53 protein-coding genes, 5 tRNA genes and 1 pseudogene (1 of these 59 cut by a window edge) are annotated in these 54,517 nt (G+C 73.4%); 26 read left to right on the top strand and 33 right to left on the bottom strand.

Going from position 1 to position 54,517, the window contains the following annotated elements:
* Positions 1-299: the 5' end (the start) of a sigma-70 family RNA polymerase sigma factor gene (locus ACFWP2_RS30710; protein ID WP_380457531.1), read on the bottom strand. Its footprint begins 577 nt before the window's first position; only the first 299 of its 876 coding nucleotides appear in the window; it begins with the start codon at positions 297-299; the stop codon falls past the left edge of the window.
* Between the two features lie 147 nt (positions 300-446).
* Between ACFWP2_RS30710 and ACFWP2_RS30705 the strand changes: the two genes are divergently transcribed.
* Both ACFWP2_RS30705 and ACFWP2_RS30700 read left to right on the top strand, forming a co-directional pair.
* Positions 447-929 carry a carboxymuconolactone decarboxylase family protein gene (locus tag ACFWP2_RS30705; protein ID WP_380457447.1) on the top strand — a complete coding sequence of 161 codons (483 nt, stop codon included), beginning with the start codon at positions 447-449 and terminating at the stop codon, positions 927-929.
* 137 nt (positions 930-1,066) lie between these two features.
* Entirely contained in the window at positions 1,067-2,464 is a 1,398-nt protein-coding gene (locus tag ACFWP2_RS30700) for a PLP-dependent aminotransferase family protein (protein ID WP_380457528.1), read from the top strand.
* Between the two features lie 139 nt (positions 2,465-2,603).
* On the opposite strand, the gene ACFWP2_RS30695 is transcribed toward ACFWP2_RS30700, so the two are convergent.
* From ACFWP2_RS30695 to ACFWP2_RS30650, 10 genes are all read right to left on the bottom strand, one after another.
* The gene (locus ACFWP2_RS30695; RefSeq protein WP_380457445.1) at positions 2,604-2,789 is read right to left on the bottom strand and encodes a DUF6126 family protein; all 186 of its coding nucleotides are present in this window, start codon (positions 2,787-2,789) and stop codon (positions 2,604-2,606) included.
* 32 nt (positions 2,790-2,821) lie between these two features.
* The gene (locus tag ACFWP2_RS30690; RefSeq protein ID WP_380457443.1) at positions 2,822-3,457 is read right to left on the bottom strand and encodes a helix-turn-helix domain-containing protein; all 636 of its coding nucleotides are present in this window, start codon (positions 3,455-3,457) and stop codon (positions 2,822-2,824) included.
* Positions 3,458-3,546: 89 nt separating this feature from the next.
* On the bottom strand, positions 3,547-5,280 hold the full coding sequence (locus ACFWP2_RS30685; RefSeq protein WP_380457441.1) for a pyruvate dehydrogenase: 1,734 nt from the start codon (positions 5,278-5,280) through the stop codon (positions 3,547-3,549).
* Positions 5,281-5,464: 184 nt separating this feature from the next.
* Positions 5,465-7,870, bottom strand: coding sequence for a glycoside hydrolase family 65 protein (locus tag ACFWP2_RS30680; RefSeq protein WP_380457439.1), 2,406 nt, complete (start codon positions 7,868-7,870; stop codon positions 5,465-5,467).
* Positions 7,867-8,613: an HAD family hydrolase gene (locus ACFWP2_RS30675; RefSeq protein WP_380457437.1), complete on the bottom strand. Its 747-nt coding sequence runs from the start codon at positions 8,611-8,613 to the stop codon at positions 7,867-7,869. Before ACFWP2_RS30675 ends, ACFWP2_RS30680 begins: the two co-directional genes overlap by 4 nt.
* A 175-nt stretch (positions 8,614-8,788) precedes the next feature.
* A complete protein-coding gene (locus ACFWP2_RS30670) occupies positions 8,789-9,589 on the bottom strand; it encodes a VOC family protein (protein ID WP_380457435.1) in 801 nt (266 codons plus the stop codon).
* Between the two features lie 217 nt (positions 9,590-9,806).
* Complete coding sequence (locus tag ACFWP2_RS30665) at positions 9,807-10,328, bottom strand: SRPBCC domain-containing protein (protein WP_380457432.1); 522 nt, start codon at positions 10,326-10,328, stop codon at positions 9,807-9,809.
* 132 nt (positions 10,329-10,460) lie between these two features.
* A complete protein-coding gene (locus tag ACFWP2_RS30660) occupies positions 10,461-12,239 on the bottom strand; it encodes an LCP family protein (RefSeq protein ID WP_380457430.1) in 1,779 nt (592 codons plus the stop codon).
* A 535-nt stretch (positions 12,240-12,774) separates the two neighbouring features.
* A tRNA-Lys gene (locus ACFWP2_RS30655) sits at positions 12,775-12,847 on the bottom strand.
* A 47-nt stretch (positions 12,848-12,894) separates the two neighbouring features.
* Complete coding sequence (locus tag ACFWP2_RS30650) at positions 12,895-13,656, bottom strand: DNA polymerase beta superfamily protein (protein WP_380457428.1); 762 nt, start codon at positions 13,654-13,656, stop codon at positions 12,895-12,897.
* A 135-nt stretch (positions 13,657-13,791) separates the two neighbouring features.
* Here ACFWP2_RS30650 and ACFWP2_RS30645 point away from each other — a divergent pair, with 135 nt between their 5' ends.
* Both ACFWP2_RS30645 and ACFWP2_RS30640 read left to right on the top strand, forming a co-directional pair.
* The gene (locus tag ACFWP2_RS30645) at positions 13,792-14,553 is read left to right on the top strand and encodes an SDR family oxidoreductase (protein WP_380457426.1); all 762 of its coding nucleotides are present in this window, start codon (positions 13,792-13,794) and stop codon (positions 14,551-14,553) included.
* Between the two features lie 111 nt (positions 14,554-14,664).
* Positions 14,665-15,360: a tyrosine-protein phosphatase gene (locus ACFWP2_RS30640; protein ID WP_380457424.1), complete on the top strand. Its 696-nt coding sequence runs from the start codon at positions 14,665-14,667 to the stop codon at positions 15,358-15,360.
* 7 nt (positions 15,361-15,367) lie between these two features.
* Here the strand turns inward: ACFWP2_RS30640 and ACFWP2_RS30635 are convergent, their stop codons facing one another.
* Positions 15,368-15,952: an RICIN domain-containing protein gene (locus tag ACFWP2_RS30635; RefSeq protein WP_380457525.1), complete on the bottom strand. Its 585-nt coding sequence runs from the start codon at positions 15,950-15,952 to the stop codon at positions 15,368-15,370.
* Here ACFWP2_RS30635 and ACFWP2_RS30630 point away from each other — a divergent pair.
* A complete protein-coding gene (locus ACFWP2_RS30630) occupies positions 15,926-17,020 on the top strand; it encodes a hypothetical protein (RefSeq protein ID WP_380457422.1) in 1,095 nt (364 codons plus the stop codon). The genes ACFWP2_RS30635 and ACFWP2_RS30630 overlap by 27 nt on opposite strands.
* A gap of 174 nt (positions 17,021-17,194) precedes the next feature.
* Positions 17,195-17,530 (top strand): hypothetical protein, encoded by a 336-nt coding sequence (locus ACFWP2_RS30625; RefSeq protein WP_380457420.1) that lies wholly within the window; start codon positions 17,195-17,197, stop codon positions 17,528-17,530.
* 15 nt (positions 17,531-17,545) lie between these two features.
* Here ACFWP2_RS30625 and ACFWP2_RS30620 read toward each other — a convergent pair whose 3' ends face one another.
* The 5 genes from ACFWP2_RS30620 to crcB (ACFWP2_RS30600) all read right to left on the bottom strand — a co-directional run bounded on the left by ACFWP2_RS30620 (position 17,546) and on the right by crcB (ACFWP2_RS30600) (position 23,288).
* Entirely contained in the window at positions 17,546-18,373 is an 828-nt protein-coding gene (locus ACFWP2_RS30620; protein ID WP_380457418.1) for a TIGR02452 family protein, read from the bottom strand.
* Between the two features lie 222 nt (positions 18,374-18,595).
* Entirely contained in the window at positions 18,596-20,845 is a 2,250-nt protein-coding gene (locus ACFWP2_RS30615; RefSeq protein ID WP_380457415.1) for a DEAD/DEAH box helicase, read from the bottom strand.
* A 1,137-nt stretch (positions 20,846-21,982) separates the two neighbouring features.
* A complete protein-coding gene (gene crcB / locus ACFWP2_RS30610) occupies positions 21,983-22,357 on the bottom strand; it encodes a fluoride efflux transporter CrcB (RefSeq protein WP_380457412.1) in 375 nt (124 codons plus the stop codon).
* Entirely contained in the window at positions 22,354-22,728 is a 375-nt protein-coding gene (locus ACFWP2_RS30605; protein ID WP_380457410.1) for a DUF190 domain-containing protein, read from the bottom strand. Before ACFWP2_RS30605 ends, crcB (ACFWP2_RS30610) begins: the two co-directional genes overlap by 4 nt.
* On the bottom strand, positions 22,725-23,288 hold the full coding sequence (gene crcB, locus ACFWP2_RS30600) for a fluoride efflux transporter CrcB (protein WP_380457408.1): 564 nt from the start codon (positions 23,286-23,288) through the stop codon (positions 22,725-22,727). Before crcB (ACFWP2_RS30600) ends, ACFWP2_RS30605 begins: the two co-directional genes overlap by 4 nt.
* Before the next feature lie 70 nt (positions 23,289-23,358).
* Here crcB (ACFWP2_RS30600) and ACFWP2_RS30595 point away from each other — a divergent pair, with 70 nt between their 5' ends.
* The 6 genes from ACFWP2_RS30595 (at position 23,359) to ACFWP2_RS30570 (ending at position 25,485) form a co-directional block, all read left to right on the top strand.
* A complete protein-coding gene (locus ACFWP2_RS30595) occupies positions 23,359-23,700 on the top strand; it encodes a metallopeptidase family protein (protein ID WP_316523923.1) in 342 nt (113 codons plus the stop codon).
* Between the two features lie 125 nt (positions 23,701-23,825).
* A tRNA-Glu gene (locus tag ACFWP2_RS30590) sits at positions 23,826-23,898 on the top strand.
* A 63-nt stretch (positions 23,899-23,961) separates the two neighbouring features.
* Positions 23,962-24,035 (top strand) — tRNA-Asp (locus ACFWP2_RS30585).
* Positions 24,036-24,062: 27 nt separating this feature from the next.
* A tRNA-Phe gene (locus tag ACFWP2_RS30580) sits at positions 24,063-24,136 on the top strand.
* Positions 24,137-24,262: 126 nt separating this feature from the next.
* Positions 24,263-24,808 carry a Uma2 family endonuclease gene (locus tag ACFWP2_RS30575; protein WP_380457405.1) on the top strand — a complete coding sequence of 182 codons (546 nt, stop codon included), beginning with the start codon at positions 24,263-24,265 and terminating at the stop codon, positions 24,806-24,808.
* Positions 24,809-24,999: 191 nt separating this feature from the next.
* Positions 25,000-25,485 carry a DUF3995 domain-containing protein gene (locus tag ACFWP2_RS30570; protein WP_380457403.1) on the top strand — a complete coding sequence of 162 codons (486 nt, stop codon included), beginning with the start codon at positions 25,000-25,002 and terminating at the stop codon, positions 25,483-25,485.
* A gap of 120 nt (positions 25,486-25,605) precedes the next feature.
* Here the strand turns inward: ACFWP2_RS30570 and ACFWP2_RS30565 are convergent, their stop codons facing one another.
* Positions 25,606-26,514 carry a hypothetical protein gene (locus ACFWP2_RS30565; protein WP_380457401.1) on the bottom strand — a complete coding sequence of 303 codons (909 nt, stop codon included), beginning with the start codon at positions 26,512-26,514 and terminating at the stop codon, positions 25,606-25,608.
* Positions 26,511-27,029: a SigE family RNA polymerase sigma factor gene (locus ACFWP2_RS30560; protein ID WP_380457399.1), complete on the bottom strand. Its 519-nt coding sequence runs from the start codon at positions 27,027-27,029 to the stop codon at positions 26,511-26,513. Before ACFWP2_RS30560 ends, ACFWP2_RS30565 begins: the two co-directional genes overlap by 4 nt.
* Positions 27,030-27,170: 141 nt before the next feature.
* Here ACFWP2_RS30560 and hrpA point away from each other — a divergent pair, with 141 nt between their 5' ends.
* Together hrpA and ACFWP2_RS30550 are read left to right on the top strand one after the other, a co-directional pair.
* Positions 27,171-31,151: an ATP-dependent RNA helicase HrpA gene (gene hrpA, locus ACFWP2_RS30555; protein WP_380457397.1), complete on the top strand. Its 3,981-nt coding sequence runs from the start codon at positions 27,171-27,173 to the stop codon at positions 31,149-31,151.
* A gap of 115 nt (positions 31,152-31,266) precedes the next feature.
* A tRNA-Asp gene (locus ACFWP2_RS30550) sits at positions 31,267-31,340 on the top strand.
* A gap of 357 nt (positions 31,341-31,697) precedes the next feature.
* On the opposite strand, the gene bldC is transcribed toward ACFWP2_RS30550, so the two are convergent.
* Both bldC and ACFWP2_RS30540 read right to left on the bottom strand, forming a co-directional pair.
* The gene (bldC, locus tag ACFWP2_RS30545) at positions 31,698-31,904 is read right to left on the bottom strand and encodes a developmental transcriptional regulator BldC (RefSeq protein WP_014137253.1); all 207 of its coding nucleotides are present in this window, start codon (positions 31,902-31,904) and stop codon (positions 31,698-31,700) included.
* 487 nt (positions 31,905-32,391) lie between these two features.
* Positions 32,392-33,339: a hypothetical protein gene (locus tag ACFWP2_RS30540; RefSeq protein ID WP_380457394.1), complete on the bottom strand. Its 948-nt coding sequence runs from the start codon at positions 33,337-33,339 to the stop codon at positions 32,392-32,394.
* A 198-nt stretch (positions 33,340-33,537) separates the two neighbouring features.
* On the opposite strand from ACFWP2_RS30540, the gene ACFWP2_RS30535 reads away from it, so the two are divergent.
* Together ACFWP2_RS30535 and ACFWP2_RS30530 are read left to right on the top strand one after the other, a co-directional pair.
* Positions 33,538-34,695 (top strand): Glu/Leu/Phe/Val dehydrogenase dimerization domain-containing protein, encoded by a 1,158-nt coding sequence (locus ACFWP2_RS30535; protein WP_380457392.1) that lies wholly within the window; start codon positions 33,538-33,540, stop codon positions 34,693-34,695.
* Positions 34,696-35,077: 382 nt separating this feature from the next.
* Complete coding sequence (locus tag ACFWP2_RS30530) at positions 35,078-35,335, top strand: DUF3073 domain-containing protein (protein WP_359897971.1); 258 nt, start codon at positions 35,078-35,080, stop codon at positions 35,333-35,335.
* Positions 35,336-35,532: 197 nt separating this feature from the next.
* On the opposite strand, the gene purM is transcribed toward ACFWP2_RS30530, so the two are convergent.
* The 3 genes from purM to ACFWP2_RS30515 all read right to left on the bottom strand — a co-directional run bounded on the left by purM (position 35,533) and on the right by ACFWP2_RS30515 (position 39,492).
* Positions 35,533-36,618, bottom strand: a complete 1,086-nt coding sequence (purM, locus tag ACFWP2_RS30525; protein ID WP_380457389.1) for a phosphoribosylformylglycinamidine cyclo-ligase — start codon at positions 36,616-36,618, stop codon at positions 35,533-35,535.
* Positions 36,619-36,725: 107 nt separating this feature from the next.
* Positions 36,726-38,309 (bottom strand): amidophosphoribosyltransferase, encoded by a 1,584-nt coding sequence (gene purF, locus ACFWP2_RS30520; protein WP_380457386.1) that lies wholly within the window; start codon positions 38,307-38,309, stop codon positions 36,726-36,728.
* A 337-nt stretch (positions 38,310-38,646) separates the two neighbouring features.
* Positions 38,647-39,492 carry a diacylglycerol kinase gene (locus tag ACFWP2_RS30515; protein ID WP_380457383.1) on the bottom strand — a complete coding sequence of 282 codons (846 nt, stop codon included), beginning with the start codon at positions 39,490-39,492 and terminating at the stop codon, positions 38,647-38,649.
* A gap of 126 nt (positions 39,493-39,618) precedes the next feature.
* Between ACFWP2_RS30515 and ACFWP2_RS30510 the strand changes: the two genes are divergently transcribed.
* Together ACFWP2_RS30510 and ACFWP2_RS30505 are read left to right on the top strand one after the other, a co-directional pair.
* Entirely contained in the window at positions 39,619-40,902 is a 1,284-nt protein-coding gene (locus ACFWP2_RS30510; RefSeq protein WP_380457380.1) for an adenylosuccinate synthase, read from the top strand.
* A 168-nt stretch (positions 40,903-41,070) separates the two neighbouring features.
* Positions 41,071-41,673 carry a GNAT family N-acetyltransferase gene (locus ACFWP2_RS30505; protein WP_380457378.1) on the top strand — a complete coding sequence of 201 codons (603 nt, stop codon included), beginning with the start codon at positions 41,071-41,073 and terminating at the stop codon, positions 41,671-41,673.
* Between the two features lie 73 nt (positions 41,674-41,746).
* On the opposite strand, the gene ACFWP2_RS30500 is transcribed toward ACFWP2_RS30505, so the two are convergent.
* Positions 41,747-41,902, bottom strand: coding sequence for a hypothetical protein (locus ACFWP2_RS30500; protein ID WP_380457375.1), 156 nt, complete (start codon positions 41,900-41,902; stop codon positions 41,747-41,749).
* Positions 41,903-42,238: 336 nt separating this feature from the next.
* Between ACFWP2_RS30500 and ACFWP2_RS30495 the strand changes: the two genes are divergently transcribed.
* The 3 genes from ACFWP2_RS30495 (at position 42,239) to metG (ending at position 45,216) form a co-directional block, all read left to right on the top strand.
* Complete coding sequence (locus ACFWP2_RS30495; protein ID WP_380457373.1) at positions 42,239-43,087, top strand: helix-turn-helix domain-containing protein; 849 nt, start codon at positions 42,239-42,241, stop codon at positions 43,085-43,087.
* A complete protein-coding gene (locus tag ACFWP2_RS30490; protein WP_380457371.1) occupies positions 43,084-43,284 on the top strand; it encodes a DUF397 domain-containing protein in 201 nt (66 codons plus the stop codon). The genes ACFWP2_RS30495 and ACFWP2_RS30490 overlap by 4 nt, the downstream gene beginning before the upstream one ends.
* A gap of 198 nt (positions 43,285-43,482) precedes the next feature.
* Positions 43,483-45,216, top strand: coding sequence for a methionine--tRNA ligase (gene metG, locus ACFWP2_RS30485; protein WP_380457369.1), 1,734 nt, complete (start codon positions 43,483-43,485; stop codon positions 45,214-45,216).
* A 136-nt stretch (positions 45,217-45,352) separates the two neighbouring features.
* On the opposite strand, the gene cutA is transcribed toward metG, so the two are convergent.
* The 5 genes and pseudogenes from cutA to ACFWP2_RS30460 form a co-directional block, all read right to left on the bottom strand.
* Positions 45,353-45,712, bottom strand: coding sequence for a divalent-cation tolerance protein CutA (gene cutA / locus ACFWP2_RS30480; RefSeq protein WP_380457367.1), 360 nt, complete (start codon positions 45,710-45,712; stop codon positions 45,353-45,355).
* Positions 45,713-45,780: 68 nt separating this feature from the next.
* Positions 45,781-46,689 (bottom strand): class I SAM-dependent methyltransferase, encoded by a 909-nt coding sequence (locus tag ACFWP2_RS30475; RefSeq protein WP_380457365.1) that lies wholly within the window; start codon positions 46,687-46,689, stop codon positions 45,781-45,783.
* 42 nt (positions 46,690-46,731) lie between these two features.
* Positions 46,732-46,854 (bottom strand): hypothetical protein, encoded by a 123-nt coding sequence (locus tag ACFWP2_RS30470; protein ID WP_380457536.1) that lies wholly within the window; start codon positions 46,852-46,854, stop codon positions 46,732-46,734.
* Positions 46,855-46,946: 92 nt separating this feature from the next.
* A pseudogene (locus ACFWP2_RS30465) lies at positions 46,947-47,213 on the bottom strand (FAD-dependent oxidoreductase); the annotation flags it as partial.
* A gap of 113 nt (positions 47,214-47,326) precedes the next feature.
* Positions 47,327-48,289 (bottom strand): hypothetical protein, encoded by a 963-nt coding sequence (locus ACFWP2_RS30460; protein WP_380457363.1) that lies wholly within the window; start codon positions 48,287-48,289, stop codon positions 47,327-47,329.
* A 329-nt stretch (positions 48,290-48,618) separates the two neighbouring features.
* Between ACFWP2_RS30460 and ACFWP2_RS30455 the strand changes: the two genes are divergently transcribed.
* Entirely contained in the window at positions 48,619-48,897 is a 279-nt protein-coding gene (locus tag ACFWP2_RS30455; RefSeq protein ID WP_380457361.1) for a type II toxin-antitoxin system Phd/YefM family antitoxin, read from the top strand.
* A complete protein-coding gene (locus ACFWP2_RS30450; protein ID WP_380457358.1) occupies positions 48,894-49,298 on the top strand; it encodes a PIN domain-containing protein in 405 nt (134 codons plus the stop codon). The genes ACFWP2_RS30455 and ACFWP2_RS30450 overlap by 4 nt, the downstream gene beginning before the upstream one ends.
* A 69-nt stretch (positions 49,299-49,367) precedes the next feature.
* Here ACFWP2_RS30450 and ACFWP2_RS30445 read toward each other — a convergent pair whose 3' ends face one another.
* Positions 49,368-49,937: a GNAT family N-acetyltransferase gene (locus ACFWP2_RS30445; protein WP_380457356.1), complete on the bottom strand. Its 570-nt coding sequence runs from the start codon at positions 49,935-49,937 to the stop codon at positions 49,368-49,370.
* A gap of 23 nt (positions 49,938-49,960) precedes the next feature.
* Positions 49,961-50,860 (bottom strand): NAD(P)-binding domain-containing protein, encoded by a 900-nt coding sequence (locus ACFWP2_RS30440; protein WP_380457354.1) that lies wholly within the window; start codon positions 50,858-50,860, stop codon positions 49,961-49,963.
* A 106-nt stretch (positions 50,861-50,966) separates the two neighbouring features.
* On the opposite strand from ACFWP2_RS30440, the gene ACFWP2_RS30435 reads away from it, so the two are divergent.
* Positions 50,967-51,314, top strand: a complete 348-nt coding sequence (locus ACFWP2_RS30435) for a winged helix-turn-helix transcriptional regulator (RefSeq protein WP_380457352.1) — start codon at positions 50,967-50,969, stop codon at positions 51,312-51,314.
* Between the two features lie 66 nt (positions 51,315-51,380).
* Here ACFWP2_RS30435 and ACFWP2_RS30430 read toward each other — a convergent pair whose 3' ends face one another.
* Complete coding sequence (locus ACFWP2_RS30430) at positions 51,381-51,803, bottom strand: DUF350 domain-containing protein (RefSeq protein ID WP_380457522.1); 423 nt, start codon at positions 51,801-51,803, stop codon at positions 51,381-51,383.
* A gap of 244 nt (positions 51,804-52,047) precedes the next feature.
* Here ACFWP2_RS30430 and ACFWP2_RS30425 point away from each other — a divergent pair, with 244 nt between their 5' ends.
* Both ACFWP2_RS30425 and ACFWP2_RS30420 read left to right on the top strand, forming a co-directional pair.
* Positions 52,048-52,584, top strand: a complete 537-nt coding sequence (locus ACFWP2_RS30425; RefSeq protein WP_380457350.1) for a GNAT family N-acetyltransferase — start codon at positions 52,048-52,050, stop codon at positions 52,582-52,584.
* A gap of 50 nt (positions 52,585-52,634) precedes the next feature.
* Positions 52,635-54,470 (top strand): NHL domain-containing thioredoxin family protein, encoded by a 1,836-nt coding sequence (locus tag ACFWP2_RS30420; RefSeq protein ID WP_380457348.1) that lies wholly within the window; start codon positions 52,635-52,637, stop codon positions 54,468-54,470.
* Positions 54,471-54,517 lie beyond the last annotated feature (47 nt).

Genomic DNA, 54,517 nt, shown 5'->3' with positions numbered 1-54,517 from the left:
GGATCCAGCGCCGACAGCCCGCTGACCACCGGGTCCGGCAGCCGCACCAGGCCCTCCTGCTCGGGCAGCGGATCCTCCCGGCGGGAGGTGCGGGAGCGCAGCTGGTCCAGGCAGACCCGGCCGACGACGGTGGTGAGCCAGGCCCCGAGGTTGCGCACCTCGCCCACGTCGCTGCGGCCCAGCTTCAGCCAGGCCTCCTGGACGGCGTCCTCGGCCTCGGCGATCGACCCGAGCATCCGGTAGGCCACCGCGCGCAGCTGGGGGCGCTCCGCCTCGAAACGCCGGGCCAGTTCGGTCAGTTCGGCGGGTCGGGCAGGTCGGGCAGGTCGGGCTGAAGCCGCCGAACTGGCCGAACCCGCCGGGGAGATTTCCTCGCTCACCCTGTCACATCCTCGCGTCGGGATCCGTCGGTCCAGTGACGGACGCTAACCGACCAGGAGGACACCATGACCACCGCCACCCGCACCGCCCCCGCCGCCCGCATGAAGAACCCCGCCGTGGTCCTGCCCGACGCCACGAAGGGCATCCGGAGCATCTACCAGGCCGTGTACCAGGGCGGCGTCGACCCGAAGATCCTGGAGCTGGTGCACCTGCGGGCCAGCCAGATCAACGGGTGCAGCGCCTGCGTGTTCGCGGGCGTCCAGGGCGCGCGGAAGCACGGCGAGACCGACGAGCGGCTGCACGCGGTGGCCGCCTGGCGCGAGGCGCCGTTCTTCACCGACGAGGAGCGCACCGCCCTCGCCCTCACCGAGGCCGCCACCCGGATCGCCGACCGCTCGGGCAAGGCCGTCCCGGACGACCTCTGGGACGCCGCCGCCGACCACTTCGACGAGGAGCAGCTCTCCGCGATCATCCTGATGATCGGCCTGACCAACCTCTTCAACCGCATCAACACCACCATCGAGGAGCCCGCCGGCACCACCTGGTGACCCCCGGCGCCCACGCAGGCCCGCCACGCGAGAATGGGACCGTGAGCACCTCCCGGCCCCCCTCCCGGACCTCCCGCACCACCTCCCGCGCCACCTCCGGGACCGCCTCCTGGACCACCTTCGGCGGCGACCTACACCTGGACCTCACCGGGCGCCGGGCCGCCGGCGCCGGGCTGCGGGCCGCCCTGGAGGACGCGCTGCGCGAGGCCGTCCAGGACGGGCGGCTCGCCCCCGGCACCCGGCTGCCGTCCTCGCGGGCGCTCGGCGAGGACCTCGGGATCGCCCGCAACACCGTGGTCGAGGCGTACGGCCAGCTCACCGCGGAGGGCTGGCTCGACTCCCGGCAGGGCTCGGGCACCACCGTCGCCCGGCGGGCCGTGCCGGAACCGCCCCAGGGCCGACGCCCGGCCGCCCCGGCCGCGCTGAAGCGCCCGACCGCCCGGTACGACCTGATGTCCGGCCGGCCCGACCTCTCGCTCTTCCCCCGCACCGCCTGGCTCGCCGCCGCCCGCCGCGCCCTCGCCACCGCACCGCACGAGGCCCTCGACTACGGCAGCCCGCTCGGCCGGATCGAACTGCGGCAGGCGCTCACCCACTACCTGGCCCGGGTCCGCGGCGTCCGCACCGACCCCGACCACCTGCTGATCTGCACCGGCGTCACCCAGGGCCTCGGCCTGCTCTGCGCCGCCCTGCGGGAACGCGGCGCCCGCACCCTGGCCGTCGAGGAGTACGGGCTGCCGCCGCAGCACGCGATCGCCCGGGCCGCCGGGCTCGGCACCACCCCGGTACCGCTGGACGCGGACGGCGCCCTCGTCGACCGGCTCGACAGCCGGGCCGGCGCCGTCCTGCTCACCCCGGCCCACCAGTACCCCACCGGTGCGGCGCTCTCCGCCGACCGGCGGGCGCAGGCGGTGCGGTGGGCGCGGGAGCAGGACCGGTACGTCATCGAGGACGACTACGACGGCGAGTTCCGCTACGACCGGCAGCCGCTCGGCGCGATGCAGGCGCTGGACCCGGAGCGGGTGGTGTACGCCGGGACCACCGCCAAGAGCCTCGCGCCGGGCCTGCGGCTGGCCTGGCTGGCGCTGCCGGACGCGCTGGTCGAGCCGGTCGCCCGGCTGAAGGCGCTGGCCGACACGATGTCCCCGGTGCTCGACCAGCTGACGCTGGCGGAACTGATCACCTCCGGCACGTACGACCGCCACGTGCGGCGCTGCCGGCTGCACTACCGGCGCCGGCGCGACCACCTGGTCGCGGCGCTCGCCGAACACGCCCCGCGGGTCCGGGTCACCGGCATCGCGGCTGGCCTGCACGCCGTCCTCCAGCTGCCGCCCGGCTCCACGCCCGAGCCCGAACTCCTCGCCCGCGCCCAGCAGGCCGGCCTCTCCCTCGGCGGCCTCGGCCGGCACCGCGCCACCGACGGCCCGGCCGCCGACGAAGCCCCGCCCGCCCTGGTCATCGGCTACGCCACCCCGCCGGAGCACGCCTTCCCGGGGGCGGTCCGGGCCCTGTGCGAGCTGCTGCGCAGGGCGTGAGCCGAGCCCCGTACGAACCGCTGCCACGGTGTGGGCGGGGAGGGGGCTGCGGCCGGGGGCGGTCGGCGGGGCCGGTCCGGGAGAGCGGTCCGCCCGCCTCCCTCGGGGGTGGGGGCGGGCGGACGGTCCGGGGGGCGAACTACTTACGGCTGCCCAGTTCGAACAGGAGGATGATGAAACCGGCGAAGAGGTGGATGCCGGCGGTGTAGATCACCAGGCGGTGGTAGACCCGCTTGTTGGCCCACTTGCCGGCGTCCATGGTCTTCGGGCCGGCGGCGGTGTCGGCGGCACCGGCCGGGGTGACGGTGGTGGTGGGATCGGCCATGGTGATCTCCTCCGGGGTGTTCTGACGGCTGGTCAGTGAACGGCGGCGGGGCCGCCGCCGAGGCAGAGCTCGCCGCCGGGGCTCTGCAGCAGGGTGTGGACGAAGAGCAGTTCGACGCCGCTGTCCGACTCCGCGGCGATGCAGTGCGGGGTGAGCGAGTCGTAGTGGGCGGAGTCGCCCACGCCGAGATGGTGGACGCGGTCGCCGAGGGTGACCCGGAGCGCGCCCTTCAGGACGTACAGCCATTCCTCGCCCGGGTGGACCCGGACCACCGAGTCCTGCACGCCCGGCGGGACGTGCACCCGCAGGGCCTGCATGGCGCGGCCGGGGGCGCCGGCCCGCCGGTAGCCCCAGCCGCCGGCCCGGCCGGGCTCGATGGCGCCGCCGCGGACGATCGGGTCCGGCTCGGCCAGGGTCTCGCCGAGCAGGCCGGAGACCGAGGTCCCGTACGCGCGGGCGAGGCCGAGCAGGACGGGCAGCGAGGGCTGCCGGCGGCCGGTCTCCAGTCGGGACAGATACGCTGGGGAGAGTCCGACCCGCCCCGCGGCCACTTCCAGCGTGAGGCGGCTGCTGAGCCGGTGCTCACGGAGACGGGCGGCGAGGCCGGCGACCTCCTGGTCGTCGAGCTGTTCGCCGGTGGCGGCGGCGCCGGTGGGGCTGCTGGTCATGTGTCCAGTGGACACCCGGCGTGCCGGGTGGGCAAGAATTTTGCCTCAGAGGCAAGGGCCCGGGTCGGAAGGGGCCTCCGGCCCCCGCCTCACGGCCGGGGGATGTTCCGCAGGTTGCTCCGGGCCAGGTCGATCATGCGTCCGACGCCGCCGGAGAGCACCGTCCGGCCCGCCGCCAGCGCGAAGCCCTTCAGCTGGGCGGCGGTGATGTGCGGCGGGATGGACAGCGCGTTGGGGTCGGTGACCACGTCCACCAGGGCCGGGCCCGGCCGCTCCAGCGCCTCCGCCAGCACCTCCCGGACCCGGGCCGGCTCGGTGACCCGTTTGGCCTGGATGCCCATCGCCCGGGCGATCCCGGCGTAGTCGACGTCCCCGTTGTCGATCTCGGACTCCGGGTAGCCGGAGACCAGCATCTCCAGCTTGATCATGCCCAGCGCCCCGTTGTTGAAGACCACCGTCTTCACCGGCAGCCGGTGCTTGGCCACCGTGAGCAGCTCGCCGAGCAGCATGCCGATCCCGCCGTCGCCCGCCATCGCGACCACCTGCCGTCCCGGGCAGGCGAGCTGGGCGCCGATCGCGTGCGGGAGGGCGTTGGCCATCGAGCCGTGCAGGAAGGAGCCGATCACCCGGCGGCGGCCGTTGGGCTGGAGGTAGCGGGCCGCCCAGACGTTGTTCATGCCGGTGTCCACGGTGAACACCGCGTCCTCGGCGGCGACCTCGTCCAGCACCGAGGCGACGTACTCGGGGTGGATCGGCAGGTGCTTCTCGATGTCCCGGGTGTACGCGCCGATCACGTCCTCCAGCGCCCGGCAGTGCTTGCGCAGCATCCCGTCCAGGAAGGCGCGGTCCGTCTTCCCGTCCAGCAGCGGCAGCACCGCCCGCAGGGTGGCGGCCACGTCGCCGTGGACGGCGAGTTCGAGCGGGGTGCGGCGGCCGAGCCGGGTGGCGTCGTGGTCGACCTGGACGGTGTGCGCCCCCGGCAGGAAGGAGTCGTACGGGAAGTCGGTGCCGAGCAGCAGCACCAGGTCGGCGGAGTGCAGCGCCTCGTGGCAGGACCCGTAGCCGAGCAGGCCGCTCATGCCGACGTCGTACGGGTTGTCGAACTGGATCCACTCCTTGCCGCGCAGGGAGTGGCCGATCGGCGCGTTCAGGGCCCGCGCGGCCGCCAGCACCTCGGCGTGCGCCGTGCGCACCCCGGCGCCGCAGAACAGGACCACCTTGCGGGCCGCGTTGAGCAGCCGGGCCAGCTCCTGCACCTGGGACCAGGGCGGCGCGGCGACGGCCTCCTCGGTGAGGAAGTGGCTGGTGCCGGCGGGTGCGGCGGCGGGGAGCGCGGCGACGTCCCCGGGGAAGGCCAGCACCGAGACGCCGTGCGAGCCGAGCGCGTGCTGGATGGCGACCCGCAGCAGGCGGGGCATCTGGGCGGGGGTGGAGAGCATCTCGCACCAGTTGCTGCAGTCGGTGAACACCCGCTCGGGGTGGGTCTCCTGGAAGAAGCCGGTGCCGATCTGCCCGGACGGGATGTGGGAGGCGAGCGCGAGCACGGGCAGGCCGCTGCGCTGGGCGTCGTAGAGGCCCTGGACGAGGTGGGTGTTGCCGGGGCCGCAGGAGCCGGCGCAGACCGCGAGCCGCCCGGAGAGCTCGGCCTCGGCGGCGGCCGCGAAGGCGCCGGCCTCCTCGTTGCGCACGTGCACCCAGCCGATGCCGTCGGCGCGGCGGATCGCGTCCACGACGGGGTTGAGGCTGTCGCCGACGACGCCGTAGACCCGCTCCACCCCGGCCTGCCGGAGCACCTCCACCATCTGTTCGGCCACGCTCGCCACGGCTGCGACTCCTTCGCTGGGGCGGCCCCACAGGACACCTGCACTCTCCGGGGCGGCCGGGGGCGGCGCAGCCGGGGTGCGGCGAACGGGTGAGTCGGGCGGTTTCCAGCGGGGCGGTTTCCAGCGGGGCGGTTTCCGGCGGGGCGACACAGAGCGGGGCGTCTGCCGGTGGGGCGGGGCGCGGCTACTCGGCGGCCAGGTGGTCCTGCTGGCCGAGCTTGCCCGCCGCGAGGCCGGCCTGGGGCTGACGGCGGGCGGGTTCGCGGCCCGGGGGCTGGGCGACCCGCTCCTGCGCCGGCGGCACGGTGGTCGGCAGGGAGACCGGGGCACCGGACTTGACCTGCACCCCCTCGCCGTCGTGCCGCAGGTGGAGGACCTCGCCGCGGCGCAGCGTGTACGTCGTCCGCTCGTGGGTGATCTCGACGCCGAGCAGGTGCCCGCGCACCAGCAGCGAGAAGCTCAGCCGCATCAGCCCGGACGGCAGCCGCGGCCGGAACGAGAGCGCCTCGCTGTGGTCGCGCAGCCCGCCGAAGCCGGCCACCAGGGCGATGCAGGCCCCGGCGAGCGAGGCCATGTGCAGGCCGTCGCGGGTGTTGCCGCCGAGGTCGTGCAGGTCCATCAACGCCGCCTCGGCCGTGTAGTCGTAGGCGAGGTCGAGCTGGCCGACCTCGGCGGCGATGACCGCCTGGGTGCAGGCGGAGAGCGAGGAGTCCCGGACGGTCAGCCGCTCGTAGTAGGCGAAGTTGCGGGCCTTCTGCTCGTCGGTGAAGGCGTCGCCGCGGACCTGCATGGCGAGCACCAGGTCCGCCTGCTTGACCACCTGCTTGCGGTACAGGTCGAAGTACGGGAAGTGCAGCAGCAGCGGGTACTTCTCCGGCGGGGTGTGCTCGAAGTCCCAGACCTGGTGGTGGGTGAAGCCGTCGGCCTGCGGGTGGACGCCGAGGTCCTCGTCGTACGGGATGAACATCGCGGCGGCCGCGTCGCGCCAGGCGGCGGTCTCCTCGGTGTCCACGCCGAGCAGCGAGGCCTCGTGCGGGTGGCGGACGGCGGCCTCGGCGGCGGCGCGCAGGTTGGTCTGCGCCATCAGGTTGGTGAAGACGTTGTTGTCCGCGACGGCGCTGTACTCGTCGGGCCCGGTGACGCCTTCGATGCGGAACCTCCCGGCCACGTCGTGGTGGCCGAGCGAACGCCACATCCTGGCCGTCTCGACGAGCAGTTCGAGCCCGTACTCGCGCTCGAAATCGGCGTCGCCGGTGGCCCGGACGTAGCGGGCGACGGCGGCGGCGATGTCGGCGCCGATGTGGAAGGCGGCGGTACCGGCCGGCCAGTAGCCGGAACACTCCTCGCCGCGGATCGTCCGCCACGGGAACACCGCGCCGGCCAGGCCGAGTTGGACGGCGCGCTCACGGGCCAGCGGCAGGGTGGTGTGCCGCCAGCGCAGGGCCTGGTTGACGGCGGCGGGCAGGCAGTAGGTGAGCACCGGCAGGACGAAGGTCTCGGTGTCCCAGAAGCTGTGCCCGTCGTAGCCGGGCCCGGTCAGGCCCTTGGCGGGGATGGCCCGCTCCTCGCTGCGGGCGCCGGCCTGCAGGACGTGGAAGACGGCGAACCGGACGGCCTGCTGGAGTTCGACGTCGCCCTCGATCTCGATGTCGCTGGTCTGCCAGAACTCCTGGAGGAATTCGGCCTGTTCGGCGACCAGACCGTCCCAGCCGGTGTAGCGGGCGGCGGTCAGCGCGGCCTCCACCTGGTCCCGGACGGCGGGCAGCGAGCGGGTGCCGGACCAGCCGTAGGCCATGAACTTGGTCAGCCGCAGCCGCTGTCCGGCCTTGAGCACGGTGGTGACGCTGATCCGGCAGTGGTCGGCCTCGGACTCGGCGACGGTGTCGGACTTCTCCGGCCCCTCGATGAGGTGGTCCATCCCGGCCGCGACCCGGATGCCGCTGTAGCGGGTGCGGTGCACCAGGACGGCCTTGGTGGCGCTGGCGTGGTGCGCCTCCGGGTGCAGCGGCGCCTCCATCACGGCGGCGGCCCGCGGGTCGCCCTCGGGGCCGCCGGGCAGCTGCTCGTTGGCGACCAGCTCGGACTGGAGCACGATCCGCACCGGGCCGTCCACCGCCTCGACGCTGTACTCGACGGCGGCGATGGCGCGCTGGGTGAGCGAGACCAGCCGGGAGGAACGCACCCGGATCGTCCGACCGGCCGGGGAGGTCCACTCGGCCTCGCGGTGCAGCAGGCCCTCGCGGAAGTCCAACCAGCGCTTGTGGCTGATGAGTTCGCCGTAGCGCAGATCGAAGGGCTCGTCGTCCACCAGCAGCCGGATGATCTTGCCGTTGGTCACGTTGATGACGCTCTGGCTGGACTCCGGGTAGCCGTAGCCGCCCTCGCCGTACGGCAGCGGGCGCAGCTCGAAGACGCCGTTGAGGTAGGTGCCGGGCAGGCCGTGCGGCTCGCCCTCGTCCAGGTTGGCACGCAGGCCGATGTGCCCGTTGGACAGCGCGAAGACGGACTCGGCGCGGGCCATCGAGGCCAGGTCGAGGCCCTGTTCGGTGATCTGCCAGGGATCGATCGCGAAGCTGTCCGCCGGACTCATGCCGTGTCCCCCAGGAGCTCGGAGAGGTCCTGGACGACCACGGTCGCGCCGTCCCGGCGCAGTTCGGCGGCCTGTCCGGTGCGGTCCACCCCGACCACGGCGCCGAAGCCGCCGGCCCGGCCGGAGGCGACCCCGGCGAGCGCGTCCTCGAAGACCGCGGCGCGGGCGGGTTCGACGCCGAGGGCGCGGGCGGCGTACAGGTAGGTGTCGGGGGCGGGCTTGCCGGGCAGGCCCTCGGCCTTGGCCACGTTGCCGTCCACGATCACCTCGAACAGCTCCTCGATCCCGGCCGCCCGCAGCACGTCGCGGCAGTTGGCGCTGGAGGAGACCACGGCGCTCGGCAGCCCGGCCGCGCGCAGCCGGCGCACGTACTCCACCGAGCCCTCGTACGGCTGGACGCCCCGCTCCCGGATCAGCCGCAGCACGGTGTCGTTCTTGGCCCGGCTGATCCCTTGCACGGTACGGGAGTTGGGCGGGTCCTCCGGGGTGCCCTCGGGCAGTTCGATGCCCCGGCCGAGCAGGAACGCGCGGGTGCCGTCCAGGCGCGGGCGGCCGTCCACGTAGGTGTCGTAGTCGGTGACGGCGTCGAAGGGGACGAACTGCCCGCCGGTACGGGCGGCTTCGGCGCGCAGGAAGGCGTCGAAGGTGTCCTTCCAGGCCGCGGCGTGCACCTTCGCGGTCTGGGTGAGCACCCCGTCGAGGTCGAAGAGGAAAGCACGGATGTCGTCCGGTAGCCCCAGCATGGGTGCAGTCTTACCCGGGAACGAGGGGGAAGCCGCCCATTTCCCGGCGGCGCGTCGCGGGAAGGGCGGCTTCCGGCCGCCCGGCCGCCCGGCCGCCCGGCCGTCCGACCATCCGGGGACGGCGCTGCGGGGGCACGGCCTTGCGGAGGCCACGGCGCTACGGCGGTCGCGGGGGCTACGGCGAGTCGGGCATCTGCGCCTCGGGCGACTCGATGACCGCGAAGAGCGCGCCCTGCGGGTCCTGGACCACCGCCATCCGGCCGGACTGCATGTCGAAGGCCGGCTGGATCACCGAGCCGCCGGCCTTGACCAGGGCGTCCACCGTGGAGTCGGTGCTGTCCACCGAGAAGTAGGTCATCCAGTGCGAGGGCGTGCCGGGCGCCAGGTAGCCGGGGAGCGCCTGCATGCCGCCCACCGTGCGGTCGCCGACGTTGAGCGAGAAGTAGCCGTCCATGCCCTGGATGGTGGCCGGCCGCAGCCCGAGGGCCGGCTGGTAAAAGCCGCCGGCCGCGTCGGTGTCGGCGGTGTTCAGCTCGTTCCAGACCAGCGCGCCGGGCTCGTTGACGACGCCCGCGCCGATGAAGTCCATCGCCTGCCAGACCCCGAACACCGCGCCGGTCGGGTCGGCGGCGACCAGCATCCGGCCGATCGTGCCGACGTCCATCGGGTCGTACAGGACGGTGCCGCCGGCCGCGGCGATGGCCGCCCGGGCCGCGTCGGCGTCGTCCGAGGCGAGGTAGGTGGTCCAGGCGACGGGCGGCTCCGGCTGCCCCTCGGGCGCCATCCGCGCCATGATCCCGGCGACCGGCCGGCCGTTGAGCATGCACACGGCGTAGCCGCCGAACTCGGCCGGGCCGACCTCGCCCTGCCAGCCGAACAGGTCGCGGTAGAAGTCGAGCGCGGCCTGCTGGTCGCTCGCCATCAGGTCGACCCAGCACGGGGTGCCGGGCTTGTACGGATCGGTGACTACGGGCATTGCTGGGCCTCCCGGAGGCGGTGGTGGCCGGCTGTGGTGATCGGGACGGTCAGGACGGTCTTGTCGTCGTCACGGGCGGGCGTGGGTGGGGGGCCGGCCCGTCCGGTGACGACGGCGGTACACCGCCACCATCGGCCCGCCGCCGCGATCCCGCCACCGGACGGCGCCCTGGCGGGCGACCGGTCGGCCGGACCGCCACCGGGCGCCCACGGGGTGGTCACGGGGCGTCGTGGCGGTGCGCGGTGACGAAGTAGGGCTGGACCTTGCCGCTCTGCGCGTAGTCCTTGAGCCGGACCAGCAGTTCGGCCCAGGTGCCGGCCACCGCCGGGACGCCCTCCTCGCTGCCCGGCTGCCAGCCGCCGTGCCGGAACAGCAGCCGGGTGCGCTCGGGCGCGGCGGGCCGGTCGGGCCCCGCGGGCTGCTCGGGCGACGCGGGCTGCTCGGGCCCGGCCTGCCGGTCGGGCGACGCGGGCAGGTCGGCAAGCTCCCAGCTGATCCAGGTGCCCGCCCAGTGCGGCGGGAAGGCGCCGGCGTTGGTCCACACCACCCGGTCCGGGTCGGCCCGCTCCACCCGCAGCCGGAACGGCTCGGGGACGTCCGGGAAGTCGAACAGCAGGACGTCGCCGTCCCGGTCCACGCCGGTGGTCCACCAGGAGGTCAGCCCGTCGTGGGTGGTGAGCGCGGCGAGCACCACGGCCCGGGGCGCGGCGATGTCGAGCTGGAGGGCGATCTCGGGCATGGGTCCGCCTTTCGGTGACCGCGCGGGCCCCGCCGAGGGGGCTACGGGCCCACCATGGCACGACCCCCGGGCCCGCGCGCCCCGGAGGGCGCCGGCCCGGGGGTCGCCCCGCGGGTGTTCCGGTCGGTCCGGTCAGCCGCCGCTGCCGTACGACGTGTTCGCGCAGATGTCGTCGTCCGCCGAGCGGGCTTCGTTGGTGATGGTGGTCGGGAGCGGCGGCGGGGGCGTCGGGACGCCCGGGGCGGCCGACGGCGCGCCGCCCGCGGGGGCACCGGAGGCCATCCCCATCGCGGCCGCGAAGTCCTGGCCGACGATCACCGAGATGCCCCGGGCGCTGCTGGACTCCAGGCCGGCGCCCGGGAACAGCGCGGCGACCTTCTCGGCGTTCGCCTTCTGCCCGGAGCCGTACTCGATCGTGGTGGCCTTGTACTTGGTGCTCGCCGCCTGGCCCGCCGTGCTGGCGGCGAACTTGGCGCCCTTCAGCTGCTCGGTCGCCTTGCCGGCCAGGCCGTTGACGGTCGTTCCGTTGTAGACGGCCACCCGGATCGCCGAGTTGCCGGTGTCCGCGGCCGGGGCGGCCGGGGTGGTGGGCGCGGCGGGCGGCTGCGGGGCCGGGCTGGTGCCCTCGGCCGGGGCGTCCGGCTGCTGGCCGGTGGCGTTCTGGCCGTCGATGGTCTGGTCGGCCTTGAGGGTCGCCCAGAGCTTGCCGGCGTCCGCCTGGACGATGTCGAGGTCCTGGTCCTGGGTGCGGTAACGCCAGGGCACCGTCACGAACTTCAGGTCGTGCATGTCGATGTTCTTCAGCGACAGGCCGAAGGAGAGCAGCTTGTCGGCGGAGTCCAGGCCCGGGTCGACGACCAGGGACTTGGTGGCGGCGTCGGCCAGCGGGAGGAGGGTGGTGGGATTCATCCCCTCCTTCTTGATCTTGGTGGCGAGCGAGCCGAGGAACGCCTGCTGGCGCTTCATCCGGCCGATGTCCGAGCCGTCGCCGATGCCGTGGCGCAGCCGGACGTAGTCGAGCGCCTTCTGGCCCTCCACGGTCTGCTTGCCCTGCGGCAGGACGACCGAGCCCTTCTTGGGCAGCTTGGGGTTGATGTCGCCCTCGTAGATCGGCTTCGGCAGGCAGATGTCCACGCCGTTGACGGCCGAGGTCATCGAGGCGAAACCGTTGAAGTCGACCACGAGGGTGTGGTCGACGCGGATGCCGGTGAGCTTCTCCACCGTGTTCTGGGTGCAGGCGGGGTTGCCGTCGTCGCTGCCGCCCATCGAGAACGCGGCGTTGAACAGGTCGGTGTTGCCGCCCTTGGTCCACTTGCCGTTGGGCAGCTTGCAGGAGGGGAGCTCGACCTTGGCGTTGCGGGGTATCGAGATCCCCACGGCGTGCTTGTGGTCGGCGTAGACGTGCAGCAGGATCGTGGTGTCCGAGCGGGCGCCGCCGTCCTCGCCGCCGCCGAGGTCGGCGTTGTTCTTGCCGCGGCTGTCCGAACCGATCAGCAGGATGTTGACCGGCTTGTTGCCGTCCGCGTCGGCCTGGGCCTCCGGGGGGCGGTTGCGGGCTATCGCGTCGGCGTCGAAGGACTTGATGTTGCCGTTCAGCTTGAGGTAGATCGCGCCGCCGACACCGGCGATGACCACCAGCACGCCCGCCGTCGACCAGGCGACGATCTTCTTCACGTTCTTCTTGGGCTTGGCGCTCTTGCGCGCCGCGGCCCGGCCGCCGCCGGCCGACCCCGCCGCTTCCGGTGCGCCGCCGCCGCTGCCGCTGCCGCCACCTCGGCCGCCCTTGGCCTGGGCGGCGCGACGGGCCTCCGCCCGGCCGCCGGCACGCGGGGAGGGAACGGCGCCCGCGCCGTCTTCCGTCGCGGGCGCGCCTTCGCCCCGAGCCGGGCTCTCGCCCCTCCGACCTGACATGCGCGTACCTTTCACCGACGGAAGCGACGCCCCTGACGATCCGGCGCACCGCACACAGAGAGACGGTCCGGACCGTTCCCAGGTTGCACATACGACCGTCACCACTAACCGACGATCGTGGCTTCCGATCATATTTAGGCCCGACACGATCACCGACCCTCGGCCCTGGGGCAACCCCGCCGACCGGCGGGCGACACCCCCGCAGAACAGTCGAAAACGCCCGATTCCGACGTGACCCATGCCACTTCGCCGGTCCCGCACCCCCGTCGAATTCCGGCCACCGGCACGGCTCCTGGAGGTCTCGCGCGGCCGGCGCAGGCCGCCGGCCCGGCGCCGTCCGCCGCGGCGGCGGATCGGCCCCCACTCGCACGCGGCTCCGCAAAGCCACTGTGGCGCACCGGAGTTGGGCAACCGAGCGGGTTCCGCGACCACGGGTCGGGCGGACCGCGGCGATCCGCGGCTCCGGACGGCGGGCCGCCGCGCCGGGAAAGGGAGGAGGCCGGATCGGAGATCGCCTGATCCGGCCTCGGAGCGGTGGGCCACCAGGGGCTCGAACCCTGAACCTACGGATTAAAAGTCCGCAGCTCTGCCAATTGAGCTAGTGGCCCGCGGCCCTTGCGCGCCCGGGGTGCCGGGCGGGGGGACCACGGCGATCCTACCCGGTGGGACCCAGGGCTCCGCCAGTGGATTGCACGGGCGTGCCGGGGTCGTGGAGCGGTTCCCGGGGCGGGGCGTAGTGGGCGGCGCGGACCCGGCGGAGCCAGGCCTCGACGGGGCGCAGGTCGGGGGCGGCGGGCAGGACCCCGGGGCCGGCGAGGCGCTCGGCGGCGTCGGCCAGCAGACCCTCCGCGAGGGCGGGGCGGTCGGCGATGCGTTCGCCGAGTTCGCGGATGCGTTCGGGATCGGGCAGCCGGATCAGGTTGCGGCCGGTCTCGTGCAGGCGGACGGCCTGCTCGACCAGCCGGACCAGGTGCCGGGCGTGCTTGGCGGCCCGGCGGCGGGCGGCCGGGTCGGCGGTGTCCCGGGTCAGCAGCTTGCGGAACTGCTGGTCGGCGTAGCCGAGGTAGGCCTTCCGCACGGCCGGCGCGCTGAGGAAGGCCGCGCGCAGGCCCACCAGTTCGTCGCCGAGCGGGGTGCGGACCTCGTACAGCCCGTCCGGCAGCCAGACCAGTTCGGAGGCGGTCGGGTTGCAGCTCAGCGCCAGCCGGCACCACTTGGCGGCCTCGTGCAGGGTGACGTCGGGCCCGGTGGTGACATGGGACTCGGCCGGGCGGCGCAGACCGTGCAACTCCTCGGTGGGGGTGGCGAACAGGCCCAGCCGGTCGATGTCCGAGCCGGCGTGGGCGAAGCCGTACGCGGTGGAGCCGACGATGCCCGAGAGCAGCACCGTGCCGGGTACGGCGGTCGTGGTGGACATCGGCGGACTCCTCCCGGACGGACGGGCGGGCACCGCATCCTCGTCCGGGCATCCTCTCCGGAGCGGGCCGCGGCGGGCGAGCGAATTCCGCTCGCGGCCCCGCGGCCGGCCGGGCCGCCGGGTAGCGTACGGGCCATGTCGACCACTCCCACCGACGAGGTCCTGATCGTCACCGGCGCGAGCCGCGGCATCGGAGCCGCCACCGCCCTGCTGGCCGCCCGCCACGGCTACCGGGTCTGCGTCAACTACCGTACGGACGAGGCCTCGGCGGCCGCCGTGGTGGACGCGATCCGGGCCGGGGGCGGCACCGCCCTCGCCGTGCGGGCCGACGTCACCCGCACCGCCGAGGTGGAGCGGCTGTTCACCACCGTGGACGACGAAATCGGCCCGCTCACCGGCCTGGTGAACAACGCCGGCACGCTGGAGAAGCAGTGCCGGCTGGAGGAGATCGACGAGGACCGGCTGACCCGGATCTGGGCCGCCAACATCACCGGCCCGTTCCTGTGCGCGGCCCAGGCCGTCCGCCGGATGTCCACCCGGCACGGCGGACGGGGCGGCGCCATCGTCAACGTCGGCTCGGCCGCCTCCCGGATCGGCTCGCCGAACGAGTACGTCGACTACGCGGCCGCCAAGGGCGCGGTGGACTCGATGACCCGCGGCCTCGCCCTGGAGGTCGCCGCCGAGGGCATCCGGGTCAACGCGGTGCGGCCGGGGCTGATCCACACCGACATCCACGCGCTCGGCGGCGAACCCGGGCGGGTCGACCGGGTCGCGCCCGGCCTGCCGATGCGGCGCGGCGGACGGCCGGAGGAGGTCGCCGAGGCGATCCTCTTCCTGCTCTCCCCGGCGGCCTCGTACACCACCGGGTCCTTCCTGGAGGTCTCGGGCGGGCGCTGAGCCGCCGGTCGCGCACCGGCGGGGGCCGGTTTCGGCCAGCGTCGTCCCGCCACCGGGCCACCCGCTCCGGCTTCCTTCCGCCCACCCGCCCCCGCCCGTACGGTGGTGACCATGACCGACGCCTTCATCGACATCCCCGGCGTGCGCAACTTCCGTGACGCGGGCGGGATCGGCGCCCTCCGCCGGGGCGTGCTGTACCGCTCCGGGTCCTTCCACACCCTCACCGAGGAAGGCGCCCGGCGGCTCAAGTCCCTCGGCCTGCGGACGGTGATCGACCTGCGCAGCGCGTTCGAGCTGGAGGTCTGGCCGGACCAGCGGTACGACCTCGACCACGAGACCCTCGGTCTGCCCACCCTGCCCCCGCACCCCCGGGACGACGACCGGCCGTGGCCGGAGGACCAGACCGCCCTCTACCCCTTCATGGCCTCGACGGCCGGCCCCTCGATCGCCGCCGTCGTCCGCCGCCTCGCCGCCCCGAACGCGCTGGCCGCCGTCGTCCACTGCGCCGTCGGCAAGGACCGCACCGGGCTCACCGTCGCCGTCCTCCAGTCCCTGCTGGGCGCCTCCGAGGCCGAGATCACCGCCGACTTCCTGCTCTCCAACATCGGCCTCGGTCTCGACAAGGGCCCCGCCCCGTACCTCGACGAGACCGGCACCGAGCGCCTCTCCCGCCCGGTCGGCGCCGAGCTGCTCGCCTCCTCCCTGGCCTGGATCCACGACCACCACGGCACCATCCCCGGCTACCTGCGCCACCACGGCACGACGGACGCCGAACTCGACTCCGCCCGCGCCAACCTCGCGGGCTGACCGGACCTCAGCCCTCCCGGCGCTCGAAGCGCCACCACTGGGTCGGGGCGTCGACGTCCTCGTGCTGGTGGACGTCGGCCTCCGGGGTGGCGCCCGCCGTCAGGGGCTTGCCGCTGACGAAGCTGGTGACCGTGTAGGTGCCCGGGGCGTCGACGTGGGCCTCCAGCAGCCACTCCTGGGCACCGAAGGCGTTGGCCGACCACTGCTGGACCCGGACGCCGTCCTCCGTCGAGGCGCCGGTGACGTCCAGCCGCTTGCCGCTGCCGGCGTTCTCGATGTGGAACAGCGCGCCGCCCGGGTGGACGGCGGTGAGGCGCCAGAGCTGGGCGTCGCTCCCGTCGTCCGCGCCGAGGACGATCCGGGCACCGAGGCGCCGGGACCCGTCGGCGACCTGGAGCAGCAGGCCGCTCCCGACGTTGCGGAGGAGGTAGCTGCCGTCGGTGATCGCGGAGTCCGTCATGATCGAAGTCTGCCACCGGGCACTGACGGGGCCCGGGAACGGCCGGTGCGGGCCAGGGCGCCGAGGAGTTCCGCGGGACCGGCTCCGCCCCCTATGCTGCGGCGAATGTCCACCGAGCAGATACCGTCGCACCGTCAACAACCCACCTTCTCCGAAGCCGTGGCCGCCCTGGAGGCCGTGGTCTCGGCCGGGGACGACGAGCAGTTCGGGCCCGCCCTCGGGCTGGTCGGCGGACTGTTCGGCGCGGCCGACCCGGCGGAGCGGGCGGCGGCGGGCCCCCGGCTGGCCGCGCTGCTGCCGGACGCCCCGCCGTTCCCCCGGGCGCACCTGGCCATGGTGGTGGGCGCCTGCGTGGAGCACGGCGCCGACCCGGTCGCCTGCTCCGGCCCGGTGCTGGCCGGTCTGCGCGGAGCGCTGACCGGCGCGCAACTGCTGGTGCGGCGCTGGGTCTCCACCGGCGGCGGCCCGCTGCCCAGCGCGGAGGAGGACGATCCGGCCGAGGCGCACGAGCGGATCGCCGACCCGGCGCACCTGGACGAGTGGCCCGCCCACCTGGCCGTGGTCGCCTGGTGGACGCTGCACCTGTGGCAGCAGGCGGCCTGGGCGGTGTACACGCACGCGGAGGTCCGCGCGGAGGCCCGCGCCTCGGGCGTGACCGAGGTGGTCCTGGAGCTCTTCGACCGCTACCAGGGCGAGCAGCACGACTTCAAGGGCCTGGTCCACCTGGCGCTGATGCTGGACGACGAACCGCTGCTGGTGCTCGACCGCCCCACCGGCACCGGCTACCTGCTGCGGATGAGCGGCCTGAGCGACACCTTCCAGCTGCACACCCTGCTCGCCGACGTGCTGGTCGGCGGCGGCCACCTGCCCGGCACCCCGCAGGACCGGGAGGTGGTGGCGCTCGCCCGGACGGCGTACCTGGACGGCCGGCGGGTGATCGCCACCGGTGCCTTCAACCTGGTCGCGCCGGACGGCTCCTGGATCTGGAACGAGGGGACGCCGAGCGACATCCCGGTGGTGGACGGCGTGCGCACCCTGGTGCTGGAGCCGCTGCCGTACGAGCGGAGCTGGTCGGCCGGACGGTTCATCCAGGAGGTCCCGGGCGACCTCCGGCTGGAGCGGGTGCTCGACCCGGCGGAGGCGGCCCGGCTGCTGGCCGCCACGGTGCCGGGGCAGACGCCCGCGGAGGCGTTCCGGTAGGAGGCCCTGCCGATGTCCCGGCGGGAGGCCCCCGTGCCACGCCGGTGGGAGGCCCCGTCGGCGCTCCGGTGGGAGGCCCCGTCGGCGCTCCGGCGGGAGGCCCCGGCGGCCTCGTCCGTTCACCGGGTTATGGTCGGAAAACGAACGACACAGCCCCCACGAGTGGAGTCGACGATGGCGAAGGTCCCGAACGTGCTCACGGCCGCCGCGCCCGCCGCGCTGACCGCGGCGAGCGGTCTGCTCGGCGGTTACGGCGTCGCCCGGTGGAGCGGCCGGCGCGAACTGGGCGGCGCGGTGCTGGCGGTGGCCGGTGCCGGGGCTGCCGCGCAGTGGCACCGCAGCGCGGGTGCGGGCACCGCGGCGGCGCTGACCGGCCTGTACGTGGCGGCCTTCGGCGGCTCGCACCCGCTGGCGAAGCGGATCGGCGCCTGGCCGTCCGTGTTCGCCGTGACCGGTGTGGTCGCGGTGGCCTCCACGGCCGCCACGGCGCTCGCCGCCCGCCGGAAGTAGCCGGCTACCGGACGGTCACCTCGCGCCGAACCGGGCCTCGAAGGCGGCCCGGTTCGCCGAGACCGGCGAACGGTCCCAGACCGCGAACACCACCCGCTCGAAGGCCGCCCCGTACCGGGCCAGCGCCCCCTCGAAGGCCTCGGCGACCTGCGCCGGGTCGTTGCGGAACACCCCGCAGCCCCAGGCCCCGAGCACCAGGGTGCGCACCTCGTGCCGGGCGGCCGCCGCGAGCACCCGCACGGCCCGCTCGGCGAGCACGCCCCGGACGTCCGCACCGGCCGAACGCCGTTCCAGCTGCCCGGCGTTGGGCGCGGGCGAGGTCAGGAAGGTGACGGGGTAGGGCCGCGCCAGCAGCTCGCCGCGCCCGTCCCGGATCACCGGCACCGCCGGCGAGACGATCACCCGGTGGCTGTACCGGAGGTCGGTGGAGGCCCGGTGCGCCTCGTAGTAGTCCGGCGCCTCCACCAGGCAGCTGTACAGCAGCGCGCTGCGGCACAGGTCCTCCTCCTGGGCGCGGGCGCCGCGCAGGTAGCCGCCGCCGGGGTTGCGCGCGGAGGCGAAGTTCAGCACCCCGACCGGCCCCGCCCCGGCCTCGACCAGCCGACGGGCGGCCTGGATGCTGCCCTCCGCCGTCACCTCGATCCGCCCCGCCGCCGGCCCCGGCCCGGGCTCGACCGCCGCCAGCAGCGCGTCCGTCCCGTCCGGCGCGTAGGACACCGTGCCGGCCCGCGCCGCCGCCAACTCCTCGCCCACCCGCACGAGTTCGCCCCCGGCCGTCCGGTAGCTCCCCCGCGCGGCGATCTCCTCGTTCACCCGTGCCACGTCGTGCAGTCTGCTGCTCATGGCGGCGACGCTACGGGACTGTCGCGCCCGCGCGCCACAGGTTATTCTCACTCCCAGAACAACACCCCGTGGGGGCACGGCGCCGTGGGGGCGTGGGGGTGCGGGGGGGGTGTCGGGGGAACGCGAAGGGCCCGCTCCGGGGGACGGAGCGGGCCCTTCGTACGTTCAGCCGGGTCGGCGGTCGACTACCGCCGGTGTGGCGTCAGTGCCGTAGGTGCGGCGTCAGTTCTTCCAGCGCGGCTTGCGGTCGTCGCGGTCGAAGCCGCCCGAACGGCGGTCGTCGCGGTCACGGCCGGCGCCGAAGCCGCCACGGTCACGGTTGAAGCCACCGCGGTCGGACTGCGGACGGCCGCCGGAGCGGTGGTCGTCGCGGCGCGAGAACGGACGGCTGTTGCTGCTGCTGCCGCCACGCTCGTCGCGGTCACGGCCGAAGGCCGGACGGTCGCCGAAGGAACGGGCCGGACGGTCGCCGAACGAGCGGCCGCCGCGGTCGTCGCGGTCACGGCCGGCACCGAAGCCACCGCGGTCGCGGTCGAAGCCACCCGAACGGCGGTCGTCGCGGTCACGGCCGGCGCCGAAGCCGCCACGGTCACGGTTGAAGCCACCGCGGTCGCGGTCGAAGCCGCCCGAGCGACGGTCGTCGCGGTCACGGCCGGCGCCGAAGCCGCCACGGTCACGGTTGAAGCCACCGCGGTCGCGGTCGAAGCCACCCGAGCGACGGTCGTCACGGTCACGGTCGCGGCCGCCACCGAAGCCACCCGAACGGCGGTCGTCACGGTCACGGTCGCGGCCGCCACCGAAGCCACCCGAACGGCGGTCGTCACGGTCGCGGTCGCGGTCACGGTCACGGCCGAAGGCCGGACGCTCGCCGCGCGCCTCGCGGTACGACGGAGCGCGCTCCTCGGTCTGCGGCGCGGCGGCCTCGGCGGCGGCCGGAGCGGCCTCGGTCGAGGCCGACTCGCCGGACTCGGCCTCGGCGGCCGGAGCCTCGTCCTCGATGCCCAGCTCGGCCCGCTCGCGCGCCGCACGGGAGGCCAGGCGGTCGGCCTCCTCGCGCAGCTCGGTGGCGCGGCGCTGCGCGCGCTCCAGCTGGCGGGTCATGTCGGCGAGCTCGCGCTCGGCGGCACCGGCGATGTTGGCGGCGCTCTCGGCCTGGACCTCGGTCAGCGAACGGGCGCCGGTGATCTTGGCGACCTCCGCGTCGAAGGCGTGGTCGAGGATGTGGCGCGAGGCGTCCACGCCCGCGTCCTCCATCAGGCGGAAGACACCGCGGCGCTGGTGCGGCAGCACCAGGGTGACGACGGCGCCGGAGCGGCCGGCCCGCGCGGTGCGGCCGGAGCGGTGCAGGTAGTCCTTGTGGTCGCCGGCCGGGTCCACGTTCAGGACCAGGTCGATGCCGTCGACGTGGATGCCGCGGGCGGCGACGTCGGTGGCGACGACGACGTTGGTGTAGCCGTCCTTGAAGTCGCCGAGGACGCGGGTGCGGGCGCCCTGGGTCATGCCGCCGTGCAGCGCGTCGGCCTTCACGCCGGCCTCGATGAGCTGCTCGGCGACGCGGTCGGCGCCCATCTGGGTGCGGACGAAGATGATCGTGCGGCCCTTGCGGGCGGCGATCGCGTTGGTGATCGGCGCCTTGTCCTTGGGCTTCACCACGAGGATGTGGTGGGTCATGGTGGTGACCGCGCCGGCCGACGGGTCGACCTCGTGGGTGACCGGGTTCTTCAGGTAGCGCTTGACCAGGGTGTCGATCTCGTTCTCCAGGGTGGCGGAGAACAGCAGGCGCTGGCCGCCGCTCGGCACCTGGTCGAGGATCTCGGTGACCTCGGGCAGGAAGCCCATGTCGGCCATCTGGTCGGCCTCGTCGAGCACGACGGTACGGACGTCGTCGAGCTTGGCGGAGCCACGGTTCAGCAGGTCGCGCAGACGGCCGGGGGTGGCGACCAGGACGTCGACACCGCGCTCCAGCGCGTAGATCTGGTTCGACATCGAGGTGCCGCCGCAGACGACCTTGAGGCGCAGGCCGAGCACCGAGCCGAACGGCTCCAGGGCGTCGGCGACCTGCATGGCCAGCTCGCGGGTCGGGACCAGGATCAGGCCGCGCGGGTGCTTGGGCTTGGTGCGCTCGCCGTCGGCGAGGCGGGTCAGCAGCGGCAGGCCGAAGCTCAGGGTCTTGCCGGAGCCGGTACGGCCACGGCCCAGCACGTCCTTGCCGGCCAGGGCGTCCGGGATGGTCGCGGCCTGGATCGGGAACGGGGTGGTGACGCCGCGCTTGGCGAGGGCACGCACGACGTCGTCGTGCAGGCCCAGGTCGCCGAAGGTGATGGTGGGCTCGGCGGCCGCCTCCTCGGTGGCCTCCACGGCCTCGGCGATCACCTCGTCCGCGGCGGTGTCGATGGTGTCGTTGGTGTCGGTGACATCGGCGGCGGCCTCGTTCGCGGGCATGGCGAAGCGGGCGTCGTCAACGAGAGACATGCAAAACCTTCCGGAAGTGGCACGCGCCAAAGTCCGGGGTTCTGTTTCACAACCGCCTCTATGCGGTCAGCCACGGATCGCCGGAACGCGCCAAGGGCGCCAGATGGGAATAGGGCGCCAGTCAAATGGATCAAACGAACGATCTACCACCATAGACGAGCCTGGGGATCGGAGGCAAATGCCCTGCTCAATCCCCTAGTGCGCTCCCGCGCGCGGGCTCGGGGCCGAGGAACCGGAACTGCCGGTGGACGGGTCCGGGGCCGGCGGGACGGTCGCGGCGGGCGAGCTGTGCTCGGGCGCCGGAGTGCTCGACGGGCGGCTGCTCGGGGTGCCCGAAGGCGTCCCGGCCGAACCGCCTCCGGAGCGCCCCTCGCCGGTGCCGCCCGACCCGCCGGTACCGCCGGAGCCCCCCGAACCACCGGCCCCGCCCGCGCCACCACCCGGATGCGGCACGGGACTTGTGTTCGCACCACCCGCCGAACCGCCGCCCGGACCGCCGTCGGGAGCCCCCGACCCCGGCACCGGGACCACCCCGGCCACCACGCCGTTCGCCCCCGGGACCGCCTCGCCGGGCACGGCGGCCGAAGCCCCGCCCGGCCCGCCCTCGCCCTGCAGGCCCCCCGACCGCTCGGGGCGCCCCGCGGCCCCACTCGGGTGCCCCGCGCCCGGCGAGGCCGAGGGCCCGCCCGACGCACCCGGCCGGACCGCCGGACCGGCCTGCCCGACCGGCGTCACGCCGTGCTTCTCCTCCGCCGCCGGGCCCACCGACATGCACCCGGTCAGCCCGAGCCCGGCCACCGTCAGCAGCGCCGCCGCCCGCACCGCGCGCGAGCGCAGGACCGCCGCCTCCCGCCCCGGAGCCGTACGCACCGCGGCCAGCCGCACCCGCACCGCCCGTACCGCCCGCACTGTCCGCGCCGTCCGTGCCGTCCGCGCCGCCGCCCGTACCGAAGCCACTGAGGTCCCTCTCTACCGCCCCACCCGGGCCGCCCACTCGCGCGCGGCCGCTTTTCGGTGCCCAACGCGCGCCCGGCCCGGCGGGACACGGGCAGGGCGCAAGCTCGCCCGGCGGGGCCGGCGCTCCGGCGGGCGCCCTGCGGCCGCCCAGTGCCCGCAGGGCACCCCTCCGGCGCCCGCTCAGCCCCAGAGCGCCGAGGCCAGCTCCGCACCCGCGTACACCGCGGCCAGCCCGGCCGCCACGCTGCCGGCCGCGTTGGCCAGCGCGTACCGCCCGGCGCCGGTCTCGGCCAGCCGCAGGGTCTCGTACGAGAAGGTCGAGTAGGTGGTCAGCGCCCCGCAGAGCCCCGTCCCCAGCAGCAGCTGGACCTTCGAGGAGGCCGCGCCCGCCGCCACCGCGCCGGTCACCAGCCCGAGGATCAGGCAGCCGGCCACGTTCACCGTGAACGTCCCCCACGGGAACACCGAGTCGTGCCGGGACTGCACCGCCCGGTCGGTCAGGTACCGCAGCGGCGCGCCGACCACCGCGCCCGCCACCACCAGCAGCCAGTTCACTCCGCCGCCTCCCCCGGGCCCGACCCGCCGCTGGGCTCGCGCCCCGCGTAGGTCACGACCTCGCAGCGGTCCAGCAGCACCAGACCCTCCGCCACCATCCCGTCCAGCCGCGGCAGGAACGCCCGCACCCGCTCCTCCTCGTCCACGATCACCACCGCCACCGGCAGGTCCTCGCTCAGCGACAGCAGCCGCGTGGTGTGCACCAGCGACGAGGCCCCGAACCCCTCGATCCCCCGGAACACGCTCGCCCCGGCCAGCCCGGCCTCCCGGGCCCGGTGCACGATCTCGCTGTACAGCGGCCGGTGGTGCCAGCGGTCGCTCTCCCCGATCAGCACGGTCAGCCGCAGCGCCGGCCCGCTCAGCCGGCTCACCGCACGCCCCCGGCCCCGCGGCGGACGGCCCCGCGGCGGACCGCCCGGTGGATCAGACGCCGGGTCAGCCCGGCCGCCGCCCACACCGCCAGCAGCGCGCCCACCAGGGTGAGCCCCAGGTACGCCAGGGCCGGCCCGGTCCGGCCGCCCTCCAGCAGGCGGCGGACGTCCACCGCGTACGTCGAGAAGGTGGTGAACCCGCCCAGCACCCCGGTGCCGAAGAACGGCCGCACCAGCGGATGCGCCTGCCGGCCCTCGGTGATCACCACCAGGAACACCCCGATCACCGCGCAGCCGACCACGTTGACCAGCAAGGTCGTCCACGGGAAGGCCGCCGGCCCGGTCTGCCAGCCGAGCCCGGCCGCGTACCGCGCGGTCGCCCCGATCGCCCCGCCCGCCGCGACCACCGCCACCGCCCGCCCCTGCCCGCGCAGCACCGGCGGCCGGCCGGGCCCGCGGTCGCGGCGGGCCCGCACCACGGCGCCGTTCACCGCGCCGCCCGCGGCACCACCCGCAGTGCCGCCCGCGGCGTCGTCCACGGCGCCCTCCGAGGTCGTCATAGCCCCATCAAACACCGGGCTCCGCCACCTGGCACACCGTCATCCGACACCGGACAATGATCCGGTGGAGATGACCCGGGAAGAGTTCGAGACGCTGGTCAGCGACGCCCTCGACCAGATCCCCCCGCAGCTCGCGGCCATGATGGACAACGTCGCGATCTTCGTCGAGGACGAACCCGACCCGAGCGACCCCGAACTCCTCGGCCTCTACGAGGGCACCCCGCTCACCGAGCGCGGCGAGTGGTACGCGGGCGTCCTGCCCGACCGCATCCTGATCTACCGCGGCCCCACCCTGCGCCACTGCGAGACCCGCGAGCAGGTGGTCGAGGAGGTCCGCACCACCGTCATCCACGAGGTCGCCCACCACTTCGGCTTCGACGACCACGAGCTCGACGAACTCGGCTGGTCCTGACCCCCGGCCACCGGCCCCGGTCACCCCGCACACCCACCCGGACGAAACCCGTTTTGGCGATCCGCCCTGCATCCCATATGCTTCTCGACGTCCCCGAACGCTGGAAACAGCGGGACAGGCCGCAAGCCCTCATCGTCTAGTGGCCCAGGACGCCGCCCTTTCAAGGCGGTAGCACGGGTTCGAATCCCGTTGGGGGCACGCAGTACCGTAGTAAAGTGCAGTGCGCAAGACCGCAAGACCCTGAGTGGTTCGCCACTTCTAGGTCCCGTGGAGCAGTTGGTTAGCTCGCCACCCTGTCAAGGTGGAGGTCGCGGGTTCAAGTCCCGTCGGGATCGCTCGTCTCGCAAGAGACGGTGCAGTACGGCCAGGTAGCTCAGTTGGTACGAGCGTCCGCCTGAAAAGCGGAAGGTCGCCGGTTCGACCCCGGCCCTGGCCACAACCGGGAAGCCCCCGTAGCGAATTCGCTACGGGGGCTTCGTCGTTCCACCGGCCCGCCGGCCGACTACGCTGGGTGTCCGGTACCGACGGATACGGTTCATTCGGTTCGGGAGGCTTCGCGCTCATGACCCCGGAACACTTCGAGCTCCTCGAGGAAGCCCGCAGGCGCCTGCCCGACGGCTTCAAGGTCGAGATCTCCGGCGACACCATCACGATGATGGTGAGCCCCTCCGGGATCCACCAGCGCAACCTGCTGGTGGTGCGTCGCCAGTTCGACGCCCACACGCCGGCCGGGCTGCTGCCGAGCGAGAACACCGACCTGGTCTCTCCGAACGTCGGCAAGAGCCGCAACCCCGACCTGACGTACGTTCCGGACGAGGCACTGTCCACGACCGACGACCAGGTGCCCGCCGAGCTGGCCGCGATCGCGGTCGAGCTGGTCTCGCCCTCCAACCCCGAGAACGACTGGGTCGGGAAGCTGCGCGACTATCCGCTGATGGCCATCCCGCTGTACCTCCTGATCGACGCCCGGGAGAAGACGGTCACCCTCTTCAGCAGGCCGGACGCCACCCGGTACCACCGGCGGGAGGACGTCGCCTTCGGCGAGACCCTGCACGTCCCGGAACCCTTCGGCTTCGACCTCGTCACCGACGGGCTGCTGCCGTACTGACCCGTTCCGGTCCCGCACTACCCGAAGACCTCGATCGCGCACCTGGCCGCGCCGCTGCGCCGGATCCGGGCGTCACTGGTGACCAGGGGCACGCCGAGGGTGGGTGCGACCCCCGGTTCCCCCTGGAGGGGGAGGGGGTACCGCCTGCGGGACGATCCGGCGGGGTGGGGCGGCGCGGGACCGTGGGTGGCATGGAGACGACACGGGACACGGGCTGGAACCGGGTGGCGCTGGGTGCGGGGTACGCGGCGGCGGGGTGGGCCGTGGCCTTCGCGCTGGTGCACGTGTACTGGCTGGCGGACGGGCGGCTGGGGCTGCCGGACGGGCGGTCGGTGTGGAGCAGCACGCCGCTGCTGGTGATCGACGTGATCGCGATCCCGCTGTGCGCGCTGGCCGCGGCCGTGGCGCTGGCACCGCTGCGGCGGTGGGGTGCGCGGGTGCCGACCCGGCTGCTGGGCTTCGCGCTGTGGGGCACCACCGCGCTGCTGGTGCTGCACGCCGCGCCGTCCGTGCCGGACTGGATCGCGCTGGCCGCCGGCAGCCGGTCGGCGGCCGAGCTGGACGCGATGGCCCGGTTCGCGGTCTTCGGCTACGAGCCGTTCTTCCTGGCCGGCGGCCTGCTGTTCGCGGTCACCTCGCTGGGCCGCCGGGGCCTTGGCCGGTCGGTCGCACGCTGAACCGGCCGGAGGACCCGCTGCGGGCGTTCACCACCGGGACCGCCCGTGACGGGCGCCCCGACCGCCCCGACCGCCCGCCGCTACCCGCCGCGACCCCGACAGCCACCCGCGGCCACCGGCTCAGGAGGTCCGGAGCCAGGCGTCCTTGACGCGCTCCACCGAGCCGTCCGCCTTGTAGTACGTGACGGTCGCCGCGTCCGTGCCCGGCTTCGCCACGATGCCGTAGTAGCGGAACGGGGAGTCCCCGACCACGACCGGCGCCGCCTCGGTGGTGCCGCCGCTCTTCCAGGCGACCACGACCTTCGTGATGTCGGCCTGGACCCCCTCGATCACCACCGGCGGGATGCCCGCGCCGTCGTCGAGGCCGAGCGACGCGCCGCCGACGGCGCCCGGGAACCCGCCGGGGGCGGAGACCGCGTGCAGGGAGTCGTCCGCCTGCCGCTTGCCGTCCACGGTGTAGTAGTAGTTCACCCGGTCGATGCGCGTGTTCCAGTTGATGTCGACGTCCTTCTGGGTCACCGGCTTCACCGCGGGGTTGGCTTCGTGCCGCTCGGCCTGGATCATCCGGGCCTGCCGGGCGAAGTCCTCCTTGTCGGCCGCGGTCGGCCACAGCGCGGCCCAGGCCTGCCAGGTGTGCCCGTTCGCGGTGCCCTCGGCGACCTTGACCCGGGTGGGGTTGAGCGGGTCCCGGGCGGCGGGCGCGCTGGTGGGGGCCGACGCGGTGGCCGACACCGACGCCGACACCGAAGCCGACGCCACCGCCACGGTCGAGACCGCCGACCGACCGCGCTCGCCGAGCACCGCCGTGCCCCCGGCGACGCCCGCGACCAGCACCGCCGCGACCCCGGCGGTCAGCAGCCGCCGGTGCCGCAGTCGCCGCCGCCCGCCGGTGACCAGCCGGTCGTACGGGACCGCCCCCGTCTCGATGCTCCCGGCCAACTCCTCCAGCGCCCGCACGGCCGCCGCGTCGGCGCCGGCCGCCGCCTCGTCGCCGGTCGCCCCGCTCCCGGTCCGGAACTCGTTGCTCATCTTGCCCCTCCGATGCTGGTCAGTCCGATGAGTGAGGAGGCCCCGCGGAGCTTGGCCAGCCCTCTGGCCGCCTGGCTCTTGACCGTGCCGACCGAGCAGCCCATCGCCGCCGCGGTCTGGGTCTCGCTGAGGTCCTCCCAGTACCGCAGCACCACGGCCTGGCGCTGGCGCGGCGGCAGGGTGCCGAGCGCGGCGAGCAGCACGGCCCGGTCGTCCGGGTCGGCGCCGTCCGGTGCGGGCCGGTCCGGGAACGCGGTGACCGGGTGTTCGACCAGCCGCCGCCGGAACCGTCTGGCGTGCTCGTTGATCACGATCCGGCGCACGTAGGCGTACGGGTCGTCCGCGGCGCGCACCCTGCTCCAGGCCGCGTACGCCCGCTCCAGCGCCTGCTGGACCAGGTCCTCGGCGCCGTGCCGGTCCCCCGCGAGCAGGTACGCCGTCCTGAGCAGCCGTGACCACGCGCTGCCGACGAACGTCCGGAACTCCTCGTCCCGGGCGGTCTTGTGGGCTCCCATGAGCACCTCCTCAACCTCCCGGAGCCCAGGACGGCCCCGGACCGTTGCCCGTCGTTCGCGATTCGCCGCCGACGGCTGTGACACTGGAGGGGCTCGAAAACCGAGGTGCGCTCCGCCGTGCCTCCTTGCGAACCTAGAGGGATGCCCGCAGTGAGTTCTCCCGCAGTCCAGTCCGCCACCGTCCCCGCCGAGGGGCCCGGAATCGGCGAGCTGGCCGCCCGTCTGCCCGAGCTGACCCTGCGCGACCAGGTACGGATCGGGCGCCGGCTGGAGGGGGCCCGTCGGGTCCGCAAGCCCGAGGCCCGGCAGAAGATCGCCGCCGAGATCGCCGCCGACATCGACCGCGCCGAGTCGGTGGTCGAGCGGCGCCGGCAGGCCGTGCCGAGGATCGGCTATCCCGCCGAGCTCCCGGTCAGCCAGAAGAAGGACGAGATCCTGGCGGCGATCCGGGACCACCAGGTGGTGATCGTCGCGGGCGAGACCGGCTCCGGCAAGACCACCCAGATCCCGAAGATCTGCCTGGAGCTCGGCCGTGGGGTGCGCGGACTGGTCGGCCACACCCAGCCGCGCCGGATCGCCGCCCGTACGGTGGCCGAGCGGGTCGCGGAGGAGCTGGACAGCCCGCTCGGCGAGGCGGTCGGCTGGAAGGTCCGGTTCACCGACCAGGTCGGCCAGGACACCCTGGTCAAGCTGATGACGGACGGCATCCTGCTCGCCGAGATCCAGACCGACCGCGACCTCCACCAGTACGACACCCTGATCATCGACGAGGCGCACGAGCGCAGCCTCAACATCGACTTCATCCTCGGCTACGTCAAGCAGCTGCTCCCCCGCCGCCCGGACCTCAAGGTCGTGATCACCTCCGCGACCATCGACCCGGAGCGCTTCGCCCGGCACTTCGGCGACGCCCCGATCGTCGAGGTCTCCGGCCGCACCTACCCCGTCGAGGTCCGCTACCGGCCGATCGTCGACGAGGCCGACGACGAGGCGGACGAGGCCGACCGCGACCGGGACCAGGTCCAGGCGATCTGCGACGCCGCCGAGGAGCTCCAGGCCGAGGGCCCGGGCGACATCCTGGTCTTCCTCTCCGGCGAGCGCGAGATCCGCGACACCGCGGACGCCCTCGGCAAGCTGAAGCTGAAGAACACCGAGGTCCTGCCGCTGTACGCCCGGCTCAGCTCGGCCGAGCAGCACAAGGTCTTCCAGCGCTCCCGCAGCCGCCGGATCGTGCTGGCCACCAACGTGGCCGAGACCTCGCTGACCGTCCCCGGCATCAAGTACGTGATCGACCCGGGCACCGCCCGGATCTCCCGCTACAGCCACCGCACCAAGGTGCAGCGGCTGCCGATCGAGGCGATCAGCCAGGCCAGCGCCAACCAGCGCAAGGGCCGCTGCGGCCGCACCTCGGACGGCATCTGCATCCGGCTCTACTCGGAGGAGGACTTCCTCTCCCGCCCCGAGTTCACCGACGCCGAGATCCTGCGCACCAACCTGGCCTCGGTGATCCTCCAGATGACGGCGGCCGGCCTCGGCGACATCGCCGCCTTCCCGTTCCTGGACCCGCCGGACTCGCGCAACATCAAGGACGGCGTCCACCTGCTGCACGAGCTGGGCGCGCTCGACCCGGACGAGAAGGACCCGCGCAAGCGCCTGACCCAGCTGGGCCGCAAGCTCGCCCAGCTCCCGGTGGACCCGCGGATGGCCCGCATGGTGCTGGAGGCGGACCGCAACGGCTGCGTCCGCGACGTCATGGTGATCGCCGCCGCGCTCTCCATCCAGGACCCGCGCGAACGCCCGGCCGAGAAGCGCCAGGCCGCCGACGAGCGGCACAAGCGGTTCAACTCGGAGACCTCCGACTTCCTCTCCTACCTGGCGATGTGGCGCTACGTCCGGGAGCAGCAGCGGGAGCTCTCCTCCTCGGCGTTCCGCCGGATGTGCAAGGCCGAGTTCCTCAACTACCTGCGGATACGGGAGTGGCAGGACATCTACGTCCAGCTGCGCACCGTCGCCAAGCAGTTGGGCGTCACGATCGAGGAGCCGCACGACGACGCCGAGCCGGACGCCGACCGGATCCACCAGTCGCTGCTGGCCGGCCTGCTCTCCCACATCGGCCTGTACGACGTGGAGAAGCGCGAGTACGGCGGTGCGCGCGGCGCCCGCTTCGCGGTGTTCCCGGGCTCCGGCCTGTTCAAGAAGCCGCCGCGCTGGGTGATGTCGGCGGAGCTGGTGGAGACGTCCCGGCTCTGGGCGCGGATCAACGCGAAGATCGAGCCGGAGTGGGTCGAGCCGCTGGCCGGCCACCTGATCAAGCGCAGCTACAGCGAGCCGCACTGGGAGAAGAAGGCCGGCGCCGTCATGGCGTTCGAGAAGGTGACCCTCTACGGGATGCCGGTCGTCGCCCAGCGCAAGGTCAACTACGGGCGGATCGACCCGGAGCTCTGCCGCGAGCTGTTCATCCGCAACGCGCTGGTCGAGGGCGACTGGGAGACCCACCACCGGTTCTTCGCGGAGAACCGCAGGCTGCTCGGCGAGGTCGAGGAGCTGGAGAACCGGGCCCGCCGCCGGGACATCCTGGTGGACGACCAGACCCTGTTCGACTTCTACGACGCCCGGCTGCCCGAGGACGTCGTCTCCACCCGGCACTTCGACTCCTGGTGGAAGAAGGCCCGGCACGAGCAGCCGGACCTGCTGAACTTCGAGAAGTCGATGCTGATCAACGACGCCGCGGGCGGCGTCACCGAGGCCGACTACCCGGACCACTGGCAGCAGGGCAAGCTCCGCTTCAAGCTGACGTACCAGTTCGAGCCGGGCAGCGACGCGGACGGCGTGACCGTGCACATCCCGCTGCCGGTGCTCAACCAGGTCACCGCGGAGGGCTTCGACTGGCAGATCCCCGGTCTGCGGGAGGAGCTGGTCACCGCGTACATCAAGTCGCTGCCGAAGGCGATCCGGCGCAACTTCGTTCCGGCGCCGGACTTCGCCAAGGCGGCGCTGCGCGCGGTGAAGGACCGCCAGGAGCCCTTGCTCCCGGCCCTGGAGCACGCCCTGAAGCGCCTGACGGCGGTCACCGTGCCCCCGGAGGCCTGGGACGACGAGCGGGTGCCCGAGCACCTCAAGGTGACCTTCCGGGTGGTGGACGGGCGCCGCAAGCTCGCCGAGTCCAAGGACCTGGAGGAGCTGCGGCTGAAGCTCAAGCCCAAGCTCAAGGAGACGCTCTCCTCGGCCGCCTCCGGCCAGGGCATCGAGCAGAGCGGGCTGACCGCCTGGCCGGCCTCCCTGCCGGTGCTCCAGCGCACCTTCGAGCAGCGTTCGCGCGGCCACTCGATGCGCGCCTACCCGGCGCTGGTGGACGAGGGCCAGTCGGTCGGCATCAAGCTGTTCGACACCCCGGAGGCGCAGGCCCAGGCGATGTGGGAGGGGACGCGGCGGCTGCTGATGCTGACCACCAACTCCCCGGCCAAGTCGATCCAGGGCCGGCTGGGCAACCAGGCGAAGCTGGCGCTCTCGCACAGCCCGCACGGCTCGATCGGCGCCCTGTTCGAGGACGTCGTGGCGGCCGCGACCGACCGGCTGATGACCCTGGCCGGCGGGCCGGCCTGGGACGAGGCGGCCTTCGGCAAGCTGCACGACAAGGTGCGCGCGGACCTGTACGAGCTGTCCGCGGACGCCACGCTGAAGACGGCCACCGCGCTGATCGCCTTCCACAAGGCCTCGACCCGGCTGAAGACGGTGAGCAGCCCGGTGCTGCTGAACGCGGTGAACGACGTCCGGCTGCACCTGGCCTCGCTGGTGCACCCGGGCTTCGTGACGGCCGCCGGCTGGCAGCGGCTGCCGGACCTCAAGCGCTACCTGCTGGCGGTGGACCGCCGCCTGGAGGCGCTGCCCAACCACCCGCAGCGGGACGCCCAGCAGCTGCTGAAGGTGCAGCAGGTGCAGCGGGCGTACGGGGAGCTGCTGGCGGCGGTGCCGGCCGGGCACCAGCCGTCCGCGGAGGTGCGGGCGATCCGCTGGATGATCGAGGAGCTGCGGGTCAGCTTCTTCGCCCAGTCGCTGGGCACGCCGAGTCCGGTCTCGGAGAAGCGGATCATGAAGGCGATGGAGGCGGCCCGGGCGACGCTCTGACCCGTGAGCTGCGGGTGGGCCTTCAGGAGCCAGTTCGACCTGGGGGCCCACCATGGGCTACAGTCTGTCTTGTTCGCAGCGCGGCAAGCGAGTGAACGAGATCAGGAAAGTCTCTGGTCCCGTGGAGCAGTTGGTTAGCTCGCCACCCTGTCAAGGTGGAGGTCGCGGGTTCAAGTCCCGTCGGGATCGCCGCAGTGCGAGAGGCCCGGAACCGTCAGGTTCCGGGCCTCTCGCTTTTTGGCCGTTCGGCCCCTACCCCGGCTAGGTCTAGACCACAAGTGACAGACCGTGTGACGGTCGTCACGGGATCCCCCTCCGGAGCCGGCCCCGTGGAACCCCCTCCAGAACCTCGTTAATTTAATATGTAAAATTGTACAGCTATTCACTGTAAATCCCCCCCACCCCACGCGCATCAAATCGTTATCCGGAGTTCAACATTCCGACCACTCGCCCGGCACGGAAACCCTCGGGCGGGTACGACAAAGGGGCCGCTTACCGGACCCGGCGGAGTCCGGTAAGCGGCCCCTTTAAAGAGCCTTTGGCCTATCAGGCCTCAGTGCGCTGGGCGGGAATCCCGGCCAGCAGAGCGCGCACCTCCGCCTCACGGTAACGGCGGTGACCACCGAGCGTGCGAATCGACGTCAGCTTGCCTGCCTTGGCCCAGCGGGTGACCGTCTTCGGGTCCACGCGGAACATGGTGGCAACCTCTGCCGGCGTCAGCAGCGGCTCAGCATCAGGGGTACGAGCGGTCATGAGCGGCCTCCTCGGGAGAACCGAACCAGGGCGGTTCTATCCTTCAAATTCTGCACCTTGGCCCGCGATGCCCGAAATGGCATAGACGGGCCGAGTCGGTTATAGGACGAACGGCTTGTCCTGGTGTCTACAACTACACCATCCGTCCAGCCCTATCGACCAAACCGCCAAAATTGACCCCTCACGGGTTCAAGGCCGACGGATGGCGATGGACCACCCCATAACGGACAGTCACATAGCCATGACATCCGGTTACGAGGGGACCAGACCCTCCGTTTCCCCGCAAAGCACGCATCGACTCCAGAACCACCCAAAAGTGGGCACGCTCACGTGAAGTTGGGCTGGTTGTCCCATTTTTGCACATAGGGGTAAGTTCGCGTCAACGGTGAGTAGTGTCACGTTCGGCAGCTATTGACCCGAACCAGGACCTTGGTCATCGGACTTGCGGTGCTTAGGACTCTTACAGTCATACACGCGCGGTCCGACATCAGTTCGCGTGCCGCAGCGCCAGCACCCGGCGCCACCGCCCCGTCAGCTCCCCGTACACGCGCAGCGCCTCGGCGGTGTCCCCCGCCCGCAGCGCCCGCAGCCCCTCCTCCAGTTCCCCCGCCGAACGGTCCGCCAGCAACCGCTCCGGGCCCAGCAGATGCACCAGGCCCCCGTAGTCCAGCTCCACCAGCGAGCGCGGGTGGAACTCCTCCAGCCACCGCCCGATCCGCTCCGCGCCCCGCACCAGCTCCCCGTCCGGCACCGCCTCGCGCAGCGCCCGGAAGGCCCGCGCCACCCGTCGGCGCGCCTGCGCCATCGGCACCAGGTAGAACAGCGCCGCCGGACGGCCCCCCTGCTCCCCTTCCCCCGCCGGCCCGTCCGCCGGATCGTCCACCGGCCGCTCCACCGGACCGGCCCCGCCCGGCACGAAGCAGCGGTCCTCGTCCCCGAACGGCAGGAACCAGCGCACCGGCACCTCCCAGCGGCTGGTCAGGATCCACGGCCGGGCGTCCGGGTGCTCGGCCCGCCAGCGCTCCCGGTCCGCCTCCGCGGCCGCCCGGGCCACCGGCGGCAGCGCGGTGTCCAGCAGCGCCACCGGCGCCCCGGCCCGCAGCTCCTCCAGCGCCTGCCAGCTGCGCAGTCGGGTCGCCCACGGGCAGACGTACAGTACGCCGTCCACCACCCGCAGGTACGCCCGCCCGCTCTCCCGCTCGGGCAGCGCCCGGGGCGTCCGGGCGGCCAGCCCGGCCAGCGCCTCCCGCTGCTCCTCCAGCACCGCCGCCGCCACCGGCTGCCCCGGCTCCGCGGCGTCCGGCCCGCGCTGCGCCGCGTAGGCCTGCCAGCGCGCCCGCTCGGGCTCCGGGTAGGCGGCCAGCGGCTCGTAGACCCGCAGGTGGGCGGCGTAGGGCGGTTGTACGGAAGTACGTACGACGGTCACGTCCTGCATGGTCGCACGCGCCGCCCGGCCCCGGGAGAGCGCGCCCCCGAACCGTTCGCGCCCGCACCCCGCACCCCCTTCCGTCTCACCCCTCGGACGACCGGCACCGGCTCGGGCAAGACGGCGGATCGGCGGCGCCCACGCGGCTACGCTTCGCCCTAGGCGCCCGCACCACAGCAGCGGGCCTTCGATACTGGAGTCACCACAGTGACCGACGTACAGACCCCCGCCACGCACTCCGCACCCGGCGTGCTCAGCAGGATCTTCCGTACCGAACAGGACGGCGCCCCCGGCGACGGTCACGAGCAGGTCGTCCTCTGCCACGACCGCAGCTCGGGCCTCAAGGCGATCATCGCCATCCACTCGACCGCCCTGGGCCCGGCCCTCGGCGGCACCCGCTTCTTCCCGTACGCCTCCGAGGAGGCGGCGCTGGAGGACGCGCTGAACCTGTCCCGCGGAATGTCCTACAAGAACGCGCTCGCCGGACTCGACCTCGGTGGCGGCAAGGCCGTCATCATCGGCGACCCGAACAAGGACAAGAACGAGGCGATGCTCCGGGCCTACGGCCGCTTCGTCGAGTCCCTGCGCGGCCGCTACATCACCGCCTGCGACGTGGGCACCTACGTCCAGGACATGGACGTCATCGCCCGCGAGACCGAGTTCGTGACCGGCCGCTCGCCCGAGCACGGCGGCGCCGGCGACTCGTCCATCCTGACCGCCTTCGGCGTCTTCCAGGGCATGCGCGCCTCCGCCCAGGCCCGCTGGGGCCAGCCCACCCTGCGCGGCAAGCGGGTCGGCGTCGCGGGCGTCGGCAAGGTCGGCCACTACCTGGTCGGCCACCTGGTCGCGGACGGCGCCACGGTCGTCGTCACCGACCCCTTCGAGGCCGCGGTCAACCGCGTGCGCGCCGCCCACCCGGAGGTGGAGGTCGTCGCCGACACCGCCGCCCTGCTCCAGGCCAAGCTGGACGTCTACGCCCCGTGCGCCCTCGGCGGCGCGCTGACCGACGGCGTCGTCGCCGCGCTGGGCGAGTTCGGCACCTCGATCGTCTGCGGCGCGGCCAACAACCAGCTGGCCCACGCGGGCGTCGAGAAGGACCTGGCCGACCGCGGCATCCTCTACGCGCCGGACTACCTGGTGAACTCCGGCGGCGTCATCCAGGTCGCCGACGAGATCGACGGCTTCAACTTCGAGCGGGCCAAGAACAAGGCCACGAAGATCTTCGACACCACCCTGGAGATCTTCACCCGGGCCACCGCCGACGGCATCCCGCCGGCGGTCGCCGCGGACCGCCTCGCCGAGAAGCGGATGCGCGAGATCAGCGCCCTGCGCACGATGCTGCTGCCCGGCGCCCGCCGCGCCTGACGGGTCGACAACCGACCCGGTGATGCGCGGGGGGCCGCGGCGACGGCCCCCCGCGCATCACGATGTGGAACCGGATTCTCACTTCTCCCGCCGAACGGGTGATCCGAGGCCCCCCTAGGGGGGATAATCAGTCCTGGAACGACGGACCTCAAACACCTCTGGACAGCGCGCAAAACGCCGCAAAACCTCCCTTGACCTGGGAAGACCTGGTCGCGGGTGCGGTCGGTGCGCGCCACGTCACACCGACGACGTACCGTCCAGCGGCGGAAACAGGTACCGTTAATGCTCCAAGGGACGGTCCTCCCATTCGGGCAGGCCGGTCCTGATCATGAACACGTGTCAGACTCGGGGCCGTGAGCCCCATCGTTGAGGGGGTCGACCCATGGGGCGCGGCCGGGCCAAGGCCAAGCAGACGAAGGTCGCCCGCGAGCTGAAGTACAACAGCGGCGGGTTCGACGCTAACCGTCTGTCCAACGAGCTGGGCGTATCTCCGTCCACCGCCTCGATCGAGCCGGAGCCGATCGAGGAGGAGGAGGAGGACGACCCGTACGCGGAGTACGCAGCCCGCTACGCCGACCTCGACGACGAGGACGACAACGGGCCAGGCACCGGGGCGTCGCAGGCCTCCCGCCGCTCGTAGCCACAGCAGTCCCGCCGACCGGTTCGGGCACCCGCCAGGGCGCCGGACCGGTCTTCGGCGTTCCCTCGTGCCTTCGGCGTCCCCTCGTGCCGGACCGCCCGCCCGGCGCTCCCCCGTACGGTCCGCCGACCGCCGCACCACGCGCGAGAGGGCCCCTCCGGTGCTCCGGAGGGGCCCTCTCGTCGTCACGGACCGGGTCAGCTCGCCCGGAAGCCCTCGTAGGCGTTGTAGAGGGCCGCGCCGCCCTCGTGCCCGTCGCCGCGCTCGACGATGTCGCCGAGCAGCCAGGCCTCCACGCCGCGGTCCTCCAGGATCGACAGCACGGCGTCCACCGAGTGCGGCGGGACGACCGCGACCATGCCGACGCCCATGTTCAGCGTCTTCTCGATCTCCAGGGTGGTCACCTTGCCGACCTCGGCGACGGTCTGGAAGACCGGCAGCGGGGTCCAGGTGCCGCGGTCCAGGCGGGCGTGCAGGCCGTCCGGGATCACCCGGGCCAGGTTGGCCGCCAGGCCGCCGCCGGTGACGTGCGAGAAGGCGTGCACCTCGGTGGCGCGGGTGAGCGCCAGGCAGTCCAGCGAGTAGATCCGGGTCGGCTCCAGCAGCTCCTCGCCGAGGGTGCGGCCGAACTCCTCGACCTTGCGGTCCAGCTTCCAGCCGGCCTCGTTCAGCAGCACGTGGCGCACCAGCGAGTAGCCGTTGGAGTGCAGGCCGGAGGCGGCCATCGCGATCACCACGTCGCCCGCCCGGACCCGGTCCGCGCCGAGCAGCGCGTCGGCCTCCACCACACCGGTGCCGGCGCCCGCGACGTCGTACTCGTCCGGGCCCAGCAGGCCCGGGTGCTCGGCGGTCTCGCCGCCGACCAGGGCGCAGCCGGCCAGCGCGCAGCCCTCGGCGATGCCCTTGACGATCGCGGCGACCCGCTCCGGGACGACCTTGCCGACGCAGATGTAGTCGGTCATGAACAGCGGCTCGGCGCCGCACACCACCAGGTCGTCGACGACCATGCCGACCAGGTCGTGGCCGATGGTGTCGTGCTTGTCCATGGCGGCGGCGATGGCCACCTTGGTCCCCACGCCGTCGGTGGCCGAGGCCAGCAGCGGCCGCTCGTAGTTCTTGAAGGCGGACGCGTCGAAGAGGCCGGCGAAGCCGCCGAGACCGCCGACCACCTCGGGGCGGTTGGCCTTCTTCACCCACTGCTTCATGAGCTCGACGGCGCGGTCGCCCGCCTCGATGTCGACACCGGCGGCGGCGTAGGTGGCGCCGTTCTGGTTGCTGGTCACTGCGGTGCGGCCCTCTCGGGTCTGGGCCCTCTCGGGTCCGGGGGCGTGGGGTACGGCTGGATGGAACAGCGGTGGGGCCCCGGTTCGCGGGACCCCACCGTGCGTTCTTACGGGCGGCGCAGCGCGTCGGCCGCGCCCGCCCCGCCGAGCAGCGACTGGACGCCGTCCAGGTCGCTGCCGCTGGTCGGCTTGCCGCGGACGGCCGGCGGCTGCTGGCCGCCCTTGATCTCGGCCTCCAGCAGGAGCTTGCCGAGCAGCGCCGGGTCCGGCAGCTCCATCGGGTACTCGCCGTCGAAGCAGGCCCGGCAGAGCCTGTCCTTGGGCTGCTTGGTGGCCTCGATCATGCCGTCGATCGAGATGTAGGCGAGCGAGTCGGCGCCGAGCGTGCGGCCGATCTCCTCGATGGTCATGCCGTTGGCGATCAGCTCCGCGCGGGTGGCGAAGTCGATGCCGAAGAAGCAGGGCCACTTCACCGGCGGCGAGGAGATCCGGATGTGGACCTCGGCCGCGCCCGCCTCGCGCAGCATCTTCACCAGCGCGCGCTGGGTGTTGCCGCGCACGATCGAGTCGTCCACGACCACCAGGCGCTTGCCCGCGATGACCTCGCGCAGCGGGTTGAGCTTGAGCCGGATGCCGAGCTGGCGGATGGTCTGGCTGGGCTGGATGAAGGTGCGGCCCACGTAGGCGTTCTTCACCAGGCCGGAGCCGTACGGGATACCGCTGGCCTCGGCGTAGCCGATCGCGGCGGGGGTGCCGGACTCGGGCGTCGCTATCACCAGGTCGGCCTCGACCGGGGCCTCCTTCGCCAGGCGGCGGCCCATCTCCACGCGGGAGAGGTGCACGTTGCGGCCGGCGATGGAGGTGTCGGGGCGGGCCAGGTAGACGTACTCGAACACGCAGCCCTTGGGCTTCGCCTCGGCGAAGCGGGAGGTGCGGATGCCGTTCTCGTCGATGGCGATGAGCTCGCCGGGCTCGACCTCGCGGATGAAGGAGGCGCCGCAGATGTCCAGCGCCGCCGTCTCGGAGGCGACCACCCAGCCGCGCTCCAGCCGGCCGAGCACCAGCGGGCGGATGCCCTGCGGGTCACGGGCGGCGTAGAGGGTGTGCTCGTCCATGAAGACGAGCGAGAACGCGCCCTTGACCTTGGGCAGCACGACCTTGGCCGTCTCCTCGATGGAGAGGTCCGGGTGGCCGGCGAGCAGCGCGGTCACCAGGTCGGTGTCATTGGTCGCGGCCGTCCGGCCGGAGCGCGAGACGTGCTCCTCGCCCGGCAGTTCGGCGACCATGGCCGCCAGTTCGGCGGTGTTCACCAGGTTTCCGTTGTGCCCGAGGGCCAGCGAACCGTGAACGGTCGCCCGGAAGGTCGGCTGGGCGTTCTCCCAGACCGAGGAACCGGTGGTCGAGTAGCGGGCGTGTCCGACGGCGATATGCCCGTGCAACGACCCCAGAGAGGCCTCGTCGAAGACCTGGGAGACGAGCCCCATGTCCTTGAAGACGAGAATCTGGGAGCCGTTGCTCACTGCGATGCCCGCGGATTCCTGACCGCGGTGCTGCAGGGCGTAAAGGCCGAAGAACGTGAGCTTGGCGACCTCCTCGCCGGGAGCCCAGACACCGAAGACGCCACACGCGTCCTGGGGGCCTTTCTCACCGGGAAGAAGATCGTGGTTGAGTCTTCCGTCACCACGTGGCACGCCTTCGAGTCTAGGGCAGTCGACTCGGGCTTTCGGACCCCGGGACTGCGGGTTTGTCCGGCGATCGCGAGTTAACGCGCGTAGACAAAACCCCTTACCGGCCCGGGATTTCGGGTGGGGGGAATTCCGGCGCGGGGCGGTTGGCCTTGTGGTTCGCGCCTGTTGGGGAGTTCGGTGCGCGTGGCGGCGGGGGTCGGGGCGCGGACGAACGTGAGCCTGCTCACCCGGGGTTCCCCCGCCGGTTTCCTGTCGGCCGTTCCCCGGTCTCCCGCCGGTTTCCCGCCGGTCGTTCCCGGTCGTTCCCGGTCGTTCCCGGTCGTTCCCGGTCGTTCCGCGGTCAGGCGGCCGGCAGCAGCAGGCCCCAGGCCCCCGGGTGCACCGTCCAGGTCCGCGCCCGGACCGGACCGACCGGGCGGCCGTCCGCCTCGTAGTCGAAGCCGCGCCCGACCACCGACACGCTCGCCGCCCGGGCGCGCACCAGGGCGCCGGAGGCGGCGACCACGACCTCCATCTCCCCCGTCCCGTCCGAGGCGCCGGACGGGAGCGTGACCTGGACCAGCCGGACCGGCCGGTGGACGTCCGCGAGCAGCCGGCCGTCGGCCTCGACCCGGACCCGGGAGCCGTGGTCGGCGCCGTCCGGAGTGAGTGCGTTCGCCTGCTCGGCCGCAGCCAGTTTCGCCCATAGCGAACGCCAGCCACCCGGACGGCCCACGGCGCGGCGCGCACCCCCGCCGGTGATCCGCACCCCGCCCAGCGCCACCCCGCCGCCGTCGTCCACCAGCAGGTCCAGCTTGCGCGGCGCGCCCGACAGCACCGCCCGCGCGGCCCGGACCGGCTCGCCCGGCACGCCGAGCGCGCGGGCCGCCGCCAGTTCCTCCGAGCGGCCGACCGGAACCATCCCCACCGGTTCGGCGCCCAGCTCACGCTGGCGGTGCAGGGCCTGGAGCACCCGCTGCAACGCGAGGTCGGAACCGATCACCACCGGTCGCCTCCGACCCCGGTGCGAAAGCACCCGGTCGAGCTCGGAAGGGCTCTCCGGAAAGGCCACCTTCGCGTCCGCACCCCCGCAGAGCACGTCCTTCGCGATCCGCACCGACTCGCCGTCGGTCTGCCGGGCCACCGGGTCGAGGAGCAGCAGGAGCGGCTCCGGGCCGCCGGTTGCAGGCGTGGACAGGGACGACACGACCGGTCCTTCCTCAGGTAATCTCTCGGTGCAAGAGCCCCTTGCGCCATTGCGCCAGGGGCTTCGTCTATCTCGGGGCAGACTGCGGCCTACGCAGGATGCCCCAACCGGAAGGGGTGTACGCCTGTGCCGGCACTCGTGCTCGTTGGCGCTCAGTGGGGAGACGAGGGCAAGGGGAAGGCCACCGACCTCCTCGGTGGCTCCGTGGACTACGTGGTCCGCTACCAGGGCGGCAACAACGCCGGTCACACGGTGGTCATCGGCGACCAGAAGTACGCCCTGCACCTGCTCCCTTCCGGAATCCTCAGCCCGAACGTGACGCCGGTGATCGGCAACGGCGTCGTGATCGACCCGGCCGTGCTGCTCTCCGAGCTGGCCGGCCTGAACGAGCGCGGCATCGACACCTCGAAGCTGCTGGTCTCGGGCAACGCCCACCTGATCACGCCGTACCACCGCACCCTGGACAAGGTCACCGAGCGCTTCCTCGGCAAGCGCCGGATCGGCACCACCGGCCGCGGCATCGGCCCGACCTACGCGGACAAGATCAACCGCGTCGGCATCCGGGTCCAGGACCTGTTCGACGAGTCGATCCTGCGCCAGAAGATCGAGGCGGCGCTGCACGACAAGAACCAGATCCTGGTCAAGCTGTACAACCGCCGCACCATCCCGGCCGACCTGGTGGTCGAGGAGTACCTGGGCTACGCGGAGAAGATCAAGCCCTTCCTCGCCGACACCACCCTCGTCCTGGACGAGGCGCTGAAGGCGAACAAGGTCGTCCTGCTGGAGGGCGGCCAGGGCACCCTGCTCGACGTCGACCACGGCACGTACCCCTTCGTGACCTCGTCGAACCCGACCGCGGGCGGCGCCTGCACCGGCGCCGGCATCGGCCCGACCAAGATCGACCGGGTCATCGGCATCCTCAAGGCGTACACCACCCGCGTCGGCTCCGGTCCGTTCCCGACCGAGCTGTTCGACGCGGACGGCGAGGCGCTGCGCCGGATCGGCGGTGAGCGCGGTGTCACCACCGGCCGCGACCGCCGCTGCGGCTGGTTCGACGCCGTCATCGCGCGCTACGCGACCCGGGTCAACGGCCTCACCGACTTCTTCCTCACCAAGCTGGACGTGCTGACCGGCTGGGAGCAGATCCCGGTCTGCGTCGCGTACGAGATCGACGGCAAGCGGGTCGAGGAGCTCCCCTACAACCAGTCGGACTTCCACCACGCCAAGCCGATCTACGAGACGCTGCCGGGCTGGACCGAGGACATCAGCAAGGCGAAGTCCTTCGCCGAGCTGCCGAAGAACGCCCAGGCGTACGTGAAGGCGCTGGAGGAGATGTCGGGCGCGCCGATCTCGGCCATCGGCGTCGGCCCGGGCCGCGACGAGACGATCCAGATCAACTCGTTCATCTGAGCCTGATCGCCTGACCGGTCACCGCCTGATCGCCTGCCGACCGGGCCGGCCGCTTCGAGGGCCCCGCGGGATTCGTCCCGCGGGGCCCTTGTTCTGCCCTGGAGCCCGAGTTTTGCACTAGTGCAGAAAGCTATTGCATCTAGTGCAGGGCCCCGCTACGTTCGGATCATGACCGCGAAGCTGCCCTCACCCGTCGTCCTCACCGGCCGCCACATCCGCCTGGAACCGCTGGAGCGCCGCCACCTCACCGACCTGTGGACCGCCATCGGCTCCGACCCCGAGGTCTGGCGCTGGACCATGGCGTCGGCGCCCGGCTCGGAGGAGGAGTGCGGCGCGATCCTCGACGCCCGGATCGCGGAGGCGGCCGCGGGCGAGTCGGTGAACTTCGCCGCCGTCGACCTCGCGAGCGGCCGGGCCGTCGGCGTCACCGGCTACCACGACTTCAGCGCGCGGGACGAGTCCGTGGAGATCGGCGGCACCTGGTACGCCCGCTCGGTCTGGCGGTCGGCGGTCAACACCGAGGCGAAGCTGCTGCTCCTGCGCCACGCCTTCGAGGACCTCGGCATGGGCCGCGTCTTCTGGAAGACCGACGCCCGCAACGAGCGCTCCCGCGCCGCGGTCCTGCGCCTCGGCGCCCAGTACGAGGGGACCCTGCGCCGCCACCGGCTGCGCCCCGACGGCAGCTGGCGGGACAGCGTCTACTTCTCGATGCTCGCCGACGAGTGGCCGGCGGCCGGGGCCCGCCTGGCGGAGCGGCTCGCCCGGGGCTGAGCCGCGGGCCGGCCGGGGCCGAGCCGCGGGCCGAGGCGCTCGCCAGGGCGCACCCGGCCGGGCCCGGCGGCTCCTACTTCCGGTCGCCCGAGGCGGAGTGGCCGGCCGCCAACTCGCGCTTCGCCGCGCGCAGTTCGGAGGGCTGGATGTTCACCAGCCAGACCAGCCAGCCGACGAACAGGACGGCGAGCAGGAGCGCCGACAGTCCGGCGACGAGAAGCGCATTCACCGGGATGCGGAAATGCGCCGGGGAGGGTGGGGCCGGTGGGGAAGGCCTGGTGGCGTGGGGAGGGGCATGGCTGTCTCCGGTCGGTGATTTCGGGCGCCGCGACCATGCATCTGATGTGTCATTACGGCCGATTGACGACTGTTTGACGACTGTTTAGGCGGCAACAAGTCAGCGAGTGACACGGACGACCATAGGGTCAAGGTGCCAGAGTTGCTACCGAGCGCGAGGACGTTCACTCCATCGTGGGGTATCCCCCATTTCGGTAGCTAGGGCCCGGCACGCGCGGCACACTTCACCGGAAGCATCGACGCCAGCCGCGACCCGGAGAAGAGAGTCATGCCACCCCGCTTGTCGCCGACCGTGCGCCAACAGCGCCTCGGGATCGAGTTGCGCAGGATGCGCGAGCTCGTGGGCGTCACGCCCAAGAGCCTGGCCGCCACCATCGGCACCGACCTGCCGAAGATCTCCCAGATGGAGAACGGGAAGTCGGGCATCAGCGCCGAGCGGCTCCGGATCTGGGCACACACCTGCGGCTGCGAGGACGGCCCCTACCTGGACGCGCTGCTGGCGATGACCCAGGACCGGCGCAAGTACTGGTGGGACGGCTACCGCGGCCGGCTGCCGAACGCGATCATCGACATCGCGGAGATGGAGCACCACGCGTCCTCCCTCTCCATCCTGAACAGCACGTTCATCCCCGGCCTGCTGCAGACCCCGGACTACGCCGCCGCGGTGTTCGAGCGCCTGCCCCCGCAGTACCGGCAGGAGGCCGAGGTCCGGAAGGCGTTCCGGATCCGGCGCCAGCAGATCTTCGTCGACCACCCGAAGCCGTACAGCGCGTTCCTGCACGAGTCCGCGCTGCGCATGCAGTTCGGCGGTCCGGACGTGCTGCGCGACCAGCTGCGGAGCCTGCTGGAGAATTCCGAACGGCCCGGTGTGGAGATCCGGGTGATCCCGTTCAGCGTGCCCACCTACACCGGCTCCGGAGAGAGCCTGTACCTCGCCCGCGGGCCCGTCCCGGAACTCGACACCGTCCAGATCGACCTCTCCCACGGGCCCACGTTCGTGCACACCCAGGCCGAACTGGCCTCCTACCGACGGATCAAGGAGGAGACCGCGGCCATCGCGCTCGGGCTGTACGAGTCCCGGGACTTCATCCGGGCCTTGCTGAAAGACTTCGCATGAGTAGCTGGCGCAAGGCCTCGGCGAGCGGTGAGAGCACCGACTGCGTCGAGGTCAGAGCGGCGGGCGAGCTGGTGGAGATCCGCGAGTCGGACCGGCCCGAGGTCGTCGTGCAGACCACCCCGCGCAAGTGGGCCGCCTTCGTCCGCGGGGTGAAGTCCGGGGAGTTCGACCGGTACGGCGACTTCGGCCGGCCGTGACCTCCGGCCCGCCCCGGCCGTGAGGCCCGCACCTCCCGAAGGCGAGGTCCAGCCCATCCTGAACGCGAGGTCCGCCCCCGGCCCGCCGCGCGCCAGGGCCCTCCCCTTGCCCTAGGCTTGCAGCCCACAGTGGACCCCTTCGCCTGACACGGCACTCCGGGTGGGATGCGCGTGCGGGAGAAATCGGAGCATCCGAGGATGGCTCGGCACCTGATCACCAGCGCCCTTCCGTACATCAACGGGATCAAGCACCTGGGCAACATGGTCGGGTCCATGCTCCCGGCGGACGTCTACTCCCGCTACCTGCGCCGACGAGGGCACGAGGTGCTCTTCATCTGCGCCACCGACGAGCACGGCACGCCCGCCGAACTGGCCGCCCAGGAAGCCGGGTTGCCGGTCGCGGAGTTCTGCGCCCGGGCGCACGGGGCGCAGCGGGCGGTGTACGACGGCTTCGGGCTCTCCTTCGACCACTTCGGCCGCAGCTCCTCGCCGCAGAACCGGGAGATCACCCAGGAGATCGCCCGCGAGCTGCAGCGCAACGGCTTCATCGAGGAGCGCGCGATCCGCCAGGTGTACTCCAACGCCGACGGCCGCTTCCTGCCGGACCGCTACATCATCGGCACCTGCCCGCACTGCGGCTACGACAAGGCCCGCGGCGACCAGTGCGAGAACTGCACCCGGGTGCTCGACCCGACCGACCTACTGGAGCCGCGGTCGGCGATCAGCGGCAGCTCCGACCTGGAGGTCCGGGAGACCCGCCACCTGTTCCTGCTCCAGTCCAAGCTCACCGAGGAGGTCGACGACTGGGTCGCCGCCCACGCCGACGACTGGCCGGTGCTGGCCTCCTCGATCGCCCGCAAGTGGCTGACCGAGGGCCTCCAGGACCGCTCGATCACCCGCGACCTGGAGTGGGGCGTCCCGGTACCGGCCGACGTGTGGCCCGAACTGGCCGCCGAGGGCAAGGTGTTCTACGTCTGGTTCGACGCCCCGATCGAGTACGTCGGCGCCACCAAGGAATGGGCCGACGCGGCCCCGGCCGGCCAGCTGCGGGACTGGAAGTCCTGGTGGTACGAGGCCGACGAGACCGTCCGCTACACCGAGTTCATGGCCAAGGACAACGTCCCCTTCCACACCGTGATGTTCCCGGCCACGCTGCTCGGCTCACGCCGCCCGTGGAAGAAGGTCGACTACGTCAAGGCCTTCAACTGGCTGACGTACTACGGCGGGAAGTTCTCCACCAGCCAGCGGCGCGGCGTCTTCACCGACGTCGCGCTGGAGCTGCTGCCCGCCGACTACTGGCGCTACTTCCTGATGGCGCACGCACCCGAGTCGGACGACTCCAGCTTCACCTGGGACCTGTTCGCCTCCGTGGTCAACAAGGACCTCGCCGACACCCTCGGCAACTTCGTCAACCGGGTGCTCACCTTCAGCCGCAAGCGCTTCGGCGGCGACGTCCCGGGCGGGCACGCGCCGGGCGAGGCAGAGCAGCGCCTCGGCGAGCAGGTCGCCGCGCTGCTCGCCGAGTACGAGGCCCAGCTGGACGCGCTGAGCTTCCGCAAGGCGGCGCAGGCCCTGCGCGCGCTGTGGAGCGCCGGCAACGCCTACCTGGACGAGAAGGCGCCCTGGCAGCAGGTGAAGACCGACCCGGAGGCGGCGGCGCTGACCCTGCGCACCGCGATGAACCTGATCCACCTGTACGCGGTGGTCTCCGAGCCGTTCATCCCGGCCGCGGCGGCGGCCATGCGCGGGGCCTTCGCGCTGCCCGAGGACTCCCCGGCCGCCACCCGGGACTGGATCAGCCCGCAGGAGGCGCGGACGCTGGACCTGGTGCCGGCCGGGACGGCGTTCACGGTGCCGCCGGTGCTGTTCGCCAAGATCACGGACGAGGACCTGGCGGCCTGGACGGCGCGCTTCGGCGGCTCGGCGGGCTGAACGGTGTGAACCGCGGGACGGCGGCGGGGGCCGGGGGTTCGCCCGGGCCCCGCCGCCGCGCTGCGTGTGACGCCATCCCCCGCCGACGTGTCGCGCGTGCCGGCCGTACCGGCCCTCCCGGAGGTCGCGCCCCGAGCTACTCGGGCCGCTCCGGGGCGGCCACCGCGTCCGCCGTCTCCTCGGCCACCCAGGCGAGGTAGTCCGCGCCGCCGCCCGCCACCGGGACGGCGATCAGCTCGGGCGTCTCGTAGGAGTGCCGCCCGGACACGAACGCGCCCAGCCGGTCCACGAGTTCGGCCCTGGTCTTGAGGTCGATCCGCCACTCCCCGGCGTCCTGCACCTCGCCGTCCCACCAGTACACCGACCGTACGGGGTACACCTGGGCGCAGGCCGCCAGCCTCTCCCGCACCACGGCGGCCGCCAGCGCCCGGGCCTGCTCCTCGCTCTCGTGGGTCGTGGTCACCACGACGACGCCGCCCTGCTCGTTCGCTGCCATGCCCCGACGGTATCCCGGGGCCGGGCGGCGGAACCGGCCGAACCGGCCGAACCGGCGGAGCCGCCGGGTCAGTCCCGGCGGGCCGTGTGGACGGTCATCGCGGAGAGGTAGAAGGCGTCCGGGCGGTGCAGGATGCCGGTGGGGGCGTCCTCGGCGAGCAGGGCCTCCAGGGTGGCCCGGTCCTCGGCGTCGAGCTGCTCGGCGAGCTGGTCGTGCCGGCGGGTCAGCTGGGTGTGCAGGTAGCGGCGGACGGGTCCGGCGAGCGGGGCGGGGTGGTCGACCAGGAAGGTGCGGGTGCCCGTCGGAGTCAGTCCGGCCCGCCGCAGCATGGCCGGCCAGTCCTCGATCTCCGCGGTGCTGCCGGGCAGTTCGGCCCGCATGGTGCTGAAGCCGTCCTCGTGGGCGGCGTCCATCCGGGCCTGGAAGCCGGGCCGGCCGAGGCCGAAGTCGCGCGGCAGGTAGCGCGCCGGCAGGCCGCTCTCCGCGACGGCGAGCAGACCGCCGGGCCGCAGCACCCCGGCGAGCGAGGTGAGCGCGGCCTGCTGGTCGCCCAGGTGGTGGACGGCGTTGCCGGACCAGATCAGGTCGGCCTCGCCGAGCTTGCCGAACTCGGCGGGCAGGTCGGCCTGTTGGGTGCCGAGCCGGCCGCCGGAGCGGGTCCGGGCGCGCTCCAGCAGGGCGGCCGACTGGTCGACGGCCACCACCTCGGCCGCCGGGAAGACCTCCGCCAGCAGTCCGGCGATCACCCCGGGCCCGCTGCCGACGTCGAGGACCCGCCGCACCTCGCCCTCCCCGCGCAGGCCGAGCAGCCACCGCCCGGCCTCGGTGACGGCGCCGGCCCGCAGGTCGGCCTCCAGCTCCAGGTGCGCGGCGAGCGCGTCCCAGTCGAGGTCGGCGGCGGGAACGTGCCCGTGGGCATGGCCGTGGGAGTGGGAGTGGGAGTGGCCGTGGGAGTGGCCGTGCTGGTGCGCTGACATCCGGATTCTCCGATCGTGGGTGGGTTGACGAAAGCTTCCCGCTCAGGCGGGCAGGGCGGCGCCGGACGCGCGGTACCGCTCCACCGCCCGGTCGAGCTCCTCCGCCGCGAGGTCGTGGTCGAGCGCGAAGGCCGCCGCCGCGCCCATCCCGGCGGCGGTGACCACCTGGGCCCGGGGGTCGGCGACGTTGCCGACCGCCCAGACGCCGGGAAGGCTGGTGCGGCCGGACCGCTCCCCTCGGTGTGCTCGGTGTGCTCGACCCGGGCGTCGATCAGGTCCACCCCGTACCGGGCGACCTCGTCCCGCCCGACCGCCAGCAACGCCGCCGGGGGCATGCCGTCCCGGCTCAGGTAGCCGTGCAGGTGAGCGGCGGGCGCGTTGCGCGGCTCGCCGGCGTCCACCACGGCGACCCGGCGGCGGGCCCGGCCCAGCACCAGCGCGGCGTTCAGTCCCGCCGCTCCGGCGCCGACCACCACCACGTCGTAGCGTTCGCGCTCCCTGATCCCGTCCGTCCCGGCCGTCATCGCCGTCCCGGTCGTCATCGCCGTTTCGCCCATGTCGCTCACCTCCACCGCCAGGCTGCGGCCCGCCTCACCGCAGCGGCAAGCTTTGTTGCCGCCTCAGCAAACCGCCGGGGTCACGCCCCCGTCCGCCGCCAGTACGACCGGGCGGCCACCGCCAGTGCGACCCCGTACCCGGCGAACCCGCACATCCCGACCCAGGCGATCTCCAGCGCGCTCTGCTCACTCGCGAACTCGCCCAGCCTGATCCGCGTCAGCCCGGCGGTGCACAGCGTCAGGTAGCCGATCCCGACCACCCCGTACGGCGCCAGCGTGGCCGCGCCCAGCAGGGCCGGGGTGAGCGGCAGCCAGCGCGGCACCCGGCGGCCGCGCAGCGGCAGGGTCCAGCGCGGGAAGACCTGCCCCCACGGGCGGACCAGCCCCCAGAGCAGGAACACCCCGAGCAGTGCCAGCAGCGCGGTGCCGTCGAGCCCCCAGCGTTCCAGGGCGAGCCAGATCCCGGAGGAGCCGTTGCGCACGTAGCTCGCGTACATCTGGTCGCCGCTGACCCCGGCGAAGCTGCCGCCGAACGCCCAGAGCAGCTTCATCAGCACGTACGGGACGAAGGCCAGGGTGCCTGCCCAGGCGACGAGTCGGACGACCGGCGGGGCCGCCGAGGGAACCGGCGCCGCCCGTTCGGCCCGGGCGGCCCGGCCGCCCCGGCCGCCGCGGGCGCCGGGCCGCAGATCCCGGGCGCTGCCGGCCAGCAGCACCGCCCCCAGCGCCGCGAGGGCGCGCTCCACGGTGTCGGGGACGCTGTCCACCGGCTGGCCGAAGAGCAGCGTCACCAGGTCCATCAGCAGGCTCCAGGCCCCGGCCGCGGCCACCCCGCACAGCAGCCACAGCAGCGGCCGCAGCACCCGCACCGGCTTCCGTCGCACCACCGCCAGGCCGGCGGCCGCCGAGGCGACCCCCACGCCGGCCACCACCCACCCCGGCCAGTGCGCACCGAACAGCCGCGTCCCGCCCAGCGCGCACCCCAGCCCGAACCCGGCGTACCCGAGGCCCCAGCCGGTCACCGCCCACCCGTTCCTCACCATGCCGACAGGCTCGCCCGCGCCACCCCCGCCGCTCCTCCCCCGGCGCGGTGATCCGGCTCCCCCGCCCGGGGGAGCCCGGCCGCACCCGCGCCGGAACGAGCTCCACCGCCGAGGATCCGGCGCGCAACCGACTCACCGGCGAGGGGCGGCCGGGCGGGGCGCCGCGTCCTCCGCCGCCCCGACATCGGGGTGAGCGCCCACCGCCCGACACGATGACGGTCGACTCCGCCGGAACCCCGCGTTCCGCGACCTGCCCGGCCGCGGCGGCCGGGCCGGGCAGGGCCGAAAATTTCGCTACACAGCGCATTACGGCGCGATACACTGGCCCCATGAAGACCATCACGCAGCGCGAACTCGCGGCGCGGTCCAAGGCCGTACTCGACGACGTCGAAGCCGGCGAGATCTACCACGTCACACGCAACGGCACGGAGATCGCCGAAGTCCGACCGATCAACAGCCGCCGACGGTTCGTCCCCGTGGAAGAGCTTCAACGCAAGTGGCGGAACGCGCCTGCGGTCGACGCCGCACAGCTGCGGGCCGAGGCCGACGCCTTCTACGGCGACGAGGACCGGGTCGATGGCGGCAACGACCCGTGGGAGCGCGCATGAGCGAACGACGCCAGCGCGGACTGCTCGACACCTGCGTGGTGATCGACCTGCCGCAGATCGATCCGGACCTCCTGCCGGTGGAGGTCGCCGTGCCCGCTGTCGTACTGGCAGAACTCTCACAAGGCGTCGCCATGGCCAAGGACCCGGTGCAGATGCTGGCCAGGGCCCAACGGCTGGCAGACGTGGAGGCGGAGTTCGCCGCCCTCCCGTTCGACCGTGAGGCCGCCCGGCGATTCGGAACACTGGTCGCGCTCACGATCCAGGCCCGGCGCGATCCTCGCCCTCGCCGCATGGACCTGATGATCGCTGCCACTGCCGCCGCCCATGGCCTGCCGCTCTACACCCGGAACACGGACGACTTCATCGGCCTGGAGGCAGGCATCGAGGTCATCGCGGTGTAGCCCTCCCCGGCCTTCTCCCGCATTCCCGGCCTCTTCCCGCCCGGCCGCGGCGGCCGGGCGGGGCGGGGGTCAGCCCCGCGGGGCCGCGAAGCAGTGGACGGTGACGGTGCGTCCGGAGGGCCACCGCTGGTCGCCGCTGCCGAGGTGGGTCCAGTCGAGGCGGCGGTAGAGGGCCACGGCGGCGGTGTCGGTGGCGAGCACGTCGAGGACGGGGTGCAGGCCGAGCGCCCGCGCGTGCGCCACGGCGCAGGCCAGCAGCCGGGCGCCGATGTGCTGGCCGCGCGCCCTGGGGGCGACGTAGAGCCTGCCGATCACGGCGGTGAGCTCCGGGCGGCCGCCGGTGCGCCGGCTCCACAGGGCGGGGGCGAGGTCGTCCGGGGCGCTGCGGGCGAGCCCGACGTGTCCGCCGAGCCGGCCGTCCGACTCGGCGATCCAGGCGGCGAGCAAGCCGTCCGGGGTCAGCCAGGCGGCGGGGCGGTCGGGCCAGTCGGCGGGATAGCCGTCGGTGGTGTGGACGTCGCCCAGCACCCGGACGCAGTCGGCGAGGTCGTCGGCGCGGCGCGGTCTGACGACCACCCCCGCTCCGGCCTGCCCTGGGTCGGACGCGACGACGGTGGCGCGTTCTTCGAGGTCTGCCATGCCGGTACGTTACCGGCCGGCCTTCACCGTCGCAGCAGGTCGACGACCCCGGTCAGGTCCTCCTCGCCGCCACCGGCCTCCAGCCGCCGCTCCATCAACCGGAAGTACGGCTCCAGGAGTTCGGCGCTCACCCGCTGCTCCTCGGCGGTGCGCAGCAGCGTCTCCTTGCCGGCCACCTGCATCGCCAGGTTGGACACCACGTCCCGGGTGTAGTCGCCGCTCTCCAGCTGCGCCGCCGTCCTGGCCACCGAGCCGGACATCGCGGTCAGCCAGTCGCCCAGCAGCGGCGCCAGCCCGCTCGGCGCCACGGCCTCGCCGCGGACCAGCGCGAAGGCGTGCGCGATCCCGGCGAGCATCCCGTACATCCCGCTGAGCAGCGCCACGTCGTGCAGCGCGGCGAACCCGGCGTCCGCGCCCACGTACCGGGTGCCGGCCGGGACGGCGAGGGCGCCCGCGTGCTCCTGGAACAGCTCGGACGAGCCGCTGTAGAACACGTACGCCCCGGCCGCCGGGACGCCGATCATCGGCGGGACGGCCATGATGCCGCCGTCCAGGTAGCGGGCGCCGCGCTCCTCGGCCCAGGCGGCACGGGCGCGCGCCTGCCCGGGGGTGCTGGTGACCAGGTTGACCAGGTCCTTGCCGGTCAGGTCGACGCCGTCCAGCGCCGCGGGCACGGAGGCGTCGTCGAGGAGGCAGACGACGACCAGCCGGTTCGCGGCGACGGCCTCCGTGACGGTGGCGGCGACGGTGGCACCGCGGGCGGCGAGCGCCTCGGCGCGGGCGGCGGTGCGGTTCCAGACGGTCAGCGGGTGGCCGGCGGCGAGCCAGGCCTCGGCCAGCGCGGTGCCCATCGCGCCGAGGCCGAGCAGGGTGAGCGGGGTGAGCGGGGTCCTGGACGCGTTCTCAACGGGGTTGGTTTCCATGGCAGTCAGCCTCCGCGCCGCCCCCCGAAACGATCAAGTACGCACTTCGAAGTGGGTGGTTACCCTGGGGTGAGCATCGAGGTGGCGGGAGCCGGGAGGGGCGGGCATGGCGATCGTGTCGAGGCCGGGGGCGCACATCTGCGGGACCGACGCCGCGATGGACGTGATCGGCGGCAAGTGGAAGGTGTCGATCCTCTGGGCCCTGGGCGAACGCCCGCGCTGCCGCTTCGGCGAACTGCGCAGGCTGCTGCCGGGGATCACCGAGAAGGTGCTGGCCGCGCACCTGCGCGAGATGGAGGCGCACGGCATCGTGCACCGGGAGGCGTACGAGGAGGTGCCGCCCCGGGTCGAGTACGCGCTGACCGAGGCGGGGCACCGCCTCAACACGGCGCTGGGGCCGCTGGGGGACTGGGGGCGGGAGCACGTCCTGGGCCGGGCACCCCACCCGGCCTGAGCCCCGCCGGCCTGAACTCCCCCGGCCCCCCAGTGCCCGTCCCCCGGCCCGGGCTCCCCCGCGGCTTCAGGCGATCGCGGCCGACACCACCGCCGCCACCGCGATGTTGCAGGCGGCGGACACCCACACCGCCGGGTGCGGCTCCGGGTCGACCAGGATCTCGCCGAGCTTGCCCGGCGTCAGCAGGTCCACCAGCCAGAACGCGACGGCCATCAGCAGCAGCCCGAGCAGGCCGTAACAGGCCGTCGACGCCAGGCCCTTGCCGAAGTCGGCGTAGGTGTACATGATCGCGGTGAAGACGATGCCGCCGATGCCGAGCAGTGCGGAGCTGAGCAGGACGGCGGCGTTGCGGTTGCGCTCGACCCAGATCTGCCGGCCGAGCTTGCCGGGCGTCAGCAGGTCGACCAGGCCGATGCCGAGGAGCAGCAGCACCACGCCGAGGGCGCCGTAGGCCGCCGCCGCGCCGAGCCCGTGCAGAATGTCGTTCATCGTGGTCCAGCCCCCGGTCCGCTCAACACCGTCCCCCTCGACCGTGCCGGCCGGGGCCCTGACCAGCCTGGTCAAGGGTTGGCAAAAGATACCCCACCCGGGTGAGGGACGGACCGGGGATCCGGAAACCGGGGACGGCTCGCTCCTGCTCGTGCACCGGGTGGTCGCGGCAGGCCGCGACGGCGCCCTGGGCACCGACCGGAAACCCGTCGCACGGCGGCCCCCGATCGCCTTCAATACCGCCATGCACCCCGACCCCACCTCCGATCTCACCACCGCCGAGCTGCGCAGCGAGCGACTCGACCTGCTGCCGATCGCCCCCGGGCACGCCGAGGAGCTGGCGGCCGCGCTCGCCGACCCGGCCCTGCACGCCTTCACCGGCGGCCGCCCGGCCACCGTCGAGGAGCAGCGCGCCCGCTGCGGCAGGCTCGCGGCCGGCTCCCCCGACCCGGCCGAGGCCTGGGGCAACTGGGTGCTGCGGCTGCGCGCCGACGGCGCCCTCACCGGCTACGTGCAGACCACCGTCCGCCCCGACGGAGCCGAACTCGCCTGGGTGGTCGGCACCCCGTGGCAGGGCCGCGGCCTGGCCACCGAGGCCGCCCGCACCCTGCTCGCCCACCTCGCCGCCGCCGGCGTCACCACCGCCGTCGCCCACATCCACCCCGACCACCACGCCTCCGCCGCCGTCGCCCGCGCCCTCGGCCTGCGCCCCACCGCCCACACCGAGGACGGCGAGACCCGCTGGCAGTCCGACCTCACCCGGCCGCGCCCTGCCACCTGAAGGTCCCCGCCACCGGAATGCGGGCACCCGGCGTGCGGTTTGATTGACGCATGGCATCTCGTGCACGTGTACGCGCCCCCGAGCTGGTCGGGGCAGGCGGTTGGCTGAACACCGGCGGCAAGGAGCTCACGCTCGCCGACTTCCGGGGCAAGATCACCATCCTGGACTTCTGGACCTTCTGCTGCATCAACTGTCTGCACGTCCTGGACGAGCTGCGGGAGCTGGAGGAGAAGCACCGCGACACCGTGGTGATCGTCGGGGTGCACTCGCCGAAGTTCGTGCACGAGGCCGACCACCAGGCCGTCGTCGACGCCGTCGCCCGCTACGAGGTGCACCACCCGGTGCTGGACGACCCGGCGCTGGTCACCTGGAAGCAGTACGCCGTACGGGCCTGGCCGACGCTGGTGGTGATCGACCCGGAGGGCTACGTGGTCGCCCAGCACGCCGGCGAGGGCCACGCCCACGCGCTCGCCCGGCTGGTCGAGGAGCTGGAGGCCGAGCACGCCGCGAAGGGCACGCTGCGCCGCGGCGACGGCCCGTACGTGGCGCCGGAGCCGACCGCCGGGGACCTGAAGTTCCCCGGCAAGGCGGTCCGGCTGCCGAACGGCCGCTTCCTGGTCGCCGACTCCGGTCACCACTCGCTGGTCGAGCTGGCCGAGGACGGCGAGACGGTGGTGCGCCGGATCGGCGACGGGCGGCGCGGCCTGGTGGACGGCGACGGCGCGGACGGCGACGGCCCGCGGTTCAGTGAGCCGCAGGGTCTCGCGCTGCTCCCGGAGGGCCACCCGTACGACTTCGACGTGGTCGTGGCCGACACCGTCAACCACGCCCTGCGCGGCGTGCGCCTCGCCGACGGCCGGGTGACCACCCTGGCCGGTACCGGCCGCCAGTGGTGGCAGGGCTCGGCCACCGAGGGCGCGGCCCGCGAGGTGGACCTCTCCTCGCCGTGGGACGTCGCCTGGTTCGACGGCCGGGTGTGGATCGCGATGGCCGGCGTGCACCAGCTCTGGTCGTACGACCCGGCCGCCGGCACCGTCGCGGTCGCGGCCGGCACCACCAACGAGGGCCTGGTGGACGGGCCGGCCGCCGAGGCCTGGTTCGCCCAGCCGTCCGGTCTCGCGGTGTCGGCGGACGGCGAGCGGCTCTGGGTCGCCGACTCCGAGACCTCCGCGCTGCGCTGGGTTTCACGTGAAACAGGGACGGTCCACTCCGCCGTCGGCACCGGCCTGTTCGACTTCGGTCACCGCGACGGCGCGGCCGGTCAGGCGCTGTTCCAGCACCCGCTGGGCGTCACCGTGCTGCCGGACGGCTCGGTGGCCGTCGCCGACACCTACAACCACGCGCTGCGCCGCTACGACCCGGCGAGCGGCGAGGTCAGCACGCTGGCCACCGACCTGCGCGAGCCCTCCGGGGCGGTGCTGGTAGACGGCGACATCGTGGTGGTCGAGTCGGCCCGGCACCGGCTGACCCGGCTGCGGCTGCCGGAGGAGGCGGTGCGGGTCGAGTCGGTGGCGCACCGCACCCAGCGCGCGGCCACCGAGGTCGCCCCGGGCGCGTTCCGGCTGGACGTGGTCTTCGAGGCGCCGAACGGCCAGAAGCTGGACGAGCGCTACGGCCCCTCCACCCGGCTGCTGGTCAGCGCGACCCCGCCCGAGCTGCTGGTCTCCGGCGCGGGCGCGGACAGCGACCTCTCCCGTGAGCTGGTGCTCTCCGCCGAGGTCGCCGAGGGTGTGCTGCACGTGTCGGCGATGGCCGCCTCCTGCGACGACGACCCGGAGATCGAGTATCCGGCCTGCCACGTGCACCAGCAGGACTGGGGCGTGCCGGTGAAGCTGGTCGCCGACGGCGCCCGCCGGCTGCCGCTGGTCCTGGCCGGGATGGAGTAGCCGGGGTGCGGCGACCGGGCCCGGCGGCGAGACGCTCTCCGCCGGGC

Origin of the sequence: Kitasatospora sp. NPDC058444 (assembly GCF_042721415.1) — a bacterium.
In the GTDB taxonomy this organism is placed as follows: Bacteria; Actinomycetota; Actinomycetes; order Streptomycetales; family Streptomycetaceae; genus Kitasatospora.
The sequence above is the reverse complement of the archived record's forward strand: the minus strand, read 5'-3'. Positions and strand labels throughout refer to the sequence as shown.

What these genes read in the sequence shown, in the direction of transcription:
- ACFWP2_RS30560 (WP_380457399.1), bottom strand. Translation starts at nt 27,029, where the DNA reads ATGGGAGCCCACAAGACCGCCCGGGACGAGGAGTTCCGGACGTTCGTC.
- hrpA (WP_380457397.1), top strand. Translation starts at nt 27,171, where the DNA reads ATGCCCGCAGTGAGTTCTCCCGCAGTCCAGTCCGCCACCGTCCCCGCC.
- ACFWP2_RS30705 (WP_380457447.1), top strand. Translation starts at nt 447, where the DNA reads ATGACCACCGCCACCCGCACCGCCCCCGCCGCCCGCATGAAGAACCCC.
- ACFWP2_RS30670 (WP_380457435.1), bottom strand. Translation starts at nt 9,589, where the DNA reads ATGCCCGTAGTCACCGATCCGTACAAGCCCGGCACCCCGTGCTGGGTC.
- ACFWP2_RS30420 (WP_380457348.1), top strand. Translation starts at nt 52,635, where the DNA reads ATGGCATCTCGTGCACGTGTACGCGCCCCCGAGCTGGTCGGGGCAGGC.
- ACFWP2_RS30505 (WP_380457378.1), top strand. Translation starts at nt 41,071, where the DNA reads ATGACCGCGAAGCTGCCCTCACCCGTCGTCCTCACCGGCCGCCACATC.
- ACFWP2_RS30695 (WP_380457445.1), bottom strand. Translation starts at nt 2,789, where the DNA reads ATGGCCGATCCCACCACCACCGTCACCCCGGCCGGTGCCGCCGACACC.
- ACFWP2_RS30530 (WP_359897971.1), top strand. Translation starts at nt 35,078, where the DNA reads ATGGGGCGCGGCCGGGCCAAGGCCAAGCAGACGAAGGTCGCCCGCGAG.
- ACFWP2_RS30440 (WP_380457354.1), bottom strand. Translation starts at nt 50,860, where the DNA reads ATGGAAACCAACCCCGTTGAGAACGCGTCCAGGACCCCGCTCACCCCG.
- ACFWP2_RS30455 (WP_380457361.1), top strand. Translation starts at nt 48,619, where the DNA reads ATGAAGACCATCACGCAGCGCGAACTCGCGGCGCGGTCCAAGGCCGTA.
- ACFWP2_RS30645 (WP_380457426.1), top strand. Translation starts at nt 13,792, where the DNA reads ATGTCGACCACTCCCACCGACGAGGTCCTGATCGTCACCGGCGCGAGC.
- ACFWP2_RS30620 (WP_380457418.1), bottom strand. Translation starts at nt 18,373, where the DNA reads ATGAGCAGCAGACTGCACGACGTGGCACGGGTGAACGAGGAGATCGCC.
- ACFWP2_RS30615 (WP_380457415.1), bottom strand. Translation starts at nt 20,845, where the DNA reads ATGTCTCTCGTTGACGACGCCCGCTTCGCCATGCCCGCGAACGAGGCC.
- ACFWP2_RS30475 (WP_380457365.1), bottom strand. Translation starts at nt 46,689, where the DNA reads ATGTCAGCGCACCAGCACGGCCACTCCCACGGCCACTCCCACTCCCAC.
- ACFWP2_RS30625 (WP_380457420.1), top strand. Translation starts at nt 17,195, where the DNA reads ATGGCGAAGGTCCCGAACGTGCTCACGGCCGCCGCGCCCGCCGCGCTG.
- ACFWP2_RS30435 (WP_380457352.1), top strand. Translation starts at nt 50,967, where the DNA reads ATGGCGATCGTGTCGAGGCCGGGGGCGCACATCTGCGGGACCGACGCC.
- ACFWP2_RS30690 (WP_380457443.1), bottom strand. Translation starts at nt 3,457, where the DNA reads ATGACCAGCAGCCCCACCGGCGCCGCCGCCACCGGCGAACAGCTCGAC.
- ACFWP2_RS30565 (WP_380457401.1), bottom strand. Translation starts at nt 26,514, where the DNA reads ATGAGCAACGAGTTCCGGACCGGGAGCGGGGCGACCGGCGACGAGGCG.
- ACFWP2_RS30680 (WP_380457439.1), bottom strand. Translation starts at nt 7,870, where the DNA reads ATGAGTCCGGCGGACAGCTTCGCGATCGATCCCTGGCAGATCACCGAA.
- ACFWP2_RS30595 (WP_316523923.1), top strand. Translation starts at nt 23,359, where the DNA reads ATGACCCGGGAAGAGTTCGAGACGCTGGTCAGCGACGCCCTCGACCAG.
- ACFWP2_RS30570 (WP_380457403.1), top strand. Translation starts at nt 25,000, where the DNA reads ATGGAGACGACACGGGACACGGGCTGGAACCGGGTGGCGCTGGGTGCG.
- metG (WP_380457369.1), top strand. Translation starts at nt 43,483, where the DNA reads ATGGCTCGGCACCTGATCACCAGCGCCCTTCCGTACATCAACGGGATC.
- ACFWP2_RS30665 (WP_380457432.1), bottom strand. Translation starts at nt 10,328, where the DNA reads ATGCCCGAGATCGCCCTCCAGCTCGACATCGCCGCGCCCCGGGCCGTG.
- cutA (WP_380457367.1), bottom strand. Translation starts at nt 45,712, where the DNA reads ATGGCAGCGAACGAGCAGGGCGGCGTCGTCGTGGTGACCACGACCCAC.
- bldC (WP_014137253.1), bottom strand. Translation starts at nt 31,904, where the DNA reads ATGACCGCTCGTACCCCTGATGCTGAGCCGCTGCTGACGCCGGCAGAG.
- ACFWP2_RS30445 (WP_380457356.1), bottom strand. Translation starts at nt 49,937, where the DNA reads ATGGCAGACCTCGAAGAACGCGCCACCGTCGTCGCGTCCGACCCAGGG.
- ACFWP2_RS30675 (WP_380457437.1), bottom strand. Translation starts at nt 8,613, where the DNA reads ATGCTGGGGCTACCGGACGACATCCGTGCTTTCCTCTTCGACCTCGAC.
- ACFWP2_RS30540 (WP_380457394.1), bottom strand. Translation starts at nt 33,339, where the DNA reads ATGCAGGACGTGACCGTCGTACGTACTTCCGTACAACCGCCCTACGCC.
- ACFWP2_RS30490 (WP_380457371.1), top strand. Translation starts at nt 43,084, where the DNA reads ATGAGTAGCTGGCGCAAGGCCTCGGCGAGCGGTGAGAGCACCGACTGC.
- ACFWP2_RS30650 (WP_380457428.1), bottom strand. Translation starts at nt 13,656, where the DNA reads ATGTCCACCACGACCGCCGTACCCGGCACGGTGCTGCTCTCGGGCATC.
- ACFWP2_RS30495 (WP_380457373.1), top strand. Translation starts at nt 42,239, where the DNA reads ATGCCACCCCGCTTGTCGCCGACCGTGCGCCAACAGCGCCTCGGGATC.
- ACFWP2_RS30460 (WP_380457363.1), bottom strand. Translation starts at nt 48,289, where the DNA reads ATGGTGAGGAACGGGTGGGCGGTGACCGGCTGGGGCCTCGGGTACGCC.
- ACFWP2_RS30425 (WP_380457350.1), top strand. Translation starts at nt 52,048, where the DNA reads ATGCACCCCGACCCCACCTCCGATCTCACCACCGCCGAGCTGCGCAGC.
- ACFWP2_RS30450 (WP_380457358.1), top strand. Translation starts at nt 48,894, where the DNA reads ATGAGCGAACGACGCCAGCGCGGACTGCTCGACACCTGCGTGGTGATC.
- ACFWP2_RS30575 (WP_380457405.1), top strand. Translation starts at nt 24,263, where the DNA reads ATGACCCCGGAACACTTCGAGCTCCTCGAGGAAGCCCGCAGGCGCCTG.
- ACFWP2_RS30640 (WP_380457424.1), top strand. Translation starts at nt 14,665, where the DNA reads ATGACCGACGCCTTCATCGACATCCCCGGCGTGCGCAACTTCCGTGAC.
- ACFWP2_RS30430 (WP_380457522.1), bottom strand. Translation starts at nt 51,803, where the DNA reads ATGAACGACATTCTGCACGGGCTCGGCGCGGCGGCGGCCTACGGCGCC.
- crcB (WP_380457408.1), bottom strand. Translation starts at nt 23,288, where the DNA reads ATGACGACCTCGGAGGGCGCCGTGGACGACGCCGCGGGCGGCACTGCG.
- ACFWP2_RS30630 (WP_380457422.1), top strand. Translation starts at nt 15,926, where the DNA reads ATGTCCACCGAGCAGATACCGTCGCACCGTCAACAACCCACCTTCTCC.
- ACFWP2_RS30660 (WP_380457430.1), bottom strand. Translation starts at nt 12,239, where the DNA reads ATGTCAGGTCGGAGGGGCGAGAGCCCGGCTCGGGGCGAAGGCGCGCCC.